The 53,612-nt window shown below is 45.0% G+C and carries 62 protein-coding genes and 1 tRNA gene (1 of these 63 cut by a window edge); 11 read left to right on the plus strand and 52 right to left on the minus strand.

Going from position 1 to position 53,612, the window contains the following annotated elements; all coding sequences use genetic code 11:
* From der to ndk, 9 genes are all read right to left on the minus strand, one after another.
* Positions 1–1,081, minus strand: the 5' portion of a protein-coding gene (gene der, locus LU351_RS05325) for a ribosome biogenesis GTPase Der (protein ID WP_232593025.1). Its footprint begins 365 nt before the window's first position; the window shows 1,081 of its 1,446 coding nt (coding positions 1–1,081); the start codon lies at positions 1,079–1,081; the stop codon falls past the left edge of the window.
* A gap of 265 nt (positions 1,082–1,346) precedes the next feature.
* A complete protein-coding gene (bamB, locus tag LU351_RS05330; RefSeq protein WP_232593026.1) occupies positions 1,347–2,522 on the minus strand; it encodes an outer membrane protein assembly factor BamB in 1,176 nt (391 codons plus the stop codon).
* A gap of 43 nt (positions 2,523–2,565) precedes the next feature.
* Positions 2,566–3,258, minus strand: a complete 693-nt coding sequence (locus LU351_RS05335; RefSeq protein ID WP_232593027.1) for a YfgM family protein — start codon at positions 3,256–3,258, stop codon at positions 2,566–2,568.
* A gap of 128 nt (positions 3,259–3,386) precedes the next feature.
* Positions 3,387–4,655, minus strand: coding sequence for a histidine--tRNA ligase (hisS, locus tag LU351_RS05340; RefSeq protein WP_232593028.1), 1,269 nt, complete (start codon positions 4,653–4,655; stop codon positions 3,387–3,389).
* 104 nt (positions 4,656–4,759) lie between these two features.
* The gene (ispG, locus tag LU351_RS05345; RefSeq protein WP_232593029.1) at positions 4,760–5,869 is read right to left on the minus strand and encodes a flavodoxin-dependent (E)-4-hydroxy-3-methylbut-2-enyl-diphosphate synthase; all 1,110 of its coding nucleotides are present in this window, start codon (positions 5,867–5,869) and stop codon (positions 4,760–4,762) included.
* Positions 5,870–5,929: 60 nt separating this feature from the next.
* On the minus strand, positions 5,930–7,120 hold the full coding sequence (locus LU351_RS05350; protein WP_232593030.1) for a RodZ domain-containing protein: 1,191 nt from the start codon (positions 7,118–7,120) through the stop codon (positions 5,930–5,932).
* Between the two features lie 14 nt (positions 7,121–7,134).
* Complete coding sequence (gene pilW / locus LU351_RS05355) at positions 7,135–7,908, minus strand: type IV pilus biogenesis/stability protein PilW (protein WP_232593031.1); 774 nt, start codon at positions 7,906–7,908, stop codon at positions 7,135–7,137.
* A gap of 183 nt (positions 7,909–8,091) precedes the next feature.
* Positions 8,092–9,270 carry a dual-specificity RNA methyltransferase RlmN gene (rlmN, locus tag LU351_RS05360; protein ID WP_232593082.1) on the minus strand — a complete coding sequence of 393 codons (1,179 nt, stop codon included), beginning with the start codon at positions 9,268–9,270 and terminating at the stop codon, positions 8,092–8,094.
* Positions 9,271–9,311: 41 nt separating this feature from the next.
* Entirely contained in the window at positions 9,312–9,737 is a 426-nt protein-coding gene (ndk, locus tag LU351_RS05365) for a nucleoside-diphosphate kinase (RefSeq protein ID WP_232593032.1), read from the minus strand.
* A 24-nt stretch (positions 9,738–9,761) separates the two neighbouring features.
* Here ndk and LU351_RS05370 point away from each other — a divergent pair, with 24 nt between their 5' ends.
* A complete protein-coding gene (locus LU351_RS05370) occupies positions 9,762–10,019 on the plus strand; it encodes a hypothetical protein (RefSeq protein ID WP_232593033.1) in 258 nt (85 codons plus the stop codon).
* A gap of 68 nt (positions 10,020–10,087) precedes the next feature.
* Here the strand turns inward: LU351_RS05370 and LU351_RS05375 are convergent, their stop codons facing one another.
* From LU351_RS05375 to trmJ, 3 genes are all read right to left on the minus strand, one after another.
* Positions 10,088–11,248, minus strand: coding sequence for an IscS subfamily cysteine desulfurase (locus LU351_RS05375; protein ID WP_269783300.1), 1,161 nt, complete (start codon positions 11,246–11,248; stop codon positions 10,088–10,090).
* Between the two features lie 162 nt (positions 11,249–11,410).
* Positions 11,411–12,349 carry an acyltransferase gene (locus tag LU351_RS05380; protein ID WP_232593034.1) on the minus strand — a complete coding sequence of 313 codons (939 nt, stop codon included), beginning with the start codon at positions 12,347–12,349 and terminating at the stop codon, positions 11,411–11,413.
* 87 nt (positions 12,350–12,436) lie between these two features.
* Entirely contained in the window at positions 12,437–13,285 is an 849-nt protein-coding gene (gene trmJ / locus LU351_RS05385) for a tRNA (cytosine(32)/uridine(32)-2'-O)-methyltransferase TrmJ (protein ID WP_232593035.1), read from the minus strand.
* Between the two features lie 406 nt (positions 13,286–13,691).
* Between trmJ and LU351_RS05390 the strand changes: the two genes are divergently transcribed.
* Positions 13,692–14,510, plus strand: a complete 819-nt coding sequence (locus LU351_RS05390) for an inositol monophosphatase family protein (RefSeq protein ID WP_232593036.1) — start codon at positions 13,692–13,694, stop codon at positions 14,508–14,510.
* Positions 14,511–14,625: 115 nt separating this feature from the next.
* On the opposite strand, the gene LU351_RS05395 is transcribed toward LU351_RS05390, so the two are convergent.
* The 6 genes from LU351_RS05395 to queA form a co-directional block, all read right to left on the minus strand.
* Positions 14,626–16,641: a PAS domain-containing hybrid sensor histidine kinase/response regulator gene (locus LU351_RS05395; protein ID WP_232593037.1), complete on the minus strand. Its 2,016-nt coding sequence runs from the start codon at positions 16,639–16,641 to the stop codon at positions 14,626–14,628.
* Positions 16,642–16,719: 78 nt separating this feature from the next.
* Complete coding sequence (locus tag LU351_RS05400; protein ID WP_232593038.1) at positions 16,720–18,801, minus strand: hybrid sensor histidine kinase/response regulator; 2,082 nt, start codon at positions 18,799–18,801, stop codon at positions 16,720–16,722.
* Positions 18,802–19,088: 287 nt separating this feature from the next.
* Positions 19,089–20,030 (minus strand): protein translocase subunit SecF, encoded by a 942-nt coding sequence (gene secF / locus LU351_RS05405; protein ID WP_232593039.1) that lies wholly within the window; start codon positions 20,028–20,030, stop codon positions 19,089–19,091.
* A gap of 35 nt (positions 20,031–20,065) precedes the next feature.
* A complete protein-coding gene (secD, locus tag LU351_RS05410; protein WP_232593083.1) occupies positions 20,066–21,943 on the minus strand; it encodes a protein translocase subunit SecD in 1,878 nt (625 codons plus the stop codon).
* 296 nt (positions 21,944–22,239) lie between these two features.
* Positions 22,240–23,367: a tRNA guanosine(34) transglycosylase Tgt gene (gene tgt, locus LU351_RS05415; protein WP_232593084.1), complete on the minus strand. Its 1,128-nt coding sequence runs from the start codon at positions 23,365–23,367 to the stop codon at positions 22,240–22,242.
* A gap of 98 nt (positions 23,368–23,465) precedes the next feature.
* Entirely contained in the window at positions 23,466–24,524 is a 1,059-nt protein-coding gene (gene queA / locus LU351_RS05420) for a tRNA preQ1(34) S-adenosylmethionine ribosyltransferase-isomerase QueA (RefSeq protein ID WP_232593040.1), read from the minus strand.
* Between the two features lie 450 nt (positions 24,525–24,974).
* Here queA and LU351_RS05425 point away from each other — a divergent pair.
* The 5 genes from LU351_RS05425 to LU351_RS05445 all read left to right on the plus strand — a co-directional run bounded on the left by LU351_RS05425 (position 24,975) and on the right by LU351_RS05445 (position 27,049).
* Positions 24,975–25,061: transfer RNA gene (locus tag LU351_RS05425), tRNA-Leu, on the plus strand.
* Positions 25,062–25,438: 377 nt separating this feature from the next.
* The gene (locus LU351_RS05430; RefSeq protein WP_232593041.1) at positions 25,439–25,588 is read left to right on the plus strand and encodes a hypothetical protein; all 150 of its coding nucleotides are present in this window, start codon (positions 25,439–25,441) and stop codon (positions 25,586–25,588) included.
* Between the two features lie 17 nt (positions 25,589–25,605).
* Positions 25,606–25,866 (plus strand): DUF7220 family protein, encoded by a 261-nt coding sequence (locus LU351_RS05435; RefSeq protein WP_232593042.1) that lies wholly within the window; start codon positions 25,606–25,608, stop codon positions 25,864–25,866.
* A gap of 473 nt (positions 25,867–26,339) precedes the next feature.
* Positions 26,340–26,840, plus strand: a complete 501-nt coding sequence (locus LU351_RS05440; RefSeq protein WP_232593043.1) for a T6SS effector amidase Tae4 family protein — start codon at positions 26,340–26,342, stop codon at positions 26,838–26,840.
* Positions 26,837–27,049, plus strand: coding sequence for a hypothetical protein (locus tag LU351_RS05445; protein ID WP_232593044.1), 213 nt, complete (start codon positions 26,837–26,839; stop codon positions 27,047–27,049). Before LU351_RS05440 ends, LU351_RS05445 begins: the two co-directional genes overlap by 4 nt.
* 8 nt (positions 27,050–27,057) lie before the next feature.
* On the opposite strand, the gene LU351_RS05450 is transcribed toward LU351_RS05445, so the two are convergent.
* The 20 genes from LU351_RS05450 to LU351_RS05540 all read right to left on the minus strand — a co-directional run bounded on the left by LU351_RS05450 (position 27,058) and on the right by LU351_RS05540 (position 42,106).
* The gene (locus LU351_RS05450; protein WP_232593045.1) at positions 27,058–27,801 is read right to left on the minus strand and encodes a hypothetical protein; all 744 of its coding nucleotides are present in this window, start codon (positions 27,799–27,801) and stop codon (positions 27,058–27,060) included.
* Positions 27,798–28,505, minus strand: a complete 708-nt coding sequence (locus tag LU351_RS05455) for a hypothetical protein (RefSeq protein WP_232593046.1) — start codon at positions 28,503–28,505, stop codon at positions 27,798–27,800. Before LU351_RS05455 ends, LU351_RS05450 begins: the two co-directional genes overlap by 4 nt.
* Positions 28,492–29,049: a baseplate complex protein gene (locus tag LU351_RS05460; RefSeq protein WP_232593047.1), complete on the minus strand. Its 558-nt coding sequence runs from the start codon at positions 29,047–29,049 to the stop codon at positions 28,492–28,494. Before LU351_RS05460 ends, LU351_RS05455 begins: the two co-directional genes overlap by 14 nt.
* A complete protein-coding gene (locus LU351_RS05465) occupies positions 29,021–29,440 on the minus strand; it encodes a hypothetical protein (RefSeq protein WP_232593048.1) in 420 nt (139 codons plus the stop codon). Before LU351_RS05465 ends, LU351_RS05460 begins: the two co-directional genes overlap by 29 nt.
* Positions 29,441–29,442: 2 nt before the next feature.
* A complete protein-coding gene (locus LU351_RS05470; protein WP_232593049.1) occupies positions 29,443–31,167 on the minus strand; it encodes a phage tail-collar fiber domain-containing protein in 1,725 nt (574 codons plus the stop codon).
* A gap of 9 nt (positions 31,168–31,176) precedes the next feature.
* Entirely contained in the window at positions 31,177–31,695 is a 519-nt protein-coding gene (locus LU351_RS05475) for a phage tail protein (RefSeq protein ID WP_232593050.1), read from the minus strand.
* Positions 31,692–32,864, minus strand: a complete 1,173-nt coding sequence (locus tag LU351_RS05480) for a baseplate J/gp47 family protein (protein WP_232593051.1) — start codon at positions 32,862–32,864, stop codon at positions 31,692–31,694. The genes LU351_RS05475 and LU351_RS05480 overlap by 4 nt, the downstream gene beginning before the upstream one ends.
* A complete protein-coding gene (locus tag LU351_RS05485; RefSeq protein ID WP_232593052.1) occupies positions 32,861–33,184 on the minus strand; it encodes a DUF2590 family protein in 324 nt (107 codons plus the stop codon). The genes LU351_RS05480 and LU351_RS05485 overlap by 4 nt, the downstream gene beginning before the upstream one ends.
* On the minus strand, positions 33,185–35,203 hold the full coding sequence (locus LU351_RS05490) for a phage tail tape measure protein (RefSeq protein ID WP_232593053.1): 2,019 nt from the start codon (positions 35,201–35,203) through the stop codon (positions 33,185–33,187).
* Positions 35,204–35,212: 9 nt separating this feature from the next.
* Positions 35,213–35,356: a DUF6890 family protein gene (locus LU351_RS21015; RefSeq protein WP_416053930.1), complete on the minus strand. Its 144-nt coding sequence runs from the start codon at positions 35,354–35,356 to the stop codon at positions 35,213–35,215.
* A gap of 44 nt (positions 35,357–35,400) precedes the next feature.
* Entirely contained in the window at positions 35,401–35,688 is a 288-nt protein-coding gene (locus LU351_RS05495) for a putative phage tail assembly chaperone (RefSeq protein WP_232593054.1), read from the minus strand.
* Entirely contained in the window at positions 35,685–35,894 is a 210-nt protein-coding gene (locus LU351_RS05500; RefSeq protein ID WP_232593055.1) for an HP1 family phage holin, read from the minus strand. Before LU351_RS05500 ends, LU351_RS05495 begins: the two co-directional genes overlap by 4 nt.
* A 24-nt stretch (positions 35,895–35,918) precedes the next feature.
* Positions 35,919–36,368: a phage protein gene (locus LU351_RS05505; protein ID WP_232593056.1), complete on the minus strand. Its 450-nt coding sequence runs from the start codon at positions 36,366–36,368 to the stop codon at positions 35,919–35,921.
* A gap of 49 nt (positions 36,369–36,417) precedes the next feature.
* Positions 36,418–37,521, minus strand: a complete 1,104-nt coding sequence (locus LU351_RS05510; RefSeq protein WP_232593057.1) for a DUF2586 domain-containing protein — start codon at positions 37,519–37,521, stop codon at positions 36,418–36,420.
* A 48-nt stretch (positions 37,522–37,569) separates the two neighbouring features.
* Positions 37,570–38,259 carry a phage virion morphogenesis family protein gene (locus LU351_RS05515; RefSeq protein WP_232593058.1) on the minus strand — a complete coding sequence of 230 codons (690 nt, stop codon included), beginning with the start codon at positions 38,257–38,259 and terminating at the stop codon, positions 37,570–37,572.
* Between the two features lie 13 nt (positions 38,260–38,272).
* Complete coding sequence (locus LU351_RS05520) at positions 38,273–38,761, minus strand: phage tail protein (RefSeq protein WP_232593059.1); 489 nt, start codon at positions 38,759–38,761, stop codon at positions 38,273–38,275.
* A gap of 35 nt (positions 38,762–38,796) precedes the next feature.
* Positions 38,797–39,264 carry a head completion/stabilization protein gene (locus tag LU351_RS05525; protein WP_232593060.1) on the minus strand — a complete coding sequence of 156 codons (468 nt, stop codon included), beginning with the start codon at positions 39,262–39,264 and terminating at the stop codon, positions 38,797–38,799.
* Positions 39,265–39,396: 132 nt separating this feature from the next.
* The gene (gpM, locus tag LU351_RS05530; RefSeq protein WP_232593061.1) at positions 39,397–40,083 is read right to left on the minus strand and encodes a phage terminase small subunit; all 687 of its coding nucleotides are present in this window, start codon (positions 40,081–40,083) and stop codon (positions 39,397–39,399) included.
* A gap of 48 nt (positions 40,084–40,131) precedes the next feature.
* On the minus strand, positions 40,132–41,178 hold the full coding sequence (locus LU351_RS05535) for a phage major capsid protein, P2 family (RefSeq protein WP_232593062.1): 1,047 nt from the start codon (positions 41,176–41,178) through the stop codon (positions 40,132–40,134).
* Positions 41,179–41,269: 91 nt separating this feature from the next.
* Complete coding sequence (locus LU351_RS05540) at positions 41,270–42,106, minus strand: GPO family capsid scaffolding protein (protein WP_232593063.1); 837 nt, start codon at positions 42,104–42,106, stop codon at positions 41,270–41,272.
* A gap of 15 nt (positions 42,107–42,121) precedes the next feature.
* Here LU351_RS05540 and LU351_RS05545 point away from each other — a divergent pair, with 15 nt between their 5' ends.
* The 3 genes from LU351_RS05545 to LU351_RS05555 are packed head-to-tail and all read left to right on the plus strand — an operon-like array spanning position 42,122 to position 45,151.
* A complete protein-coding gene (locus LU351_RS05545; RefSeq protein WP_232593064.1) occupies positions 42,122–42,271 on the plus strand; it encodes a hypothetical protein in 150 nt (49 codons plus the stop codon).
* Between the two features lie 28 nt (positions 42,272–42,299).
* Positions 42,300–44,117 carry a terminase large subunit domain-containing protein gene (locus LU351_RS05550; protein WP_232593065.1) on the plus strand — a complete coding sequence of 606 codons (1,818 nt, stop codon included), beginning with the start codon at positions 42,300–42,302 and terminating at the stop codon, positions 44,115–44,117.
* A 26-nt stretch (positions 44,118–44,143) separates the two neighbouring features.
* Complete coding sequence (locus LU351_RS05555; RefSeq protein ID WP_232593066.1) at positions 44,144–45,151, plus strand: phage portal protein; 1,008 nt, start codon at positions 44,144–44,146, stop codon at positions 45,149–45,151.
* A gap of 30 nt (positions 45,152–45,181) precedes the next feature.
* Here LU351_RS05555 and LU351_RS05560 read toward each other — a convergent pair whose 3' ends face one another.
* The 5 genes from LU351_RS05560 to LU351_RS05580 all read right to left on the minus strand — a co-directional run bounded on the left by LU351_RS05560 (position 45,182) and on the right by LU351_RS05580 (position 48,608).
* Entirely contained in the window at positions 45,182–45,553 is a 372-nt protein-coding gene (locus LU351_RS05560; protein WP_232593067.1) for a hypothetical protein, read from the minus strand.
* Positions 45,554–45,809: 256 nt separating this feature from the next.
* Positions 45,810–46,442 (minus strand): hypothetical protein, encoded by a 633-nt coding sequence (locus tag LU351_RS05565; protein WP_232593068.1) that lies wholly within the window; start codon positions 46,440–46,442, stop codon positions 45,810–45,812.
* A 93-nt stretch (positions 46,443–46,535) separates the two neighbouring features.
* A complete protein-coding gene (locus LU351_RS05570) occupies positions 46,536–47,006 on the minus strand; it encodes a hypothetical protein (protein ID WP_232593069.1) in 471 nt (156 codons plus the stop codon).
* Between the two features lie 137 nt (positions 47,007–47,143).
* Complete coding sequence (locus LU351_RS05575) at positions 47,144–48,073, minus strand: hypothetical protein (RefSeq protein WP_232593070.1); 930 nt, start codon at positions 48,071–48,073, stop codon at positions 47,144–47,146.
* Positions 48,074–48,164: 91 nt separating this feature from the next.
* A complete protein-coding gene (locus LU351_RS05580) occupies positions 48,165–48,608 on the minus strand; it encodes a hypothetical protein (RefSeq protein WP_232593071.1) in 444 nt (147 codons plus the stop codon).
* A 253-nt stretch (positions 48,609–48,861) separates the two neighbouring features.
* Here LU351_RS05580 and LU351_RS20650 point away from each other — a divergent pair, with 253 nt between their 5' ends.
* Positions 48,862–49,116 carry an ogr/Delta-like zinc finger family protein gene (locus LU351_RS20650; RefSeq protein WP_269783304.1) on the plus strand — a complete coding sequence of 85 codons (255 nt, stop codon included), beginning with the start codon at positions 48,862–48,864 and terminating at the stop codon, positions 49,114–49,116.
* A gap of 30 nt (positions 49,117–49,146) precedes the next feature.
* On the opposite strand, the gene LU351_RS05590 is transcribed toward LU351_RS20650, so the two are convergent.
* The 9 genes from LU351_RS05590 to LU351_RS05630 all read right to left on the minus strand — a co-directional run bounded on the left by LU351_RS05590 (position 49,147) and on the right by LU351_RS05630 (position 53,527).
* The gene (locus LU351_RS05590; protein WP_232593073.1) at positions 49,147–49,395 is read right to left on the minus strand and encodes a hypothetical protein; all 249 of its coding nucleotides are present in this window, start codon (positions 49,393–49,395) and stop codon (positions 49,147–49,149) included.
* A gap of 204 nt (positions 49,396–49,599) precedes the next feature.
* Positions 49,600–50,166, minus strand: a complete 567-nt coding sequence (locus tag LU351_RS05595; protein ID WP_232593074.1) for a PIN domain-containing protein — start codon at positions 50,164–50,166, stop codon at positions 49,600–49,602.
* Between the two features lies 1 nt (position 50,167).
* The gene (locus tag LU351_RS05600) at positions 50,168–50,617 is read right to left on the minus strand and encodes a helix-turn-helix domain-containing protein (RefSeq protein WP_232593075.1); all 450 of its coding nucleotides are present in this window, start codon (positions 50,615–50,617) and stop codon (positions 50,168–50,170) included.
* A 176-nt stretch (positions 50,618–50,793) separates the two neighbouring features.
* Positions 50,794–51,096, minus strand: a complete 303-nt coding sequence (locus tag LU351_RS05605) for a hypothetical protein (RefSeq protein ID WP_232593076.1) — start codon at positions 51,094–51,096, stop codon at positions 50,794–50,796.
* A gap of 347 nt (positions 51,097–51,443) precedes the next feature.
* A complete protein-coding gene (locus LU351_RS05610; protein ID WP_232593077.1) occupies positions 51,444–51,887 on the minus strand; it encodes a hypothetical protein in 444 nt (147 codons plus the stop codon).
* 164 nt (positions 51,888–52,051) lie between these two features.
* Complete coding sequence (locus LU351_RS05615) at positions 52,052–52,351, minus strand: hypothetical protein (RefSeq protein ID WP_232593078.1); 300 nt, start codon at positions 52,349–52,351, stop codon at positions 52,052–52,054.
* A complete protein-coding gene (locus LU351_RS05620; protein ID WP_232593079.1) occupies positions 52,348–52,662 on the minus strand; it encodes a helix-turn-helix domain-containing protein in 315 nt (104 codons plus the stop codon). The genes LU351_RS05615 and LU351_RS05620 overlap by 4 nt, the downstream gene beginning before the upstream one ends.
* 120 nt (positions 52,663–52,782) lie before the next feature.
* Positions 52,783–53,103, minus strand: a complete 321-nt coding sequence (locus LU351_RS05625; protein ID WP_232593080.1) for a hypothetical protein — start codon at positions 53,101–53,103, stop codon at positions 52,783–52,785.
* A gap of 25 nt (positions 53,104–53,128) precedes the next feature.
* Positions 53,129–53,527 carry a hypothetical protein gene (locus tag LU351_RS05630; protein ID WP_232593081.1) on the minus strand — a complete coding sequence of 133 codons (399 nt, stop codon included), beginning with the start codon at positions 53,525–53,527 and terminating at the stop codon, positions 53,129–53,131.
* Between the last annotated feature and the right edge of the window lie 85 nt (positions 53,528–53,612).

The following is a 53,612-nucleotide window of genomic DNA, read 5'->3' on the forward strand; positions in this document are numbered from 1 at the left end:
AAATCCGGGTCAAACGGTTCGTGGATAACGTACTGGTTGCCGAGTGATAAGCTCGTTCGATGGATTCATACAAGTGCCCAACGTTGGTACCGTGTAAGGCAGAAATAAAATGCACGTCAGCAAAGTCAATAAACTGTAAGCGGCGATCAAGCTCTCGTTTAATATGAGCCTTATGGTCTTCTTCCAGCCCATCCCACTTATTCAAGGCCACTACCAGCGCTCGCCCCGAATCAATCACCTGTCCCATTAAGTGTAAGTCTTGATCCACAATACTTTCACTGGCATCCATCAGCAACACCACAACATTGGCATCATCAATGGCTTGCAGGGTTTTCACAATAGAGAATTTCTCTACCGTCAAGGAAACATTTTTACGACGGCGCACACCGGCTGTATCGATCAATGTATAGGGCTTATCATGACGTGTGTAATTAATGTACACACTGTCGCGTGTGGTACCGGGCATGTCGAATACCACGACGCGATCTTCGCCCAACAAGCGATTCACTAACGTGGATTTTCCCACATTCGGTCGACCTACCACGGCGATTTTGATGCCTGTGGCTTCGTCTTCTTCCTCAACTTTTTCTTCAGGCAGAGTATCCAAGACCTCTGCCATCATACTCTTCACACCTCGACCGTGAGTCGCTGTAGTAGGGAATAACTCCCCCAGACCCAGCTCGTAAAAAGGTGCAACCGCAATATCATGGTTAGCGCCATCAATTTTATTCGCCACCACATAGACTGGCTTGCCCTGAGTACGCAGATAGTTACCGATACTTTGGTCTGTCGGAGTTAAGCCTGCGCGGCAATCCACCACAAACAACACAATGTCTGCCTCTTGAATTGCTAGAAGCGATTGCTCTGCCATAGCAGAGTCAATACCCTCTTCCTCACCACTTAAGCCGCCGGTATCCACAACCATAAAGCGGCGATTGTGCATAAACGCTTCACCGTATTTTCGGTCACGGGTAAGGCCCGCAAAGTCGGCTACTAGCGCATCTCGGCTACGAGTAAGCTGATTGAACAACGTTGATTTGCCAACATTCGGGCGGCCCACCAGGGCAATAACAGGTAACATAGTGTGAGACCAAACTCCGGAGGTTTGTGTTTTTTGGGTTATGGGATATCTGAGGGGGCGTATTCTAGGGAAAAAGCACTCTAATGTCTTCAATAGAGCCAGAAACAAAATACAACCGAAGTAAAATAAAAAAGATAGGAGTAAAGAAAGGAGCTACCTTATGTTTCATACCACTAATGCTGGTTCCGTACCCGACAAAAATACTTTCGACTAAGATATTTTCAACTAAAGATATTTTTATCCAGCACGGAACTGATATAGCGGACTAGCTTTCTGAAGCCGACTCAATCACCAATGAAGATAAGTCACCATCGTTATCAAGAACATAGATGTGTTCATCATTGACCAACAATGGCGAACGCACACCACTGCCGTCTACTTTATCACGCCCCAGATACTCACCCGTTGCGGCATCCAGTACATGAACATACCCATCAGCGTCTGCTACAACGACATAACCGTCTACGTATACGGGCCCTGTGAGTGAACGACGAATCATTTGATCATTACGCCATTCTTCTTGACCATTACCGGCACTGACAGCAACAACGATATCTTCATCCGTGGTATAGAAAACACGCCCGGCACCCGCCCCTAAGTTTTTATAGGTTGATGCTTCTTGAGCCCAAAGGCCTCGACCATTAGCCCGGCTCAATGCCACCAAGCGGCCTTGATAGCTTGCAGCAAATAAAATATCGCCCACCAGCATTGGCGAACCATCGATATCCACCACACGCTCTAGATCTGTTCTACCTTTTGGAATCGCCACACGCTGATCCCAGATTGGCAAACCGGTATCGGCTTCCAACGCAACCACTTTGCCATTGGCAAAACCCGCATACACAGCATTGTCGGTTAGTAATGGTGAAGCCGTACCTCGCAAAGTCAAAGCCGGTAGCGTGTTATCAAAGAGCCAACGTTGTTCGCCAGTATCAACATCCAGACCAAAAATACGGCCATCAGAAGTATGGACAATCACCACACGTCCATCCGTTTTTGGGGCCGAAAGCACTTCACTGCTCACCTGCTGTCGCCACAGTTCCGAACCATCTTCAGTACTGAGTGCAATGACTTCGCCATCGTAGGTACCGACGGTAACCAAGTTAAATGCTGCCCCCACCCCTCCAGAGGTTTCCGCATCTAATTTGGCTTTCCAAAGGCGCTTTCCAGATGCAACCTCAAAGGCTCGTACATTACCGGCAATATCAGTGGTATAGATACGATCTCCGACAATAGTCGGCGCCAAACGGGTATAGCGCACATCCTGGCCTTTACCGGTTCCGCTCTTCCAGTCACGATCAATAACAACCTTCTTTTCATCCAAATCCACCAGCTTAGCGGGGGACAATTCTTTATCGTTATCCGAACAGGCCATGAGCCCACTGAATACGAAAGCAGCGAAAAAAACACGTACGGAAAACGGCAACTGACTAACCTGCACCGAGTGACCTCCTATGGAAAACAATATATTCAACAGCTCGGTGCTATTGGGCTTCTGTGGTAGAGACTGCGTTGGTAGACGCTACGGCATGGTCATCCAATTTCATGGTGAGAAAATTACGACGCGATGATTGGTCGCTGGGCAAGGTATCTAAAGCCAGCTGGTAGGCTGTTCGGGCAGCATCACCCTCTCCCTTAGCTCGCAAAATATCGCCTCGAATTTCAGCATAAGTACTGGTTAACGCTTCCGCTTTAGGAGTCTGAACCAATGCCAAAGCTTCATCAAACTGCCCTTGAGCTGCCAGCACTCTCGCAAGACGAGGCTCAGCCACGGCCTGAATCACCTCACTCGGGTTACTTTCCAATACTCCTTTTAACTCAGTCACTGCCGTGTCTAAATCATTCGCATCCACGGCAAGTTTCGCCAACATTAATCCGGCACTTTCACCGTAGTAACTGTCTTTATGTGACTCTTTCAACTGACCGGCCAAATGCTTTGCAGTGGTAATTTTTTCGTCCGTCAATTCTGTGCCAGGTTCGGTGGCAACGGCTTCCATTAAATCTTGAAAAATTTCAGAACCCGCTTCCGCCTTCGCTTGCTGAGATGCGTTATACATGTCCCAGCCAAAATAAGCACCCACCGCCAATACCACACCGGCTATCGTGGTTTTTCCATTCTCATTCCACCACCGCTTAAACGCTTCAATTTGTTCTTCTTCGGTCAAATGCGTGCTCACCGCCTACTCCTAAAATTTTATATTGTATAAATTGACTGTCTTTGACTTACTGCCATTGTGATTGCTGATGCAGCGATTTAATGTTGTGTCACGCCTTATCACTCAACTGATCACATTCACTCGATTACTCACAATGCCTTCAGGGCATCAATTAAATCAACCCGAGATAGTGTTTCCTGTTCGCGGTCGTCACGCAGGTATTTCAAACCAACAACACCTTGCTCAACTTCGTTTTCACCCAAAATAACGGCCACGTGGGCACCGCTTTTATCAGCCTTTTTAAGTTGGCTCTTAAAATTTCCCGCACCGCAATGCATGAAGACTCGTAGACCAGGGCATTGCTCTCTTAGTTCCTCTGCAAGCATCATTGCTGGCACAGTTACATTACCAACAGCCACAACATAAGCATCGGCTTGCTGGCTTATGCCGTCAGGAACCACCCCCAAAGTGTCCAACAATAACACTAAACGCTCTACACCCATCGCAAAACCGACTGCAGGAACAGGCTTACCGCCTAATTGAGACGTGAGACCGTCATAACGACCACCGGCACATACGGTGCCCTGAGCACCCAAGTCGGTCGTTACCCACTCAAAAACCGTATTGTTGTAATAATCGAGCCCTCTCACCAACCGAGGATTCACCTTATAGGAGATATTGGCCGCCTCCAACAATGCTTTTAATTGCTCAAAATGTGCTTGGCTCTGATCGTCGAGAAAATCTAAAATACTAGGGGCACCCTCCAGTAAAGACTGAGTTGTGGGGTCTTTACTGTCCAGAATACGCAACGGGTTTGTGGATAATCTGCGCTGACTGTCTTCATCCAACTCGGATTCACGCTCCCCCAAGTACTCAACCAAAGCCGCTTTATACTGCGCTCGAGATTCTAGACTGCCAATACTGTTGATTTCCAATTGTACCGCCTTTGAAATACCCAAAGCTGCCCAAAAACGCGCGGTCATCAACAATAATTCTGCATCAATATCTGGCCCTGCAATCCCAAAAGTTTCGACACCAATTTGATGAAACTGACGAAGCCGTCCTTTTTGTGGCTTTTCATATCGAAACATCGGCCCGGTGTACCACAAGCGCTGAGTTTGATTATGCAATAAACCGTGTTGCTCACAGGCTCGAACACAGACCGCTGTTCCTTCAGGCCGCAAGGTTACACTTTCATCATTGCGATCATTAAAGGTGTACATTTCCTTTTCAACGATGTCGGTAACCTCACCGATAGATCGCTTAAAAAGCTCGGTTTTCTCTAAAATGGGAAAGCGAATTTCCTGATAACCGTAGCGTTCTATAACATCGGAAATGGTAGATTCAAGGTATTGCCACGTGGCAGATTCACCGGGCTTTAGGTCATTCATACCCCGGAGGGATTGTATTTTACTCAAGAGGGTTCCTAACTGTATCTTTGTATGATCATCGAAAATAAGAGGGTTGATTTTGCCATACCCTAATTTAAATCGCCCCAAGTCCACCCTTAGGGCGATGAAAGTTATACTTTCGCAATAATATCTTTTTCAGCCTTTGCTTTCGCATCAGCTTTATTACGAATCATTCGCTCCAAATTATCCACCAAAGAATCATTCTTGAGCTTTGAATTGGCTTCACCGTCTACATAAATTAAATTGGGCTGGCCACCCGCTAAGCCAATATCCGCTTCTTTTGCTTCACCCGGGCCATTGACGACACACCCGATAACAGCAACATCCATCGGTGTAGTGATATCTTCTAAGCGCTGCTCCAACTCATTCATGGTTTTAATCACATCAAAATTTTGACGAGAGCAACTCGGGCACGCAATGAAATTGATTCCTTTAGAGCGCAATTTCAAACTTTTCAACAAATCCCAGCCAACTTTTACTTCCTCAACAGGGTCTGCCGCCAAGGAAATACGCAACGTATCGCCAATACCATCCATCAGTAACGCACCTAAGCCAACAGCAGACTTAACCGTGCCTGAGCGCAATCCACCCGCTTCCGTAATACCTAAATGCAAGGGCTGATCGATCTTGGTCGCCAATTGACGATAAGCTTCCACTGCCATGAAAACATCCGACGCCTTCACGGACACTTTAAAGTCGGGAAAATCAAATCTATCCAGAAAGTCGACATGCCGCATTGCAGACTCAACAAGAGCCGCAGGCGTGGGCTCACCATACTTTTTCTGTATGTCTTTTTCTAAAGATCCGGCATTAACACCAATTCGAATGGGAATATTTTTCTCTTTTGCTTTTTCGATCACGGCCTGAATGCGTTTTTCACGGCCAATATTGCCCGGATTGATACGGAGGCAATCGACCCCCAAATCTGCAACACGCAGCGCAATGCGATAATCAAAATGGATATCGGCCACCAAAGGTACCGTCACTTGCTCTCGGATTTTCCCAAACGATTCTGCTGCTTCCAGACTTGGGACAGATACACGAACAATATCCGCCCCAGCGTTTTGAATACGCTGGATCTGATCAACTGTAGCGGCAACATCCGTTGTTTCTGTATTGGTCATACTTTGAACGGAAATGGGCGCATCGCCACCTACAGGTACATTACCCACCATAATTTGGCGAGATTTACGTCGTTTTATTGGAGATTCAAAATGCATAATTTAGTTTCATCGTGTTTAACACCCGTTCCTCAGTGACTCAGTACTATACACTGAACATCATCGTGAAAGGGGCAAAGTGACACGCAGTGTATTACGTGTCCCTCTTGGCGTTAACGAAATCGGCTCGTCATCAATTGCAAAGGATTGCACAGCGTGAACATTACCAAACATAAATTCAAATGGTGCAAAACCACTCAGGACTAAAGAGCCTCCTGCAGCACGCAAGCCGGCATACACAGAATCGCCATAAGCATCTTTAACTTCCAGCCAACAGTCGTCTGAAAACTCTAACCAAATAGAACGTTCTACGGCGTCAATCTGAGCACGACGCGCTTGCTCTATTGCAGCCTGGGATTCTGCATCAAGGGTGGCCGGCGCCATTTCTACATGCGAAGCAGCATTTGCTAAGGTTTCACCTGTTGCGTAACGACCAACCGGATCAGGATTGGGTGCCAAGCGTTTTTGCGCCTCTGATACCCCTTCATTAACTTCGGTCTTACCAGCAGCTACATCAATAACTGCACCATCAACAACTACACCATCAAAAACTTCATCACCTGCAATATTTTGCTTATCAGGTTGCAAACGAGTACCGCCACCATCGCTTGACGTGCTTAATTGATGAGTACCGGATTGAGTCACTTTTTCCGCCAAGAATGATTCAACTTGTTGATTAGGGACTAAATTTCGTCTCTCTATTTCCTTCACGCTCACAGAGTTTGATAAATTGGATAACTGAGAAGGAGAGGGGGTGGTGGACTGTGGAACTGTGTCAGAAACCACCAACTCAGGTGATATGGAAGCCGCCGCCAATGGGATTTCGTTCTTTTCTCCTGTACTCCAAAGGGCGTACCCCCCCCAACAGATCAATGCCATGGCGCCAATGACAATAGGCCAAGTCCATTCAGGGTGCGGCTTTTCAATAGGCTCCCGCATGGGTTGTGGAGCTGCCTCAGGGTGCGAGCTACCCGATGAGCTGGAAGGTGCATGCTCTTGATCATACCATCGCACCAACGGCTCAGGATCGATCCCAAGCCAACGCCCATAAGAGCGGAGATACCCTCGAATATAGGCCGGTGCAACTAAGCTTTCAAAATGATTCGACTCCAGCGCTTCAAGCTTCGCTGAACTCATATTCAACGCTGCAGACACTGTGGAAAGATCAATCCCTGAAGCTTCACGAGCATCTCGAAGTACATCACCAGCGGATAAAATCGTTACGGTTTCTGTCTCAATTTCTATGGTCATCGAAGTACCGCAGTTTACTGATTCGCCAAACGTTTATACTCAAGGTATTCATTGGAGTAAGGGTATCGGTTTTTTAGCGCCAACACCAAACTCGCTTCTTTATCTTTGTTTCCAAAGATTCTTTCCAATCGAATACCTAACCACAAAGAGCGGGGGCTGGGCTTATTTTTCTGCTCAAAGCGGTCTATATACTCTTTGGCCGCAGAATAGTTCCGAAGTTTAAATTCAATTTCTGCCAGCTCAATCAGAGCTGCTCCCAATTGGCGATTTAACATCACTGCGTGTTCTAAGCTGGCTTTGGCTTTATCTTCATCTCCAAGTTTCAATGCAGTCTGGCCAAGATTTAATAAAGCGGTATCACGACGTTCGTATTCGATGTCTTTTCCACTGATATCAAATTGATCAATCGCTTCTTCAAGTCGCCCTTTACTGGCTAGAAATACACCATAATTGTTTCTGGCAGCACTGTAGCCTGGATCTATACGAATGGCATTTCGGAACGCTTTTTCGGCAAGTTCAGACTCACCCTCTAGCTGGTAGAGCATGGCCTCAGCGTTGAATATTCTAGGATCAGAACGATTGATATCGCGAGCGCGATTAAGATTGGTACGAGCGGCATCTCGATTACCTTGACGGATATAGCCCAGGGTGAGCTGTAGTCGAGTGGCGAGGGATTTTTCTTTATCGATACTGGGCTTGGCACCCGTAGTCGTTGTTACACAACCTGACAAGATCGCTGCCATTAACCAAACAACAAAAGGAAACCCAAATTGTCTCCACCGGCTCATTCACACCCCCAGTGTACTGTTATCGTCAGCTCTCTTTCAGGCTGCTCTTATTAAACACCGTATTTTTATTAATGTATCTTTTATTAAACAACGCGATAGTGGGTACAAAATAGTGGGCACAAACTAGGCGTAAGACAAAACAGACCGCCTCCGAGACGCAAACCGGTTAGACTCAACACAACCTTACTGTATCAAACGAACTGGTTCATCTACTGCGCTTTGTAGCGTGTTACGGTAGCGCTCGCTTCGTCGCGTCCGGTCATTCACACTACCCGCCAATTGCCCACAAGCCGCATCAATATCATCGCCACGCGTCGTGCGAATGGTAGTGGTATAACCGGCAGAAATCAAAATATCTTGAAACCGACGCAGTGCGTTATTACTCACTCGCTTATAGTTCGAAAGTGAAAATGGATTAAACGGTATAAGGTTGATCTTAACCGGAACCTCTTTCAATAGTTCCGCAAGCTCATAAGCGTGCTCAGGGCGGTCATTCACCTTATCGATCAAGGTGTATTCGATGGTAATTTTGCGATGAGAATCAGGTAGGCCCTCAATGTAACGTTGAGCGCTATCGAGCAGCATTGCAATGGGGTATTTTTTATTGATGGGAACCAATTCGTTGCGAAGCTCATCATTAGGGGCGTGCAATGAAATAGCCAAACACGCATCCGTGTATTGCCCTAATTTGTCCAACGCAGGCACGACACCAGAGGTACTTAATGTTACTCGACGCTTCGATATACCGTAGCAATTGTCGTCCATCATCAACGCCATGGAATCCACAACGTTATCAAAATTTAATAAGGGCTCGCCCATGCCCATCATCACAACATTCGTGACTTTTCTAGGTCCATCCGGCATTAATTGACCAAAAGACTTTGCCGCAATCCATACTTGGCCGATAATTTCTGCAGCACTCAAGTCTCGGTTAAAACCTTGCTTACCAGTGGCGCAAAAACTGCAGTCTAAGGAACATCCGACTTGAGAAGAAACACACAAGGTTCCACGCTCTCCATCGGGAATAAACACTGTTTCAACGACATTGCCACCCGGAATAGAAATCAAAAACTTTCGGGTACCGTCCGATGAGTCCAATTGCTGCATCACCTCTGGCGCTTTTACACACGCAAGAGTATGGAGCTTTTTACGCAAGTCTTTGCTGATGTTGGTCATCAAGTCAAAGTCTGAGATGCCCAATTGATGAATCCATTTGAGAACTTGCTTAGCACGAAAGGGCTTTTCGCCAATACTAACGAACCAATCTTGCAATTTTTGGGGGCTTAATCCCAACAAATTCACTTTTTCCATCGTCGGTGATTTGACGCCTTCAGCGCCCGTTACCACAACTTTAGAATTCATCTCATCCGACATCTCAATACCTCAAACATTCAATGCCACAATTAACGTGGGCAAATCTCTTCGTCAGCGAAGAAGTAGCTGATTTCACGAGCCGCTGATTCAGTAGAATCTGAGCCATGAACCGCATTCGCGTCAATGCTGTTGGCAAAATCAGCACGAATAGTACCTGCCGCCGCTTCTTGTGGATTCGTAGCGCCCATCAAATCACGATTGGCCATCACCGCGTTCTCACCTTCAAGAACCTGAACCACAACAGGACCAGAAGTCATGAATTCAACCAAATCTTTAAAAAATGGACGTTCTTTGTGCTCTGCGTAGAAACCACCGGCTTTTTCGTCGTCCAGTTTTACCATTTTCATTGCAACAATGTTCAAACCCGCCTTTTCAAAACGAGCATTAATTTCGCCAATAACATTTTTTGCAACAGCGTCTGGCTTAATAATGGATAATGTGCGTTCTACTGCCATGAAAGTCTCCGAATTGCAGTTTACGTGAATAAAAATCAGGTTTACGAACGTATTTTTAACCGCTCGTTCAGTGCCGACACCCTAGGAAAAGCCTCGTTATTTCGACACCACCCCAAAATCGAGGGCGGATTATACGCCCATTACCATGAATTTCCTATGACTGAGAAGCAAGCCTGTGTTCCTGCGAAAATCCGAAAGCGGCCACGGTTTATCACAACGATGATCAACACCACTAAACACCGCACCGCATCGCACCAACCCAGCTCGAAAAAAACGCTCTAAAGATGTCGGGACATAAAGGTGGCACTACATAGTGGTAAAAAATTATATAGTGGTAACACATAAAAGCATCAGGATGACAAACGTGAAAGCTGTTCAAGAACATTACCCACGATATCCAAAGTTTGAGAGATATCATCCTGCGTGGTAAATCGACCGATACTGAATCGAAGCGAACTGTGTGCCAGTGACGGTGGCACGCCAATGGCCGTTAATACATAGGATGGCTCTACACTGGCTGATGTGCACGCAGAACCGGATGAAACTGCAATATCTTTGAGAGCAAAGAGCAAATGCTCGCCATCCACACACTGAAAGCCTACATTCAGAATCCCAGGCCATTTAGAAGTTTGATCGCCATGAAACACCACCCCTCCCAAAGTCTGAAGACCATCGGCCAGTAACATAGACAAGCGTGAAATACGCTCAGCATCACCCTTTCTCTGCTGACCTGCAAGTTCAAAGGCTGCCCCCATACCAACACATTGGTGCGTTGCTAATGTACCTGAGCGGTAGCCTCTTTCGTGTCCCCCGCCATGGATTTGAGCCGCTATCGATAGAGGTGGACGACGACGGACATAGAGCGCCCCAACCCCCTTTGGGCCGTATATTTTATGCGCGCAAACAGACAATAAATCAATATTCATCGCCATGACGTCGATAGGAAATTTACCTGCACTTTGTGCAGCGTCCACATGAAAAAGCACCCCTCGCTCACGACAAAGTGCCCCTACCTCCGCCACATCGGTGACTGTACCCAACTCATTGTTCACATGCATCAATGACACGAGTATCGTGTCCTCACGCAAAGCGTCTCTCACTTGATCAGGATGAATCATGCCCTCTGCAGAAGGCTGTAGATAAGTCACAACAAAGCCCTCTTGCTCCAACCACGCAAAGCAATCCAATACGGCTTTATGCTCGATCATAGAAGTAATCAGGTGCTGTCCACGCTCTTTATTGGCCAATGCTGCTCCTTTGATGGCCAAGTTATCGGATTCTGTCGCACCACTGGTCCACACCACTTCTCGGGGGTCGGCACCAATCAGATCGGCCACTTGCCGACGCGCATTCTCTACCGCCTCTTCAGCCTGCCAACCATATCGATGAGACCGTGAGGCCGGATTCGCAAAATTTCCATCCAACATTAAACATTGAGACATCGCTTCAACCACCGAAGGGTCAACGGGTGTGGTTGCGGCATAATCAAGGTATATGGGTTGCTTTTTCATCGATACATCCAAGCTCTAGAGTAGGTAGGTACTGAGAAGTAGGTACTGAGACTAAGTACTGAAAGTATGTAGTCACTAAAGAACAAACATTAAGCCAATCACCGAGCAGTCATCATCTCTCTACGAAAATATCTTTCTACAAGAACATCATGCGCTGGGAGACTAAAGCGATTCAGCCGACTTAGTAGCACTATGGCGGCCCGGTGCGTATTGAGCCAATAAATCTCCGATGAGCTGATCCTTATCAACCCAAAGCTGTTGTACCCATTGTTGGAATTGGTGTCGAAACTCTTCATCATTTTGATAATCGCCCGAACACAACACATCGGGGATTTCCAATTCTCTCACCTGTACAATCACTTCACGCATACGACCACTTAAAAAGTCCCAAAAGCTCGGCACACCTTGAGGGTAAACAATGGTCACATCTAACAGTGAATGAAATTTATCCCCTAAAGAATTCACCGCAAACGCTATTCCACCTGCTTTGGGCAGTAGAAGGTGACGAAAAGGCGATTTCTGCTGCTGATGCTTCTTTATAGAAAAACGCGTTCCTTCGAGAAAGTTCATAACGCTTGTAGGAACCAATGAAAAGCGTTCACAGGCTTTACGAGTCGCCTCCAAGTCTTTTCCGCGCATGTTGGGATTTTTTTCCAAATATTCTTTAGAAAATCGGCGCATAAACGGAAAATCCAATGCCCACCATGCCTGTCCCATAAGAGGTACTTTGGCAAGCTCTTGTTTTAAGAAAAATTTTAAAAACGGAATTTTTCGGTTTAATACACTTTGCAGAACAAAAATATCTGCCCAACTCTGATGGTTGGCATTCACCAAATACCAACCCCGGCGACGTAATCGCTCCACACCCTCAACCTGCCATCGACAACGCTGAGTCATGGCCATCCAAACTTTATTACCGCTGATCCAGTTTTCAGCAATAGCAATAAGAATAGGATCTAAGCGCTTGCGCATTTTGTCGCCACGAAAAATGAGCTTGATGAACGTAAAGAGAAATAATAACGCGCACCAAAAAAGGATATTGATGGACATTAGCAAACAGGCAAGAACCCCTACGATAGGAGCAGGTAAAAAATTCAGCATTACTCTTTGTATCTCTAAAATTTTTGTATCTCTAATTTGAGCACCTCTACGACTTTGTGCTCTTCAGCTTTGACGAAAAATAGCGGATTAATGCTTCAAATGGCCGGAAGTATCCTGTTCTGATTCCACTTTCTCAGACAAACGAGCTTCCAACTCTGCTATTTTTTTATCGGTGTGATACACGTAATTTTGGGTCGCAGTCAAAATACCTCGTAAAATATTAATCTCCATTTCATCCAGTCGAGCCCTGTTGTACAAACGCCGCAGCCTCGTCATGGTCTGGCGAGGATTACTCGGCTCTAAAAAGCCAATATGCTCCAGCGTTCCATGCAAATGCTCAAAATAACTCTCTACGGCTTCATTTTTCGCCGGCGGCACATCCCAATCATCAAAATGAACAGGCTTACCCGACATCGCCGCCAATGCCGACATACGGAATTCATAGGCCACCACCTGTACCGCTGTTCCTAAGTTTAAAGCACTGTATTCTGGATTGGCCGGAATATGCACATGATAGTTACACTTATGCAGTTCTTCATTGGTCAACCCTCGGTCTTCTCGACCAAAAACGATCGCTACATCATGCTCTGAAGTCTCTGCCCAAGCACGATCACCACATTCTTTTGGTGTCAGCAAAGGCCATGGAATACGGCGTTCACGAGCACTGGTGCCCACCACCAAACCACAGTCTTTAATCGCCTCATCCAGCGTTTCCACGACAACCGCCGAATCTAAAATCTCGCCAGCACCAGCGGCACGCCACACTGCCTCTTCTGCGGGAAACTGTTTGGGTGCCACCAAATACAATTGCGATAAACCCATATTCTTCATCGCTCTGGCGGCTGCGCCAATATTGCCTGGATGAGTGGTATTCACCAACACTATGCGTACACGATGAAATTGCTCGGGATCGTTATTGGGCTTAACCGTACTCATGTAAAAATTCTCTTTAGGAGGATGATCAAACACCAAACCTCGTTGGCGTTAAATAAAAATGTGCTGCCTAACCTTTAGAGGGCTATATTATCGCCCAACGCACTGTAAAGCGGCCTAAAAACGGCGCCGGAGTTTAGCAAATCTGCTAGTGTTGTTACAGGTCTGCTGTTACAATCGCCGGCTTGTTTTTAGGATAACAATTGAATTGGCGTACCATTTTTGCCTCTTTTTTTATAAATTAAGGCAATAGCAGCTAATTATGCACTTTGTTCGACGCTCGAATATCTATCGGCCCACCTGTCCACTTGAAGCAAGAGGTGGCCAAAAGAAAAGCGCGCACATGACCCAATTGTTCGTCCCCGCTCTTTAACGTCTTTCGTTTTACCAATCAAATGAGTACCTTTTCATGGAACCCATGCTAACAATGGCTTTACGTGCCGCACGTAAAGCCGGTGAATTGATGGAGCGCGCCCTTGAGCGTGTTGATCTTCTGGCCATTGAAGAGAAAGGCCGCAACGACTTTGTCACTGAAATCGACAAAGCCAGCGAGAAAGAAATCGTCTATCACCTAAAAAAAGCTTACCCAGAACATAACATCCTCGGCGAAGAAGGCGGATACCGAGCTGGACGTTCTAGTGATGGCTCAACCAGCGATTATGAGTGGGTTATCGACCCTCTAGACGGCACCACTAATTTCATCCACGGTATTCCACATTTCGCCATCTCTATTGCCTGTAAATACAAAGGTAAAGTACAACATGCTGTTGTATTAGACCCCATCAAGCGCGAAGAATTTACCGCCTCTCGCGGAAAAGGCGCCGCACTCAACGGACGTCGTATTCGTGTGACGGATCGCAAAAGCTTAAACGGTGCCCTCATCGGCACAGGCATTCCATTCAGTGGCCCTGCTTTAGACAACATCAATCCCTACCTGGATGCCATGAAAGAAATTGCCAGCCAAACCTCTGGCTTGCGTCGACCCGGAGCAGCAGCCCTAGACCTAGCCTACGTGGCAGCTGGCCGTTTTGATGGCTTCTTTGAGATGTATTTGAAAGAGTGGGATATCGCCGCTGGTGCACTTTTGGTTCAAGAAGCAGGGGGGCTGATTAGCGACTTTAAAGGCGGCATAGACTATTTACAAAGCGGTCACGTAGTGTGCGGATCACCTAAAGTCTTCAAACCTTTACTGCAAACCGTTGGCAAACACCTAAAAGACATAAAGTAAAATCTTACCTTCATAACAGTAGGTACACCACTGCTAATAAAGGAGTATGGATATTATTCATACTCCTACTATACCGCTTCTGCCTATCTGCTCAGCAGACTCCCAATCCAAGCGCTCAATACTGAGCCTTTGCCCAAGCCCGTTCAATCGCATTGACTAATACCACCACATCCACAGGCTTTGATAAATAATCGTCAAACCCAGCTTTAATACCCCGCTCAATATCCATAGGCATGGCATTGGCACTGACCGCCAAAACGGGTATCCGCTCCGTAATAGGGTCTTGCTTTAGAATAGAAAGCACCTCAAAACCATCCATCCCTGGAAGGTTGACATCCAGTAAAATAATATCCGGCTTTTCAGTTCTCGCCTTGTACAAACCAACAAAACCTTCCGCAGCAATGTCCAAGGTTAACCCTTCAAACTTACTGAAAAATTGCTCTAACAAACGAACATTAGCCTGATTATCTTCTACATACAGTAATTTTTTACCCCGAAAAGCTTTTGTATCCACCCGCTTATCGGAGAGGGATTTATTGGTTCTGCCTGGCATTTCTTCTTCAGACGTAAACTTCGCTTCTGACATTTGAATCTGAAAGCTACTGCCTACTCCTTCTTCCGATTCAAAATCCAAATGCCCTCCCATCATTTCCACTAATTTACGAGTGATCAATAAGCCGATACCACTCCCTTCAATATTACTGCCTTCCGCACCCAACCGATTAAATGCTTGGAAAAGTTGATTTTTGTGTAGTTCCGAGATTCCCCTTCCTGTGTCTCTTACCGTAATCAATAATGCGTTATTCGTTGTAGTGTTTAAACTTACTACAGCTCGACCACCCGGCTTGTTGTACTTAATCGCATTGGATACAAGGTTCAACAACGCTTGCCGAAAACGTACTTGATCTGCCTGAATATAAAAATCACCGCAATGATTTGGCTCAAAGCTGAGTGATACCTGTTGTTTATCAGCTTGCTGACGACAAAACGAAATAACATCATTCACTACCCTTGAAACCAATACCGGCTCCATCGACAACTGCACTTTACCCGCTTCTATTTTCGACAAATCCAATACATCATTAATTAAATTAAGAAGGTGATTACCCGCTCGACGAATTTCAGAGATGTTGTCAAGTTGATCATTAGTGAGGTTGTCATCATAGTCAAACAATTGCGTAAAACCCAAAATGGCATTCATCGGGGTACGCAATTCATGGCTCATACTAGACAGAAATTCAGACTTCGCTTGGTTTGCATGCTCAGCCAATTCCTTAGCCGCTAAAACTCTTTCTTCGGCACGTTTAAGTTCGGTGATATCCACATTCGCACCGGACATAAACTCCACTTCACCATTCTCGTCATAAATAACCTGACCACGCCCTCGTATCCAATGCCACTCACCGGACTTACCTTTAATACGGTACTCCACATCAAATGGAGTACCATGGGTCATATGATATTCAAGCGCTTGATCGAATTTTTGCCGATCCCCATCATGCATAAAAGAGCGCCAGGTTTTATAGCGATCATTGCCTTTATTAACCTCATCATCATCTTGATGGTATCCCAACAACTCCCAGCAGCGTGCCGAAAAATGGAACTGCCCTCCCTTACGGCTCCACTCCCAAATCCCATCGTTGGAGGATTCAATAATACGCTGAAAGCGTTTCTCACTTTCCCGCAAATCCCGCTCGGCACTTTTCTCATCACTGATGTCAAAATTCACTCCAGCAAAATAAATAACCGCACCGGTATCCGCTCGCACTGAGCCGCCACGCGCCTGAACCCACCGCCAACTACCATCGGCACACAACAGGCGAAACGTCACATCATAAGGTTTATTTTCAGCAAAGTGGTTTCGCATCGCGACAGGTATCGCATCTCTATCGTCTTCATGAACGAACTCTTGAATTTCCTCTAGCGTCTCAATGTTGTCGGTCACGCTTCGGCTATAGCCTAAATCACGCCACAACTGGCCATCTGCTAAGTCGAATTTATTTTGCACAAGATCCCACTCCCAAAATCCATATCCAGGAATAGAATTAAAACGCTCAAAACGATTTTTTAAATGCTCAATAGAGCGATGCTGGTCTGGGGTCAATTGTCGATGCAGTGGAGTGATGCTCATTGAGCGGCCTAGTCAAATTCAGTTCCATATTGATTGTTGTACTAATCTTTGTTTAGTAAAACCACATTAACACAACGATTATTCAGAGTTTAATTGCTGTTGGAAAATTTCATTTAAAATACCAGCCAACCTCACGATATCTAAGGGTTTGGTCATGTAAGCATAAAACCCCGCTTCTTCCCCTCGTGCAACATCTTTAGACATCGCATTCGCCGTTAATGCGACAACGGGAATATCGCGAGTAATGCTATCGTTGCGCAACACTTCCAATACCTCATAGCCATCAATTACCGGCAAGTTAATATCGAGTATAATCAAATCCGGTCTTTCTGTACGAGCCTTGTACAGCCCCAAAAATGACTCTTCCGCAACAACCAATTCAACATTCTCAATATGCTGAAAAAATTGATGCATTAAACGCACATTGGCCTGATTATCTTCGATATAAAGAACTTTACGCTCAGATTGAATGGCTAACTGTATTTGTTTCTGTTGCAGGTGACGCTGCGCCAATAATTCATCCGGTAAATCACTCCAATCTTTACGGCTCTTCAGATAAATTTCAAAGCAACTTCCGACATCTTCTTGGCTGTATACCGTCATATGGCCACCCATCATTTCCACAAGACGTTTCGTAATGACCAAACCTACCCCAGTACCTTCAATACTGGTATTTTCCGCTCCAAGTCGATTAAAGGGTTGAAATAATTGCTTTTGCTTTAACTCCGAAATACCAACGCCGTTATCTTCAATACTGATGCACAACGTATCTTCGTCGTGGGGAAATATTTGGACCCGCACCCATCCGCCATCCAAATTGTATTTAATGGCATTACTTAACAAGTTCAATACAACTTGCTTTAAGCGCACGCTATCGCAATCCGCAAAAAGATCATCCACACTGTCCAAATCCGCTTGCAATGAAACCGAATGCTTCGCCGCCAAAGGGTGACTTAACCCAACACAATCTCGAATGACAGAGCTAACTTGTACTGGCTCTAAAGACAAGGTGACATTACCAGATTCAATTTTAGAAAGATCCAGCACATCATTAATCAATTGCAATAAATGCTCGCCTGCTTTTAGGATTTCACGAATATTTTCTCGCTGATCATCGGTAAGGTTAGCGTCATAATCAAATAATTGCGCAAACCCCATAATGGCATTCATGGGCGTTCGTAACTCATGGCTCATGCTTGCCAAAAAATCTGACTTCGCCTGATTAGCTCTCTCGGCTGCATCACGAGCATGACTCAGCCTTTCCTCAGCACCTTTTAATTCTGTGATATCCATATTGGTGCCGGTTAATCGACAAACTATACCGGAGTCATCGAACTCAAAACGCGCTCGTGTACGTACCCAACGATACAACCCGTCTTTACCAGCAATCCGATATTCTAAATCCAATTGTTGTTGGCTTTGCAAACAGAGAGAAAAATCTTCCTGTAAACGAGGAAAATCCTCCTCATGAATCCGATTTACCCAAGCTTGTAAAAAGCGATTAATTGGCCCATTGGGCGCTTCACGAGCATCCGCCTCTTCCATAAATTCGTCGAGCGATTGAAATCCCAAGTGCTCCCAGCATCGATCACTAAACTCCAAGCGATCACCCTCTGATTTCCACTCCCAAATTCCATCGTTAGACGAACTCATAATACGGGAATGGCGTAACTTACTTTCGTGCAATCGCTCTTGGGTTTGTTTCATGCTAGAGGATTCAAACGTCACACCCGAAACGTTGATGATCAACCCATGTCGATCCCGGCGAGACTGGCCTAAGCTGGTCACCCAAATATAGCCCCCGTCTTTTTTCAGAATACGGTAAGTCATATGGATAGGGGTATCCGACACCATATGCTCTCGCACGGCATCTAAGACGATAGAAACATCATCAGGGTGAAAAAAAGCACGGACTTCTACCGCATCGGTAACGGACTCAACCTCTTCAACCGTATAGCCAGCCTGCTGCCACAACTGGCCATTGTTGATGAACGTCTGACGGTTAAAGTCCCACTCCCAAAAGGCATAGCCGGGCACTTCACTCAAACACTTGTAACGTAAAAGTACTTTGCGTTGTTCGGGTGTTAAATCTCCGCATTGCAACCAGTGCATGTGATCGCGCCGGCTAATAACACCTTCGGGCATAACGGGGTTTGTCATGACCTATCTCAATTGAGTTAACAATGTATTCATCTTCCCACTCTGCAATATCCCTTCGTAAGGGCCACTCATGAGGTATGGAAAATATCGACTCTCCTTGCAAAACCTTCTCTCAATCCGTAGAACATCTTATATCAATGCACAACTTAACACTTAAGTGTACATCTTTCTAATTCTCTGCACTGATTCAGGCCACTGCCATTAAGACATGACTTGTAGCGCAGCTTTAAACGAAAAACGGGCCCAACCAGGCCCGTTTTAAGAATCATGAGATAAGAACAAAGAGATTAAGGCAGTTCATCGAATTCTTCGCCTTCTTTTATCGGCTCCATTAAATCTTGTCGATTAATGTTCATCATCATCAATACATTGGCAGCCACGTAAACCGAGGAGTAGGTTCCCACAACCACACCCACAATTAGAGCAATGGAAAACCCATGAATAATTTCTCCACCGACTAAAAATAAAGCAATTAATACCAGCAGCGTTGTTAATGATGTCACGAAGGTACGACCCAGGGTTTCACTGAGTGAAATATTAATCACCTCTGCAGAAGACGATTCACGGACCCGACGAAAATTTTCTCGAATACGATCTGACACCACAATAGTATCGTTCAAGGAGTAACCAATCACAGCAAGGACCGCTGCAAGAACGGTTAAATCAAAATCCAATTGCAGCAGTGAGAAAAATCCCAACACAATAATCACATCATGAGCCAACGCAACCACCGCACCGACTGAAAACTTGAACTGAAACCGGAACGCCACATAAGCCATCACCACAGCCAAGGCAAATAGCATCCCTAAGCCACCATCGTCTCGCAACTCTTCACCCACCTGCGGACCAACAAACTCTAGCTGTTTAAGGGTAATCTTCGCCCCATCCGCACGCAGAGCCTCCATGACCTTATCACCCAAATCTGCAGTTGCTTCTTGCTGGAGACGTACCATCACATCGGTCTCTTCTCCAAAATACACCACAACTGCATCTTCGAACCCAGCTGATGCTAACTGCTCACGTAACTGATTTAAATTAGCCGGAGACTCAAATGCCAACTCCAACTGTGTGCCACCGGTAAAATCCAAACCAAACTTCAAGCCATTTATTGACAAAGAAGCAATAGAGACGATCAACAGCAATGCCGACAACATGGTCGCCACTTTTCGATATGCCATAAAGTCAATGACTTTGACATGAGTAATTTGTTTTTCTGATGTTTCCGACATAATTCTCTGCCTTACAAAAACGGATTTAAAACACGTTAAATCATAAGTTTTTCAACGCGGCGACCGCCGTAAATTAAATTCACCACTGAGCGTGTACCCATAATGGCGGTGAACATACTGGTCAAAATACCGATGGACAATGTCACAGCAAAGCCTTTCACTGGGCCTGATCCAATGGCATACAAAATAATCGCGACAATTAATGTGGTGATATTGGCATCTAAAATCGTAGTAAATGCACGATCAAACCCAGAGTTAATGGCCGACTGAGGCGGCATACCGTTTTTCAACTCTTCACGAATACGAGAGAAAATCAGCACATTGGCATCCACGGCCATACCCACGGTTAAGACAATCCCGGCAATCCCAGGCAACGTTAACGTAGCCCCCAAAATTGACATCACAGCAACCAACAACACCATATTCGCCGCCAAGGCTAAATTGGCCGCAAAACCAAAAACGCGGTAATACACCAACATAAAGACTAAGACGAAACCCAGCCCCCACATCACCGAGGTCTTACCTAGCTCAATGTTTTCTTCACCAAGCGACGGCCCAATGGTGCTTTCTTGAACGAAATACATCGGCGCCGCCAGAGCACCTGCACGCAACAGCAACGCCAATTCAGATGCCTCAGCAGGGCTTTCCAAACCGGTAATACGGAACTGTACACCTAACGCCGTAGTAATTGTGGCCAAGCTGATAATTCGACGCTCTTCCGTTTGCACGGGCGTCGCCACCTCTTCGCCATCCTCATTCAGGGAGTATTCCATTCTCGTTTTCTGCTCGATGAATAGCACACCCATTTTGCGGCTGACCGCATTACGGGTTACCCGGTGCATTTTGGTACCACCCACGCTATCCAAGTTGATATTAACTTGAGGCTGGCTGGTTTCTGGGTCGAAGCTGGACTTAGCACCGGATACGTTCACACCTCCGATGATGAGCTTTTTCTCGAGATAAGCACCACCAAATCGCTGACGATCTTCTTCAGAGCGATATTCAAAATACTCTTTGGAGGACACCAACGCATTAGATTCCGCTTCCAAACGAAACTCTAAGTTCGCCGTTTTACCAATAACCCGTTTTGCCTCGGCAGTATCCTGGACACCAGGTAGTTCCACGACGATGCGATTACGCCCTTGACGCTGAACAATAGGCTCGCTCACGCCCAGCTCATTCACCCGATTACGCAATGTCGTTAAGTTTTGAGAAACGGCATAGTCTTCAATTTCTCGAATCGCCAACTCATTTAATGAAAGAAGCAAATAGAACTTACCGTCACGCTCTTCTTTTAAGCGAGTCAAATTAGGAAATTCTTTACCCGCAATAGAAGATGCCTTATCGCGCTCTTCTTCATCGTCAAATCGAGCAGAAATCACCTGCTCTTTATTGAGAGAAACACCGCGATAACGCACACGCCCTTCTCGCCACTTTGCTTTGAGCTCATCCGCATTGGTGTCTTGTCGTTTCGCCACCGCCGAGGCCGTATCCACCTCCAATAAAAAGTGCACACCACCGGAGAGGTCCAAACCCAGCTTCATCGGTGATGCCCCCATGCTTCTCAGCCACTCAGGCGTCGTCGCCGCCTGATTAAGGGCAATCACATAAGATTCCTGCATGGATTTATCGCGCTGCAACAATGCTTTAGCGGCTAACTGGTCTTCCAATGAATGAAAGCGAATCAGCGCATTGGCCCCGGTAGCTTGCTCACCAAAGTGCTTAATGCCGCCTTTATCCAATAATGACGAGACACGCTTAATAACGCGATCATCAATCACCATTGCGCTGGATTGGCCGGAAATCTGAATTGCCGGGTCTGGGGCGTAGAGGTTTGGTGCTGCGTATATGGCCCCCAAGACCACAATAAACGCAACCAACAAATACTTCCAAAGAGGGTAACGGTTTAGCATTCTTAATATCCAAACAAACGCGCAAACGGCGTTCGACAACTCATATGAATCAGACGGATCCCGATACTGGCAACGATAAACGCCCTCGGGCATAAAAACCGCCGCAGTATAACGATATTTCGCTGGGCTATCAGAAGGGTGAGGCCAAAATCCTACACTTCAACCCCAATAACGTCTTAGGGTACACATTATTGAGTATTCAAAGCCTAGCGTTGAGATATGACGTGTGAAAGAAGGTCGCCATCAACGAGTATATTGTCGGCGGCCAATATCCCGTTGATCACGTCAAAGGTTATTTATGCTGATTCTTCCGGCAAAGGCGGAACCTCTTTGCCTTGCGAAGCATAAAACTCTTCGACAAATTCCTCTAAGCGTTCTGCAGCTATTGCTTCCCTCAAACCTTGCATGAGCGTTTGGTAGTAACGCAAATTATGAATCGTATTCAACTGAGCGCCTAAAATTTCTCCGCATTTATCCAAATGATGCAAGTACGCTCGGCTAAAATTTTTACAGGTGTAACAATCGCAATTAGGATCTAACGGCCCCGTATCATGGCGATGCTTGGCATTGCGGATTTTGACCACGCCTTCAGAAGTAAATAAATGGCCATTGCGCGCGTTTCGGGTGGGCATGACGCAATCAAACATATCAACACCACGGCGAACCGATTCAACAATATCCTCTGGCTTACCCACGCCCATCAAATATCGAGGCTTGTCGGAAGGCATTTTCTCTGGCATATAATCCAAAACGGCCAACATTTCATCTTTTGGCTCACCAACCGACAACCCACCGATGGCATAACCATCAAAACCAATCTCTTCAAGGCCGGCCATGGACTCCTCGCGAAGGTTTTCGTACATGCCTCCCTGCACAATACCAAACAACGCCGACGGACTTTTCCCATGAGCCGCTTTGGAACGCTTCGCCCAACGCAACGACAACTCCATAGATTCACGCGCTTCTTTTTCCGTAGCAGGGTAAGGCGTGCACTCGTCAAAGATCATCACAATATCGGAACCCAAGTCACGCTGAACACCAATAGAGGTTTCTGGGTCGACAAACACCGGACTACCATCAATAGGGCTCTTAAACGACACGCCTGCTTCAGTGATCGTCCTCATTTTTCCCAAACTGAACACCTGAAAGCCGCCGGAATCGGTCAAAATCGGCTTTTGCCATTGTGCGAAATCGTGGAGATCACCGTGAGCTTTGATCACCTCAGTGCCTGGCCGCAACATCAAATGAAAGGTGTTGCCCAAAATAATATGTGCACCGATTTCTTCGATATCCCTTGGCAACATACCTTTTACCGTACCGTAGGTGCCCACCGGCATAAATGCTGGCGTTTCGACCACACCACGAGGAAAACGCAAACGTCCACGACGCGCTCTTCCGTCATTGTTGTCGACTTCAAACGTCATGAAACACTGACGTTCTTGAGTTTCATCGGTGTCACTGGCTGCCACCGTCTTTGTTGATTGCTCTTCCACAAATAAATCCTAATAAACGTTTTCAATACTCAGCCAATTTTTTCACTGGCGGCATTGGGGTTTTTCTCAATAAACATGGCGTCACCATAGCTAAAAAAGCGATAACGCTGGGCAACGGCTTCTCGATAAGCTTCAAGCGTATAACGATAGCCCGCAAAAGCAGACACCAACATGATCAGTGTTGATTCTGGCAAATGAAAATTCGTCACCAATCCATCGACGACTTTGTATTCATAACTGGGGTAAATAAAGATTTCCGTTTCACCTTGATAAGGACATATGTCGCCACTTTGTGCAGCCGTCTCCAAACAGCGAACACTGGTTGTGCCCACGGCAATCACTCGATGGCCTTCTGCCTTTGTTTGTTTAACCTTCTCACACACCTCCGCCGAGACTTCCATAACCTCCGAATGCATTTGGTGCTGATAGATATCATCTACCTTGACCGGCTGAAAGGTTCCTGCGCCCACATGCAAGGTAACGAAAGCGAAATTTACCCCTTTATTTTTCAGCGCCTCCAACAACGGCTCATCGAAATGAAGGCCAGCCGTCGGCGCAGCGACAGCCCCCTTCTTGTCCTCACGACTGTACACGGTTTGGTAGCGCTCACGATCAGCTTTGGCATCGGGCCGATCAATATAAGGGGGCAATGGCATATGCCCAATCGCCTCCAACACTTCAAGCACAGGCTTATCATCTGGGAAGCGCAACCGAAATAGTGCCTCTTTACGCCCTTCAACCATTACGGTTGTCCCATCTTCCAAAATAATCTCCGAGCCCGGCTTCGGCGACCGGCTTGAGCGTAAATGCACCAATGCCGTCACCTCATCAACAACTCGCTCAACCAGCAGCTCCAATCGACCGCCAGTAGGCTTTTGACCGAATACCCGCGCAGGAATAACACGGGTATCGTTAAATACCATTAAGTCTCCAGAATTCACCGCATTCAAAATATCTGAAAATTGCCCATGCTTTAGGTTTCCGCTTTGGCCGTCCAGTTGCAACAACCGACTCGCCGAACGCGTTGCAGAAGGCTCCCTGGCGATCAATTCATCTGGTAAATCGTAATGAAAATCTTGTCGACGCATGATGGATAACTCAATGAAAATAAAAAGGGCGCAAAGAGTAGCGAAATTTACAGGAAGTGGCTATGACGTCTGCAGCCCCCACACTCCCCATTTAACAATGGAACACCCGCAAGCTACTCAGGGCTCCCTAGTAATAAACAATCAAAATGATCCAGATCCAACCCAAATGATCATTGTTTGACCTAATTTTAAATTCAAAAAGATATATTTGGGGTCTCAGGCAATTTGCCTGATGAAATTTTTCTCTTATGAATCTTTCTTTTGATTAATAAAGGTTCATATGGATCAAGCTTTAACCTTAAGAATTGATCAATTATTACTAGGGAGCCCTGGCAAGCTACTGAAGCTTATTGATTTTTTTGTTGACGCACCAGAAAGCATAGATATAATAGCGCCCACTTTCGAGGAGCAAGTCAGAAACCTGATCTAGTACTGCTTCTCACCTTCAGTGCCAGAGTGATGAAATTGGTAGACATGAGGGATTCAAAATCCCTTGCTTTCACGAGCGTGCCGGTTCGAGTCCGGCCTCTGGTACCATATACTTTCCCTTAAAAATCAATAACTTACAACACGCAATAGAATCCTTTAGTTTTATTAAAACTCGCTGTTGTGCGCTAAAGTGTCCATATTGTGTCCACCTAAAAAAAGCCATCTCTATTTTTGAGCTATCGGCACTGCAATTAATTGCACATTCAACACCTCGAAAATCTCAAAAACAAACCCCTGATCATTCGTTAATCGATTTAACATTTGGTTTAATTTCGCTTTCGAAATTTCTCTGCCTCTTTTTTCTGAGAGCACTCTTGCCGCTTCCTTTCAGGTAATCCCCTGAACGTTTAATTTCCGATGTCATCACTGCAAAACTTCATCGATGACATTCAACGTGCTGGATTTTTACTTGTGAGGAAACAGCAATGAAAGAAGAAAGCAAAAAAGAAACATGCTCATTTTGTTGGTTGGCCTGGGTCTTCTTAATTTTTCTGTTATTTACTATTTTGGGTGCAAAAGAAAATATGGGGTCGGAAGCATTTTCAAATTGGGTTAAGTGGTTAACTGGTTTTTGATATCAAGGAGAGAAAAAATGAAACAAACAAAATGGGAATCCATTCTAGAGATTAGCATGAACTACCTTTCAGGCTTCTTGATTTCATACTTTGTTTACCGATTAATAGTCATGCCCAATGAGTGGCTAAATAGCTCAGCTTTATTAGTGACCATTTTATTTACTATCATGAGCGTATTCCGCTCTTACATTTGGCGTAGATTTTTTAACGCTGGAGTACACAAACTAATTTATCAATTTTCAAAAACCATTAAAGAAAAATCTGAAAAGACGACATGAAAAACTTAAATCAACCCCACTTCAAGGCTTTGCAAAACTCTTCATAATTTGTAATTCAACACCTCGCCGCACCCCAGCAATGGCGCGGCGTTCACACCCCTCTACTTTTCAGTGATTTTTGCTGCCTGTTTTCGGCAGGTTGGTGAGGAGGAGTGAATTTGATGGCATCTATGTCACCCTCTCAAGCGTCCCTGGTCTTATCGATTCAGCGTGAATCAATTCTTGAAGTCCAGGTATATCAAGGGCTACAGTCGGTTTAGCCGACTTACTATAACTATGTGAACCCCTCCTACACCTTTCCTCCAATGTCCAACTGTACAATGAAATTGCAAAGCTTGTGAAATCGTGCGTTACATCACAAACCTACCTAAAACCACCTTTAACCAACACAAACGAGCCTTAATCAGTAGTTGGGCACTGCTGATAATGATAAAAATTGTTCACATTCTTAATGGTTATATGGAGATTCGTTTGTGCAAAAAGTTACGTTTTCAACCTTATGGGACAACTACCCAAGCGATCCTTGTGATACGACAAAATTCAAAAATCAATGCGCAATCAAAGTCGGTACCGCTCTCGCCAAATCCGGCGTAGATACCACCAAACTGGTCAGTAAAAAGCGGCATTGCTGGTTTCACGATACTTCTCATGGTCATGTACTCTCTGCTGAAGAACTCGCCGCTGGTTTAATGAAGAATAAGATTCCTGGTATCAGTAAGGGTGTTGAAATTGACGCAATGAATTTCAAAGCAAAGGTTGCCGGACAAAAAGGTATTATTTTCTTTAAAGACTATTGGCTACGATCAAATGACCGTGAAAATCGGCCAACAGGTGATCATATCGATTTATGGAATGGCTCCAGACTGACGGATCTAACAAGTTGGATTAGAATACAAATGGGAATTGTGTATGACGGTGTCTGGTCTGATTTTGAAAAGTCTAAGAAGATTATTTTCTGGAGGGTAGCCGATTGAAAAAAATATCTTATGTTTTATTGGGTGCCTTCATTGCTGGCTTAGTCTGCAATTTACTTTTTTGGGGTATTGGTCAAGCGGCTCTGTATTTCGAGATTCGATTATTTGAAGGCGAAGCGGAATCGGCTAGAAATTTTTTAATTTTTTTATTCACCTTGCTTGTTTTTATTTTAGGCGGTGGTCTTATTGGTTGGAAAAAAGCAACGTAAATAAAATGCTAACCTGAATTTGGCTTAGCCACCATACCCATAATTTCATCATGCAAACCACCTGCACTGCTACCTTGCCCACTAAAGTCGCCAGCTTGGTCTGGAGCTTTAGTTGTCGCAGGCTTACCATCGTCGGTATAACCATGTGTGTGGCTGGCCAGTGTTGTGGCAATACGCTGTGTGAGTTGTATTAAATCGTCCAGCACTCTCACAATATTAATCGATTCATTGCCAACCCAAACCGTCCCCTCTTCTTTAACTTCAAGTCGCTGTTGAACATCGGCGATGCGCGTGGCGATTTTTTTGCAGTGTTCGGTTAAATTATCCTCCTGGTCGAAACGATAAAAATTATTGTCATCTCGCTGAATTAATACGTCTGTTGTATTTAGTGCTGGAATGAGTTTTTCTTCGATAAATATCGAACGAATAAAGGGGCGATTGGGCAAGCCGTAAACGAATCCAAGTTCAACAATTGTACCGGCTTGCGGGAAAGCAAATACACCACGTTGATCACCAGACCCGGTTGCCGGTAAGGGCACGTCTTTGAGTATCAATGGCTCTTGGTAAGATTCTCCGGTTTCATCCAGCACTTCAACATCAATGGCGTATCGTGGTGTTTCCGGTGTGGAAGGTTGTGGTTCGCTGTTTGATTTTGGTGGTGTATGCACCCTGCCCCACAACGATAAATGCAGTTGCCCGGTCAGCTCTGGATATTGATTATTAATATTGCGCTTAAGCAGTTGATCAATCATGCGAGGCTCCAGGGGTTCTCTGACCAGGATAAGTGCATATGCACATCAGCAAAGGTCAATTGCGTCACGATACGCCCATCAATTTGCACACCTGGGCGTAGCGCGGGAATGGCTGGCACACGAGCACCATCGGCGACACCGACTACTTGCTGCCAACGATTGGGAATGGAAACCGGTGTACTCGCCCACCGTGAATCACTCCAAGCACCCACGTAAACACTGCCATCGGCTTCTTGTTGCCATAGGGGTTGCTGATACCCAAACACCTTTGAAAGCGTTCTGAGGGCATAATAACCATTAGCGAGTGCATAGAATTTTGCAGTGCGGTTTTGTAGGTAACTAGGGGCGTTGTCGGGTGTGATAAAACGTAAACCGGTTTTACTCGACAGTTGGTCGAGTACATCCAGTAGTGCAACATTATTGGCGATGATGGATAGCGGGTAATACAATGATGCTGATAGCTCACGACAAAACAACCGTTGTTGTTGCTGATCTACTGTTGTCGCGGTTTCAACGTAGCCCAAGAAATACGGTTTAATATTCGCTAAGTCATACCCACACCGGTAACGAATTAACCCCTTTAGCGGCTTGCGACTCACCACAGTAAACGAAGCGCGACCAGGCAAAAACAAATCCAGCTGTATCGATTCGTTAACGAGCTTGTGAGGCTCACCATTAATTTCAAGGGCTTTATGCAGTTTCATTGTCGGGTGTGGGTGTAATGGCGTTTTCTACGCGCTGTAAGACTTTTTCAAAGCTGGTCAGCTCAACCTCTTCACTGTCGTCAACGGACGCAATGGGTACCGTCGTGGGGCTCTCTGCATTCTCGATAGGGTTCACCGCTTGCCGTTCTTCGACTTTTTCCGGCACGCTGAACTTTTCACGCAAACCAAAGGAAACTTGCCAAGCACGCTCGCTGCTAATTTCATTGACGCTCACCTCACCATCAAAAATCACTTGCCGTACATTCATGGCATTGGCGGTCGCGTCTTGTATTTCATACACCACTGGCTCACCGTTCTCCGATACCTGTTCAACAATGCGAATAAATTCTGTGAGCTCGTCCGGTTCTTTTTGATCAACGATAAAACTTGCTGTGAAGACTTTGGGCTTAATACCTTTATGCGCCGTATCACTGGCACTGCTGTCACCGCTCAGTTCTTGACTTTCAATATTGAGTCGAGCGCGAATGCGAAGCGAAGTGTTAGGTACCTGGTAGTTATTGAGTCGCATCGAATGAGGCTTCAATTTTTTCTAATTCTTCAATGCCTCGCGAGTGATCATTCGACCAGGCACGATACTCGTCAATGTATTTCCCCATTTTTTCGATTTCTTTCTCATCACCGCTGCGCATAATATTCATTTGTTTGAACACTGGGTACTTAGAGACAATTCTCTCTCTTGCCAAACGTCGACGTTCGTTTAATTCAAGCTTTTCGGGCAAAAAATCAGGGGCATGATAGACTTCTTGCAACTCTTCATCCCACCGGGCATATTCAGGCGGTATATCCTTTACGACTTCAAACAACTCTTTTTCAGGAAATTCAATTAATCGCAAGCCTTCGTGAAACAAATGCCAATTCACAGGGTGATTGTTCGCATAATTGACTGAATTATCAGGGTTAATAAATATATACATAATTAATTCATTCCTAAAGTGCGATAGCGGAATCTAAAACGACGGTCTTCAGTACGCCCATCATGTGCACTGTAGTGGCCAACCATGACAGATCCATTCGGAACGGTATAATTAGCAATCTCATCGTAATTATTTACAAATCCACTAATTTGTACTTGCCCCCAAGATAAAGAGCGGGCATTAGCTCGATTTAAAGCTGTTTGTGCATGACCATAGGCAAGCGTCGCGATATGACTGGAGGCGTACAATGTTGTGCTGTTTTCATGGATATTATTTGTTAAAAATCTGCCTCGTGTTACAACATCCCGACCTTGATGTTGAAAAGTACCCCCATGCACCAGAAGCGTAGAGCCATTATCGCCTACTTCAAAACGTCCATCTGTTCTAAGACGTGTTGTACCACAATAAATACCAGTTGTATGATGATCGCCTTCATTAATCCTTAACCACTCATCATAAGAGGCCATCATCGTACCCCGATACCCATGTATACGAAGTGCATTAGGCCCCATCGTGATATCGCCATTTAATACCACGCCAGTAAAAGTTGGCCTATCAATGGTTCTTACACCTTGATTTAGAAAATGATCAAATTGACGCCCATCCCAAAAATCTGCATCCATGCCACTACCAGCACCATCGTTTCCGGCTGTCCAAATTTGATGCCCCCAATAAGAAAAAATATTTGCATCTACATGCAGAACAGAGCCACCACCACCGACTTGAAATGTTCCATCTGTACGTAATACTTTTGTTCCGCAGTAAATCCCGTATTCATGCCCATCTCCATGATTCAAACGTAACCATGGATCAACACTGGCAATCATATTTCCGTATTTACCAAAAATACTTCCATTATTCTGAAGTACTATATATTCATTTATATGTAGCTGCTGAAAAGAAGGAGTTGCCGTATTTTTTAAATCTTGATTCAAAAAATCAGAAAACTTTTCCCCATCCCATAAAGTACTATTCGCAGCCTTATCACCCTCAACCATCACGTCTTTCTCATTCACTTGTGGTCGAGTGGCAAAATTGACTAAACCCGTAATTTGTCCTTTTACTCCATCAAACCAAAGAGCAATATTGCTTTCATCACCCCAAGCGGTTTTTACGTTCGTTTTCCAGTTGGTGGAAGCTTCAACAACCGAGTCTTTAACACGACTGATAAAACCCAATGCAGCGCGTCCTGGCGAAAGGGCTTTTGTTAAACTACTTTGCTCTTTAACTTCATTTTCATTGGCGAATTGCACCAACCCTTTCGCCTCTTCGCTGGCGATATCAAAACGCCATTGCCAAGCTTCCGCCGGTACGGTGATATTGGTAATGTTGGCCGCATCCACATAAGAGACCACAAAGTTACGGCTCATGCTGTTGCCGACTTGCCCCGCAAACGTTTTGAATTTTTCAATCGCCGGGAAATAATTGACCGCTACCACCTCACCCGCTTCGGTAACCAACCCTTCCCAATTAAAATCAAAGTCACCTTCATCGGTGCCTAGATACAAGGAATAAACTACTTGATCGGGATTGACGTATCCTGAAAACGAAATGTCGATAGAGCGTTGAATAAACGCCTCAGCGGGCAACACTTCGTCTTTGTTTTCTGGTTGCGACGTGTCTAAATCCGGGATGTATGCCAGTACAAAGCGTGTAATCTTCAGTTCGGTACCATCGCCCTGGTGTTGAGCAAATAGATCACGACCGACATTGGTTAATGTACCCATAAAAAATCATTAACTCGCAAATGTGTAATAAAACGTGTGAGGAATAGATTCTGCACTCACACCCAAAGATACGGGTTGAATTAAATTAAACTCATAGCGGCGACAGGTACGACCATAAGTGCGTAACAACAACCGTAATAGGTTTTGATTCTGGCTAAGCTGGCCGTCACTCAATTGCAAAATAATCACATCCCAATCTTTGCCAGGTGCACGTTCTGTCACTTCCACATAACCGATGCCCAAGCGCTCAAAGATGCGTTGAATCCCGGCCACACTGCCCGCGTCTTTCGCATTCACAAAAGCAAATTTAACGCGCCGTCGATAGAGACTTTCTGGTTCATCCAACATGCGTGTAATGCCGCGCTGCCACGCCAATAAATTCAACGCAATCAATCCACACGTATCCGGGTTGATTTGTGCCAGCGGTAACGCCAACCACCCTTCTACCTTGCTCCACCATTGTTCAAATACTAATTTGAGCTTTTTGATTTCACCGCGATTGGCCCAAACCGGTAAGGTAATTTTCATACGGATACCTCACGCACGATGAGTGAACCCAGGCGAGGAATATCTAATTCACTGGTGATTCTCGATACATTAAAATCCACATTCTCAATCACTGAAAACTGATCATGCAATTCTTTGCCAAGACGGGAAAAACTAAAAAGGCTCCATGGGCTGACCAGGGTGGGTTCATAATCGGTATTTTCACGAAACGCCGCCCGAATCATATTTTCGACACCCGTTAATAATTGCGCCTTACTTTGGTCTGTCATTTCACGAGGTAGCCACAGCTCGCACACCACCTCATGAAAACTTTCAGGGATTGAATAAATACGTAAATCATCCCCCAGGCCATGATTGCCATCGTCCGTAATATGGCTTTGAATACGGGCGATAAACGCATTGCTGGGGTTACCGATATCTAACATCACATAAGCATTGGCGGTGCCTGGGCCGCGAGGGGCATCGTGTTCTAAAAACACATTGTCGGTGCTGATGCCCGCAAAGCGAGAAATTAACGCGATGTACACCGCATCCGTATGATATTGATTCACCGCCGTGTATTGATTGCGAATGCGCAAGCGTAAATCATGATCATTTTCTTCGTCAGCCCCTGGCACAAAAAGCCAATCTGTTTCATTGGTCACACTGACCCTATCAATAGGGTTTGGCATTAAACGGTAATACCCGGCGGCCAAATTAAAGGCTTCCCCTTCACCAGTCGCAGTAACGTTGACCGATCGCTCAAACTCACCCACTGCAAAGCGCGTTAATGTATCCGTTGCCACACGATAGACGGCACCATTAATCGGGTCGGTAGCAACAATAAAACCTGCCGGGATTTCAAGTTCTGAATCGGCAGTGGTTCGAGTGAAAACCAATTGCCCTTTTGCCGCCACAGCGGCTTTGCGGGTTAACCCCACACCCCAGGCCAATAAATCCAAAAAGCGGCCGGTGGCGGTGCGAACAAAAGACTGACGCAGTACATGATTGACCAGAAATTCCAATAACCACAACACCGGTTGCACGGCGAGGCTACGCACAAAACGCCAAAAGGGGGAAATGTCGGCGTTATTATTGACGTTTAATGCGGCGGCATCGGCCAGTGTTTTAAATTCGCGATTTAATGCCGCTTCGGTATTGGGCACACCCGCCTCATCAATCAGCCCTTTGAAATTAAATTCCTCACTCATAACGCCACCTCCAACGTGCCATAATCCCGCGTGGTCGCCGTCAGCCAATACACACCGGGGGTTCGTTCATCGTTGAGCAAACGGGCGGTACCGGGCCAAATACGTGTATCGTTATTCACCAACATAATGATTTTATTTTTGATTTGAGCCACCGTATTCGCATCACGCTCATCAATAAACTGCAACGCCAACCCACTCTCAATAATTCGGTGTTTAATGTCTTGGCCAATGCTGACTCGATCACGACACAACACTGGCTCGCCAATCGCATCCAGTACCAGGTCGCCGTTTTCGATGAGGAAATCGTCATAGCGTTGCATCTATCCACCCGCCATTAACAATTGATCTAACAGCGTATTACCATCCACCTTTTGATTAGTATTCACTTCCAATTTATCGACGTGCACGCCCCGCTGAGTGGTGTTATTCATCACCGTTGATATGTTTTGCAGAGTATTGGTATTGGGTTGGTCGTATTTCCCGCTGGGGGATAACCCTAACGCCTGATTCGCATCGATCCTTTCGTTCTCGGCTTTATGCAATACCGTTTGCACGTCGGCATTGCCCGTCGCATTTATGCCCAAATCAATAAACGGTAAGCGATCCAGCAATTGCAAAAAACCATCAAACTGGCTGCGAAGGGACGACAATAAATCCAACCCTTGAAACCAGTTTATGAATTGCATAATAAATTCGGGTATTTTTTGTAAGAGTTTTATAAAGGTCACCGGAAACAGCAGCCAATCCAAAAACAGATCGGAGCAAGGTATCGACGCTATAAAATTAGAAAACCAGTCCTGCACTTTGGCAAGACCAATTTTAAACCCGACCGTTAGCGTATCCCAGTGACGAATCAATAACGCCACCACCGCCACGGCGGCAAGAACCCCCGCCACAATCCACGTAATCGGGTTTGCCCACAACGCAGCATTAAACAACCAGGTAGCGGCGCTACCGGCTATCATGGAGGTTCGCCATAAATTCATTTGCAACATCGCACCTAAAGCCGCACCACGCATCCAAATAAAAGCGGACTTAATCAGACCCAACCCCCAGGCATAGGCGATATGAATGCCTTTGCCAATCAGCATAACGGTATGCACACCGGCAATCGTGTAACGCACCAACCCCATTAAAATGGAGAACACCGACGCCGCTGCCACCAAACCCAAAATGGATAATGTGCCGCTACCGATTGCGTGGGTGAGGTTAGGAAAAAGCTGTGTCCATCTTAGAGTGGTATTGGCAATATCGCCCAAGGAATTCGCCAAAGGATTTAAGCTGGGCTCTAATGCACGAGAAAACGCAATGGAAACGGCGGTCACACCCGCCTCAAACCGAGACCAAGGGTCGATTTGTTTTTTTGCCATTACCAAAGCGTTGTCCATACCGTTAATTGAGTCAAGTCTTTCAATACTCCCTTGAAGTTCATCAATATTGTCGATCAATAAACTAATTGTTGAACTGGCTAAATCCGATCCAAAAGCAGTACTGAGGCTATTCATATTTGAGACTTGCTCTAAATCACTGTATTGACTTTGCTGGATGGCTCTTAAAACATCCGTAATATGCAGCATCCTATCGTTATCATTGGTAAGCCTTAAGCCCAACTCTTTTTGTGCACGGCCAATACCAGCAAGTAGCGCTTCGAAATGCGTACTTGACTCTGACCCGCTCATCGTTGATTGCAATGTTCCGAGAATTGCCATCTGCTCGGATAAAGAAACACCCATCGCCTTAGCGTTGGCACCAAGACCACCAAAAGCGGCAGACATTTCTGAGCCTGTGGTTTTGAACATTTCAACCGCCGCTGCCGTTCTCCCTGCCAACATTTCGGCCCATTGAATTTTACCCATTTCATTGGCTTGGTTTTTAAAGATACCGTACATGGTGCCCATGTAATCGGTGATGGTGGCAGAGTCGGCTTTCGTGGCTTTAGCAAGGGTGGCACCGGTTATCGTCAATCCGGTGAGCTCCGCATCTTGCAAACCGGAAATCGCACTTTGAATATCGTACGCACTGCGCACAACATCCACCGCGCTTTCCCCAAATTGAATTGAAAAAGCCAACGCGTCTTTTTCTAACATCGCCAAGGCATTGTCATTCACACTCAACGCACTGACCTCACGAACCGCATTGGCCATATCCCTACCCGGTGTCATCATGCCATCTAGCGCGTACCAGGCACTGAATAAACCGGTCACACCCGCCGCGATATTTTGCATACCGGCTTTGGTGTGTTTTTCGATACGATCAATATCGCGCAATATCTCATTCACACCTCCGGTGGATTTATTGATTAAATCAACGGTAAAAAATAATTCTTCGAGGTGTTTCATAAGCTGCCCTTACTTTTTAAATGCGTGCGCAATACCTTGAGTCACATTATTGGCCCCGCGCTCATGCAAGTACTTATCTAAAAATAACGCCTCGGCCATGGTATTTTCATCAAGAGGCTGATGCGGTAGGTAATACTTGGCGAGTATTTCCAATTGGCGATACGCGTTTTTTTCGATGCTGTCCGCGAGGCGTTTAACTACTTTACCGTGACGCTAATGTCCGGCGTATATTGCTTCATTAACTGGCCACACAAATAGTTGATGTTGGGGGCATGTTTTAATAATGGCCGGAGTATGTCTTTGGTTTTTTCATCAGCGCAGCGCATTAATAAGGTATGCATGGCCACAACTCGGCCTTCTGGTACACCGGCCTCATCAATGAATTTAGAATACGCGTCTCGCGTAACAGAAAAATTCAACTCTTGACCATCACCCAATTCGAAAGCCACTGTCTGACCATCAGAATGATTCACTGCTTTACTCATTTTTGATTCTCCAATTGTGTTTTCAATTTACGTTGTTCATCACGCAGTTTTAAGGTGTACTCTTTGTGACGATAAAACCAATTCACCCCAAGGGTAAATAAACCAATAACCAACGACAGCACCGCAAACCATTGATTGACGGATAGCCCATTAAAAAAGCCAACCGTAATAACAGACCAATGGGTAATGGTGTTCACCTTTTCCATTGAATGACCTTAATGCTTAAATACTTAGGTTAAATCTCGAATTTCATCGGGGCGCAAATACGGCACGCCATCGATGTGCACAAAATCCGGGCCAGTGACATCGTAATCGAGAGTATGGGTATGGGCCTCGCCACCACTACTATCAATATCAATTAAAGAGGCAATGCGAAGTTGGCAGTCATGGGCCAATACCGATAATTCTTCCGAACCACTGTTGCCCGTAAAATTCATATCGAAGGGTTCGATGGCTCGCCACGCCCCAGCACTCTTGGCCACCTCAACAATCTTTTTAAAGTTCTGAGTGTTCACGGTAATGCTGCCACTGGCACCCACTTCACCGTCGAGCTGGCCGTCCGGAATACCTTTGGTTTTCGCCACCGTGGATTGGTCGTCAATATCTAAGGAGGCTTCTTGGACGTGAATTAAAAAATCGCCCATCATCACGTCAAAATTTTTACCCGTCATTCGTTTCATCGCAAACCCCTTTTCTTTGTTTACCGATGTGTTAATTTAATTGGTTGCATTACACCGGGTTAGACAAGTCCAATAAAATACCCACTCGAAGTGTTTTGGGGGAATCTAATGGCTTTAAACTTAAATACACATCCAACGCGGTTTTGCTTTTCCAATTGAGCGTGATGCTTTCCGCCGTGGGCGGTTCGATTTCCCCCGGAAACGGAATACCGTTAATGACTGCGGAACGAGACATCACTTTTAGCGGGCGCAGTAAAATGGATTTGGTGTATTCACGGCTCACGGTACTGGAATTAATCGAGCGATTATCAATTAAGCCAATGGCTTGCACGCGCACCTGACGTGCGGCTTTATCAGCAATGCGCAACCACTCCCCATTTTGATAATCACTGCCCTCTGGTGCCAATGAATTTAAGTTGCCCCAATACACACCGTCATACCCTGGGTAACGCTTTAGGCAATTCATTCGATTGGCGCGCAATTGAGTTAGTTCTGCATCGGTAATTTCGTTGAGTGCACTGTCTAAAACGGGCGCCCCCAAACCGTACAGCGGCCCGGTACGCACCCGTTGAGGGCTATCGGCAATCGAGACTTCATGGCGACATAACCGCCCCGCCAACACACCGGTATTATTGCCGTGGGTGGGCGGCACTAAAAATACCCGCTCACCGGCAAAGCCTTCTTGTAAATCGATCACTTCCGCGTTGTACTGCGCCCAGGTTTGAGTATCGCTGTCAATCGCGGGTAAGGTCACCAATCCTAAACAGCGTTTGGCAAAGCGCGTTCGAAGGCTTTCTAATTGCGTGGCCATTAATTGAATATCACCGATACCACTGATAGGGTCGCAAAGCACAATAAATTCTGGGTCGACGTTTTCAATCACTCGACTCAAAGTGTCCGACCAGGCATCCGCACTGGTGAGCGACACCGCATACGCCTGCCAATTACTGCCACCATTGGCCTGTGCTGCGTTTAATTGTGTGGCTAATACACCGCTGCCGAATACAGCACTGATGTCCGTCTGTGCGTTAACCGCAATCACGTTATCACTGATATTCGGTGAGGTCCCCAAAAACAAGGCGGTGCGCTCAATGGCATTAAAGCCACCTTGCTGTTGGTTTTCATTCACGACTGTAACCGTTGCGTCCGTCATTGTTTTGTCCTGTTAAGTTTATTCAAACAAGTTAATTTATGAGTGAATTCAAAGCTGTTGAAGTGTTTCATCAAATACCGTTCTGATGTGCTCATTAATTTCGGGTTCATCTACCCCTAAAAAACTTCGAGCTGGGGTGACAATGACCTTCTGTTTTCCACTCGCTTTTCTTTCTTTTGCCGCTTTGGAAGTGCCCCGCATTTCACTGAGAATAAGCCCCGCACGACCAATGGTGTAATTTTCCATAATCCAACGAATCGACGCATTGGCGTAACCTTTGCCGTTTTTACGAGGGCGTTTAAACCCTTCTTTTTTTAAGGCGACTGCTTGTTTTTTAGTGGCCGGGTCATCGTAATAGGCTTTGTCGAATTCCCGCTGTTTGCCACTGTCATAACGGTGTTCATGCCCCTGCTGATGACGGTGTGCAATCTTTGCGGTTTTGCGGCTCTGGTACCCAACGGTGCCTTTTTCTGCTGTAGCCCAATTTTTTAATTGTTTACTCAACCCTCGAAGCATTTTGCGCTTTCGGCGTTTCGACCCTTTGCGATCTTTCCGCTTGCGAGGGGCGAACTTTCTACCGTCTAAATCTTTTTGTGTGCGTATTCTGGCTTTACTGTTTTTCTGAACCGAACGTGTGATTTTTTTAATGACACGACGGCGATTTTTTCGGGACAACTCCAACAATTGTATTTGCCGCTTTAAATCCAGCGCACCGCTAACACTCACCACCTCACTCATGGTTTACACCTGATTAATTAGGCCGCGTATAGGGGGCGTCGGTGGCTTGTGTGTCGTCGGTGCCTATCGCAGCACTGTCTGCCACATCCATCACCGGGGTATCAATGCGGTAACGGGTTCCACTTAATTCAAATTCACCGTTGTCGTCTTCCACCAAGGTCACCGGTTCGTAAAATTCCACTTCGAATGAAATCGATACGGCTTGATTCTCTGTAGGTTCAACCTCAATTTCAGGGTCATCCAATTGATTCACATCACGATCCGGATCGTTTTCATACAACCAGGTCACGATGTGCGCAAACCAATAAACAGGGTTGGTGGTCACTCGATCAACTTCGAATTGCGCGGTGTAATGCACCTCACACAGCACCAAACCGTTACCCTGTTGCCGTGCGCGTAATTCCAATTTTACGGACTCGGCCCAGCTGTCTAAATTTTCTTGTGCGCACAATTGTTGGCTTAATAAATACCGGGTTAACTGGGTGAGCTTTTCAAAGACCATAAGCACCTCATCACAAATACCTCACAATAAAAACCTCACAACAAATGCATCGAATAACTGCCCGGTTTATCCAATATCTTTCGTACCCATCGTTGGCTTTCGTTAAACCAATGGGCTTCATTGTGCTCACTCTCAATGGCGGCGTGCTCTGCATTGGGTGTGCGGGTCATGGTGGCAAACTGTGGCAACAGCAGAGCTTTAGCTCGACAAAAAACGGCGCGTTTGTAATACATGACCAGTACATTTTCACTGTCCATCACCACACCCACCACCTCACTGAGTTGCTTTGCACCGCGCAGTGTCCATTCCATTTTGGCCTGCAATAATTCCTGGTTCACTTCCACCATGGCCAACTCAATATGCACGGTAACGGTGTCTTGATAAAACTCCGAAGGAATACGGTAATCTCTCTGAAAGTCGCCCAGAATCAAATCAGGGTAAAAACCATCATTGTGGATGTCGACATTCAAGTACTCGTCGCTTTTGCCCGTCCAGCCCGCCATAACATTCTCCCAACAGCACAACGCCAAAGTGATTGATTCGTTCAATAAAAACAGCGGGCAACGGTTGCGCAATTCAACCTAAAAATGAGTTTTGTCGATTGCTCACCGTGCCGCTGCGGTGGTAGGGAGTCGTTACGTGGGCTTGATACCCAATTTCGTTCTGGCTTTATCTAGCCGCGTTTTTTGGCCATGGCCGTCTGGGTTGATGTTCATAGTCAATGTGCACCAACGAATACAATCGTCCCACCGTTCTTCTCGTTCGGCGTACATGGCCAATTTGGAATACACCCGCGAGGCCAAAATTAATTCATTCACCGGCCATTGCTGTGAGGCAATCAATTCGCCCACTTGGCTTAAATAAGGTTCGGCACTGTCGTTGGCTTTGAATTTTTTCTCCGCCCAAGTGACTAAACCTCGTACATACATATCCACCAGTGGTGACGAAAAATTCGAAGGCGGTAATTGATCCTGCTCTATCGCCAAGGTGGCATACGTCATGGCTTGATCAACATCGCCGATATCAAATAGCCAAAGCGTTATCCAGACCAACACCGGATTCTTATAGTTACGGCCACTGGCTTGATAGTTTTCTAAGTAGGGTAAAAATTCCGGTATCTTTTCTTTTTTAATGGCAATTTTTTCTTGCTCATTTTTGCCAGACAACAAAGAGCGAATGCTATCTAATGCCTGTTTCATTAACGGAAAACTCGAGGATATTTCCGTCATGGGTAGAATGGTTTTGCTTGAAGCAGATACATTCACTTTCATTAAATTTTTCGCTTTCTGTGTTTTTGCTCGTAAACGCTGTGCGGGTGTCATGGTATTAGTCTCTGCCTTATCGAATTAATCAAAAACAATTAGGCGCCTTTACGCCCAGCCACCGCTACCATCGGGCAATTGCACATTTTTAAATTCGATCATGGCGCAGGCTTGTTCATCTTCCACCACGTAATCCACGTTCATAGAGTGATAATGCTCGACGCGATCACGCTTGGCGTTGTCTTCGATTTTTTGGCGGATACTGCCCGACTGAATGTACATACTTAAGTTACTCAATGGGCCAACCCAAATCCCCCGAGACGGGAAGAACGTTTCCGACTGCGCCGGTAAGCCACCATACGTTCGAGTAACCCGCTGATTTTCGATGCGTTCTTTTTCCGAAGGGGTTTCACCTTGGGCCACGTACAATTGCGATTTATCTAAGGCCAATAAATCCCGCCCGATAATCGCCACCAGGTCATCACGCTCGCGGTGTACATCGTGCAATAATTGCAAACAATCGTGCACCGCTGCATCCAAGTTTTCGTAATCGCCGTCTTTACCAATGCGGACAACCCCCGAGCCTTCTGCCCCCTCGGTAATCACTTGGGTGACCACCCCGTCCATTTCATATTCCCGCAGTTTTTGTAACCACCCTTTATTCACGTCTTCGCCATTGGTATTGGTTTCGGGGTCGGTTTCGATGGCGATGGATTCGCCATACCACCCCACCATAATTTGTGAGAGCGCCGTTTGGTGACGCGTCCAATTTAAAAAGCGATTGGCAAAGTCTTTAAACTTGGCCCAGGCATCAATGGTTTCGTATTTAATAAAATAATCGAATTCCGTTTTATGGCACTCGTAGCCTTTACTGCCCAACGACAACGGGTTAAGCGGCTGACGATCTCGGTCATTGGTGTTCGTGCGCTTGGCCAACATGCCACTGGCCGAGCCTAAAATTTTCTCACCGCTTTTTTCATCGGGTGTGAGCACATTAATTTTTTGTAAAAAATCCGCACTCTCAACAATTTTATCCACCAGCGTTTGTTCAATGGTCGGCTCAGCGGTGAAGTAGGTGCGGGTATCGGAGGTGTTGTAGGCTTTCGCAATACCCGCCGTCAGTTTATGAAACTTTAATTTTGTTTTTTCTTTCATGGTTGTCGTACCTTATTCATTCTTTAACGGGCAAGCGGAAACCGCCGAGGTGATAACGTCGTGTGTTTATGTAGTAAAAAACGGGTTATCGTTAGATGTATTGGTCTGGTTCTTCGCCTTCACCACCCTCTGGCACGAGTGTTTGAGGCTCTCTGGTTTTTTCCAAGGCAGTAATTTTTTCTTGCAATGCATTGAAATTGGTTTTCAATTCCTCATGATCCGCTTTTAGCTGGGTGTACTGATCGTCCGTGTTATCGTCAGCACTTTCGTCAGTGTTTGGTTTTAATTCGGCAAGGGTGTCATTAATCTTGCTAAATTGTTCATCCAAGAGCGGTGACAAAGTGGCCGATAAGCCAGCGGTTAAGGCGCTAAGTTCTTCAGGTTTCATATCATCCTCGGACTCTTTTGGTTTTGTCTTTAAAAAATTAAAGTTAGATAAGAAATGCTTTTTAATGGAATCCACCGTGTTGAACACCTCACCTTGGTACACCTCCACACCGGCCAAGGCAGGATTTGAACTGAACTTTAATTCCGTCGTACCGGCACTGGCTTGGTCGTCCGTCGCGCCCAATCCGCCCAAGTAATAGTCGAACTTGCCGTCCATAAAATTCTTGTTGACTTCAATGGAACAATTGACGTATTGCCCTTGGCGGTTCAATTCAATTAAAAAGTCGTTCGGGGCCAAAATCGCGAGTAAATGCATTTCACCCTTAAGATGGTCATTGGTGGCCGCTTCGGTTTTAAGGGCTAACACTTTTCCGCCATTGTCGAGAAAACGATAGTGGTCTAACCAAATCTTGGCGGTATGCACTTCCCGGTCGTAATTATTGGCCATGGCTTCCAACCATTCTTTTTCAATCACACGGCCATCCACCGTGGCGCCACTGGTGGCAATTTTGACCCAACCGGTTTTTAACTCTCTTGCCATAAAGGGGATCTCAAAATGTTTACATCTGCGTTATCGATGGGATTACTTTACGACTTTTTTTACCGTTCAAAAGCGGTTCTGGTGTGCTGTGGTGTGATAACGGGCCTCATCACACTCCAGCACACCGAAAGTAGTCATGCCTCTCAATATCACTTTGTAAGATAACCTCAACATTCATCACGAAGAGTTGGTTATGCCCTCTGCTTATTCCCCCGAGATTCGTCGCCAGGCACGACAACTGTATATACAGCGCTACAGCCCGGAAGACATTGCCAAGCAATTGGGCATTAACAGCGCGCGTACGATTTATTACTGGGCGAAGAAAGAAGAATGGGAGAATCACGTACCCCATAAAACACTAGAGGAGCTGTACGTACGACGTATTACCCTACTGGTAAACAAACCCAATAAAACGGATGCCGACTACCGTGAGCACACGTTTTTGAGTGAGCAGTTATTGCAAGCACAGCAAATGAAACTCAAAGACACGCAAATCGAAAAAGAAAAAGCCATCATCGAGCAGATACGCAACGGTGAAAAACCTTTACCGAATGCCATACAAAACGATTTAAAAGGGGAAGGCAAACCCGCACGAAAAGAGAAACGCAAGCGTAAAGTCAAAAACGACATCAGCCACATTACCGAAGAACAACTGACCGAGATTCGCAACGAATTATTTCAGACCTACCAACTGCGCTGGTACGACAACAAGCACCACCGTAATCGATTTATATTAAAAAGCCGTCAAATTGGGGCGACCTATTATTTTTCCTGGGAAGCCTTGGAAGATGCCATTCTCAGTGGGGAGAACCAGGTGTTTATTTCCGCTTCCAAAAAGCAGGCGGAAATTTTTAAAGGCTACATCGCCGCCTTCGCACACAAGTACTTTGATATCACCTTAACCGGCGAAACACCTACCCTCAGTAATGGCGCACAGTTTCAATTTGGCAGCACCAACGCACGCACGGTACAAGGGTATAACGGTCATTTGTATGTGGATGAAGTTTTTTGGATACCGTCCTTCAAAGACTTAAACAAGGTCATCAAACCCATTGCCTCTCAAAAGCATTTGCGTAAAACCTATTTCTCAACGCCCAGCGTGGAAAGCCATGGCGCCTTCCCGCTTTGGTCTGGCGATGAATGGAAAAACCGACCACGGGGCAAGGCCGAAAAAACCAAGCGTGAAAAAGTGGAATTTGATTTATCTCATGCCACCTTAAAAGAAGGGCACCTTGGCCCCGATAAAATTTGGCGCAATATCGTGACCATTGAAGATGCCATCGAGCAGGGTTGCGATCGCTTCTCGCTGGACGACATCAAAGAAGAAAATACCGCGTTTGAATACGACCAACTTTATCTTTGTAAATTTATGCGCGAAGGCGAGAGTGTTTTCAAGCTGGACTCATTGCTGGCCTGTGCTGCCAATGCCGATACCTGGACAGACTTCAACCCCAAGGCCGAACGCCCCTTTACCAACTTCGCGGTGTGGCTCGGTTACGACCCGGCACGCCGGGGTGATAAATCCATGCTGGTGATCGTGGCGCCCCCTGGTAAACCGGGAAAGCCTTATCGTGTGCTAGATAAAATGAGCCTTTCTGGCTCTTGGGAAAACCAAGCCGCACGCATCCAAGAAGTCACGCAACGCTACCAGGTGGATTTTATCGGCGTCGACAGCACCGGCCCCGGCATGGGCGTGAGTGAAAAACTCACCAACCAACACCGTAATGTGTTGCCGCTGCATTACAGCCAAGATTTAAAAACCGAATTGGTGCTACGGGCCCAAGGGTTAATTGATGCCGGGTTATTAAAATGGCCCGAAGACTACACCGACATCGCCCAGGGCTTTTTACAAATCCGACAAGAAGCCACCAAGCACGACAACATTACCTACGTGGCAGACCGCAATAAAACGGCCGGCCATGCCGACGCCGCCTGGGCGATCATGAACGCCTTGGCCAACCAACCCCTTACCGGCCCAGGCAAACCATCCACCTGGCACTTGGCCAGTTAATTCAACAATACTAACGTGAGGACGGTATGACACACGCACGCCCCCGCCAACGGGTTTACGCAGAATACAGTGAACCCAAAACCATGGCCTTCAGTTTTGGTGACCCACAAACGGTGCTGGGCAGCCCGCTCACGGATTACGTGGGGTTAATGACCTTAGACAATGGCCGCTATTTTGAGCCGCCCGTAAGCCTTGTTGGTCTCACCCAATGCATTACCGCCAATGCCTTTCATGAAACTGCCCTGCACTTTAAAAAGAACTTATTGTGCAAATGGTATATGCCCACCCCCGCCTTCCCCCTCAAAGAATTTAAACGCTGCGCCTTTGATAAAGCCGTGTATGGGCAGTTTTATTTACAGCGGTTGTTTGATGGCTTCGGGCGGTATGTGGGCGTGCAACACATTAGCGGCGTGAATTTACGAAAACTCACCAACGAGAAAAACCAGTACCTTAAACTAATGCCCACGGGCGAAGAGATACTCTTCAAGCCAGACGAAATTATTCACTGGAAAGATTACGACCCCCAGCAAAACATTTACGGCAAGCCGGATTATTTAGGCTCGCTGCAAAGCTCGTTATTAAATGAAGGGGCGACGTTATTTCGACGCCGCTATTACGTGAACGGGAATCATGCTGGTTACATCCTCTACACCGCCGACCCGGATATGAGCCCAGACACCGAAGAGAACATTAAGCAGGCCGTTTCCGGCACGAAGGGGCCGGGAAATTTTCGATCCTTATTTGTGAATATTCCGAAGGGGCGAGAGAAAAGTATTCAAGTGATCCCCATTGGCGACATCAGCCACAAAGACGATTTCGAGCGAATCAAAAACATTACCCGCAATGACATACTCAGCAGCCACCGCATCCCCCCGGCCCTGGCATCCGTGATGCCAGAGAATGGGCACGCGGGGGATATTGAGAAGATTTCCGGTGTGCACTATGAGAATGAAGTGGTGCCCATGCAGCAGGCAGTGCAGGAGGTGAATGATTTTTTACCCTTAGAAGGGCAAATTAACTTCATCAATGTTTAAATTTTTCTTGCTATGTAATACAAAAAATAATTAACAATGCTCAAAAATAAACACCAACCAAAAAAAAGAAAGCACCAAGGGACTTAAAATATACGGCCCCAAAAAATTATAAATGTAATAGAGTTTTTCACTCTGAAACTTTTCTGTTATTGGTGAATCGCCTTCATCTTTAGGCCACGAAATATGAAGCTTCCATTTTACATTTGCACTTAATAGTGAAACTGCCAATACTGACAGGCTAACTAAAATACCAACCGCTGGAACCCATTTTATAATGTATGCATAAGCCTCTGGTTTCAGTCTTGTGATTGCTGTTATTAAAAATCCGTTAAATGTTAACAAGGTGGCCAATCGCCAACTCGCGAGACTGTCCTCTCTTTTTAGCTTTTCTTCGTGCTTCAAAACGATATCGCTCCCTTATCACATAACGAGACTATAGAAAAACCCTAACACTATCTCTCGGCTAAATTTTTAGATAATTCTACGCGAATAAAATACTTTTTAGTGGAGCAAACTACGTAAAGAATCACAACTTTTAATTTAAAAAACGTTCTAAGTCATGAAGTGAAACTTTTTCTACAGCCTCAACACCTCAATAACCGGCACAACTTTGCTGCGTTCAGCGCCGTAGGCATGTAGTTGATTGACTCATTAGCATTTAATATGTTCGATTTCTATAAAGTGTAAGATTGTTATCCTTTGCTACAGATAGCAATTCTTCATAGACCTTATTATAATCGTCGACTCCTCGCATTTGAGACCAGCTTGAAATCATCATATCTTTCTTCTCTTGAGAAATATAAGGAGTAATAATTCTCATATGCTGCTTAAAATCCAGGATAACGTTTAGAACGGTCACCTCTCCCGCTATATATAAAAGCCCATTGAGCAGATAAAAAAGAACCATTACTCGTACCAGTAAAAAAACCTTAGAAGCCCATGAGGGAGTGTCGCTATTTATGTTCAGCGGCTTCTCCTCAGGAGGATTACTTTGCTTATTTTCTTTTAATTTTTTCTTAATCCTTCCTGATATCTCGAGCCAGCCAATGACTATCACTACAAAAAAAATAATCATTAAAAAATATGAATAATTCGTTGACTCTAATGTCGCGGCTTTTGCGTACCTAGAGTCAACAAAACCCTTCAGCCATCCAAATGAGTAACTCCCCGCCCACGTTAATATAGACCAAGAATAACTCCAAAGTACTGTAGCCATAAGCGAGCTAATAACGCCATAGAAGATAGCTGAAAGCCTGACATCTGAATGTATATTTTTTAGGAGTCTCTTCATAATCACTCTTTATTTAAATTTGCTACGGAATGCTAACGCCCGTAACACCGGGAAAAGTTTTGCAAAGGACCGCGACATAAGCACCTGCCCCTACTATGCCTTTATTAAATTAAGAAAATCCTGACCTTCAATTATAATTTCTGAATTGCCAAACTTTAAAAACTCACCTGTTTTAGGATTGACCAAAGTTGCACTAATCATTAACACAGCTCTCTTACTAGAAGTGTCAATTGATACTATTTCAACCGAAACCCCAGTATCATGCCTTGATGACTGAACATAATACTTACCAGCCCACGTTGCATTGACCGATACCGTTTTATCGCTCCTTAATTTAGATGACATAACGTAGCCAGAATTAATATTTGATCGATAAAGGGTAACATAAATATAGTTCGTATCGTTTGGGCCAACAGCTATAGACACTGCTGGAACCTCATTTAAGGTAAAGTCAGAATCTGTTACTAGCTGAATTTTTTTTACAATGATAGATTCAATCCCGTTATCGCAACCACTGAGAATAGCACCAAAAAATAGAATCAATAAAAATCTCGACATTTTCATATTATCTCTCTGCTTTGAAACGTAAAACCCAATTCAGTTATCCTTTAAGAAGGAAACTTTGGGTAAAAATATTAGAATCACCCCCCAAAAGTGGAGCACAAAGTACCAACTGGACACACTTCTGAAGTCATCCGAATTCACACACTATCCCTACAAAGTTGAATTTCTTGCTCTGCTTTAGATAAGCTTCTCTCTAAATTTTTCTTTTTTACATCTACTTTACCAGAAACATAACCCACACCAAGAAGAACCAATGCAGTCATTGAAGTTCGAGTATGAAAGGCCCCACTAGGACAAAATGGAGCGGATATTCCACTACCCAAAATATCACCATACTTATTACTACTATCATCCCTCCATCTTTGAACCTCTCCATTCCATTTGGCAGTAAAAATTGAACCACTCTGCCCTCTGCCTGTAGGCTGCCTCCGCCTAACTTCTTCTATTTGATACCTCTTGGCTTTAATAGTATTGATGATTTCATCAAAAGCATCCAAGGTAGAAAGCTTTTGACTTTTTGTCATAGCTGGTGGACTTACACCGTTAGATTGAATGTCAAATTCGTATCTAAATGGCTGGAATAACCTTTCACCTTTATATAAATTACCCTTTCCTTTTTCTGATATTGAAAGGTAATACTTACCCACCAAATGAGATTTCCCATTATGTGAAAATTTTTCCGTAACCCATCGCCCATTAGTTATGAAACCAGAGCTTCCACCAAGGTTGTCTCCGTCAGAATTTTCAAGAAACAAGAAGAGTTCATTCTCTTGAGAAAGGTTTGATGCAATTTCAAAGTAAAGGTAGCCTTTGTCATCTATTTTATGGTCAACACTGATGTAGATTTTCTCTTTTTCTTCCAAATTAATAGTCTTATCATCTGAGCTATCTTTTGGAGCAGCAACGACAAGTGCAACGATTGAAAGAAAAAAAATAACCGATGACTTACCAAATGCTTCAGCACGAGTTTTTTGCCTAATCAAACTCGGCTTAAAAAGCCCAGCAAATATGGACAAAAAAACTAAAAAAGAAAACAAAAATAATATCACAAAAACAAAATCCCTCATCAGCACCCCCTTATTTATCATTTAAAGTTAACTGTTACCTCAACGCCTTAATGAACCGAGACACTAGATTTCAGCTTGATTGATTAATTTATTATGTATTTTTACCACTTTTCCCTAAGCAATCATCATAACTAAATTGTAGAGTACCAAGAATGGTCTCTATCGGATCTTTACCCTCGCGAATTATTTTAAACACATCATGCTTTGTATCATTCGGCAGCAAGTATATAAATTCAACAGCTCGTAGATAGAGTAATTTTTGGAGCTCTTTGTTATTTGATTTTTCTTCACTCGTTGCTTTTAGATCTGAGGCTTCTTTAATAGCTAATTCAACTTTTGAACAATACTTTGTAAATCTTTCGATTTCAGCTTTTACCTGTAGCAACTCTAATTGATTTGCTTGTCTATAACGCTCAAGTTCATAGTTCCGTTCTTGCTGTATTGCATTAGCTTCATATTGAGAATACGTTGCATAGATCGAAACTAGAGCAGTTGCCAATATACTCACTATTGCGATCCAGTCACTATTCTTCATGCGTTAATCCTCTTAATTGCATAACGCTTAGCAAACAGCACATACCACATCATCTTAAATGACACCACATATGCCATTCTCTATTTTCGCGGATAATACTGCATACCTCGTTTGCTCTTCAAATAAAATATTTTAAGCCTCTCACCAACCCATTGAACCCATTAGATATGCTTGAGAACAATTGTATATTCAATGGATAACTATTATCCTTAAGAAAAATTCACGCGCCAATTTTTCCTCTCATTCGTCGTATATGAAAATTAAGTGCACTGAGTGCCAGCACGTCTCAAGAATTACGCACACCAAACCGCAATCAGAAAGTACAACTGACCTATATTGCGATTGTGGTCATTGCGGGCATCGGTTTGTGTTTACGTTGTCGTTTTCTCATACGGTGCAGCCGCCGACGTTTGATGAGTCACGCTGGTTGTTGAATACGGTGAGGAAGTTAAGCGACGACGATAAGAAGGAGTTGTTGGGCGAGCTGTTGGGGGAGTTGACCAAATAAAAAAAAGCGCCCTGGGATGGGCGCAAAGCGCTACGGGGTGCAGCTTGGGTCTTGTTCTTCCGTGTGTTTTTGAAAGGTGTCGACAACTTCTTCTAACACCTGTGCCGCGCCCAATCGCGACGCTTCGGTGAGTTCCAGTTGGCCGATACTTTCCCGTACAAAATTTAATTTGGATAACGCATTTTCTACTTCTGTTTTTTCAGACGCCGCCAGTTGTGATGCTGACAATACCGAGTTTAAGCTGAGAAAATCGTTTTGTTTCTTTGGCGATAGTTCCATCGTGATCATTCTCTTTTTTAATTCATTACGGTAGAGACAAGAACACTTTAAAACGGGAATGAAAACGAGTACATAAAACAGAAGTGAATTTGTCCGGAATTCCGGACAAATTAAATTTGAGCATGATTTTTAATCATTAAAAATAATCAAATGACACGAAATACCACATCAAATAAATACAGAGAAAACTATACGAAAAAAACATTATAAAATATGGCCAAACTCTCTCGCTTCTGCCACGAATTTAATCAACCCTTGAGCCTCAAGAGTTTGTAAATATTCCTCTATCGTTTTTGGTGGATTCTTCAACCGTTTACGACAGCTACGCAATGAGACAATAACAGCGCTCTTATGAAGATCTATTTGATGCATCAAAAAGTCATCAGGAGATAAAGCTTCAATATTGTATTTTTGTAAGGAGGATGGAGGGAAGTCTTTTAGATTATGGGTCACAATAACTTGTGAATGACTCTTTATCGCAGCGGCCAATACATGGCGGTCGTTTTTGTCTGGCAAAGTCAGACTAGGGATTAAATCTTGATAGTCAGTCACCAAGCAGTCAGGGACCGCTTGGTGCATCATGGAAATGGTATTGCGCAACTTTGCTTCGGATAAGTCGGGCCTATTTTTGAGTAAATTACGAAGCCACTCCTCATCAATTTCTTTTGTCCACCAAGCTTTAAATAAGCCTGTGTAGGCCAACTCAATTAACAGGTCTCTTAACGGTGCTGGGTAAAACACATTCGCATCAAACAGAACACTGAAAATCAAGTTAATACCCCAAGTCTAACTCTTGGGATAATTTAGCCAACTCATCAAGGCTCTCTTCCCTCGCTTTCATGATTTTATTTTTATATTCCAGAACATCCCCAATTTTAATACGGCGATGAGTCCCGGCCTTGTAAAAGGGTATTTCCCCTTCTTCTAACAGCTTCACCAAATAAGGGCGAGAAACATTTAATAGGTTAGCCGCTTCCTGTGTGGTTAATTCCGCATGTTGCGGCATTACCGTTACCCCATTACCCAGCGCCATTTGTTGCAGAATATCTTTCAATAAACGCAGTGCCTGGGCAGGCAAAACAAGATCTTGGTTGCCCAATTTCACGTGAGCCCTATCCTGTTCAGGGTGTTCCTTTAATAACTTCGCCAAGGCCGTCGCGCTGGTGCTTGAGAGGCCTCTCATCTCTTCTGAAGCAATGTAAGTCGCATCATTCGCCTGCATGATTACCCCCTTGTCGCTGCCAACATGCAATTTAGTTGCACATTAGTGTAATCGAAATAAACGAAACGAACAACAACTCGCCTCCTACCGGTTCCCAACAACGGGAACCAATGGGATGGCAAAAGGTGATACCGCCAAAGGCCCGTACCATGGGCGTTATCACCCCAACTACACCATTAACAACGGTGCATATTCTGGTACAACCGAGCCAATAATATTCCAACGGCTTCGCTTAAGTTGCAGTTCTCATCAAAGGGGCCGAGATTATTGATAGAGAGGCATTCCAGTATGTCGACGATGGCTTTGGCTTCCGAGAGGTTTTCGTCGCGCTCGTCTCTGTTGAAGGTGGTTTGTGCATTTTCCGAGTGAATAAAGGCGATACTTTCGCCAGACTCGTCGAGCAGCATTAAACCTTCGCCTTCGGTGAAGTGGCGGATTTGGGCAGGGGTAAGGATAAGGGTCGTTGATGTGGTGTGCATAATAAATACCTTTGTTTTGGATTTTATAAACCACCCTCTACGCTGCTAAACGAAATAGGTGGCGAGCTGAATGGCGTTAGCAGAACCGGTACAAAGGGAACCGGCCCACCCGAAGGCGGCACCAGACAGCCCACCATAAACATACAGGCAGGACTTACCAGGCACAAAAAAACACGCGAGCGCGTGTCTGTGCTCCTTTGTAGTTTTCCGGCTGCTAAACCAGGCACTGGATTTTGCCAATGCACTATCAGTATACGCTGGTTTGAGTATTTGTGAAGTGGTTTTTGCTGGTTAAGAGTGGCTTGTGTATTTTGGCGGGGGAATCGTCGGAAGAAAAAAGAGCGCTACTAGCGCTCTTTTTTAATTTCTTCATTATCTTCAATATAGTATCCCAATAGCGCATGCACCGCAGCCGAAAGGAAAACAATACAAGATAGAAAGGAAATCGCATTGTAAATTGTTGGATAAGCATAATAAAAAATCATGACATCCAAACCTGTTAGTTTTCTTACAACCCTCTCGAGCAAAGTTGCAAAAACAAAAATTGCGGAAGACCCATAAAGCAATACTAAAGTTATCTCATGCCTCGTAATGTGATATTTTTCATAACTAGGCCTCACAAAATTAGCAGCCCAACGAGGTAAAATGTAAGAGAGTTTCTCAGCAATAACTCGCCTTTTCATCAACCCAATAGCAGAAGTCAAATCCACTAAAGTAACAATCACATAAAACCAACCTCCCAAAGCAGGCAAGTCAATTTTTTGCCTTAAAATCAGGAAAGTTAAATCCACAAAAATAAGATACCCTAATACGAAGCGTACATTAGGGCACCTTAAACTCATCAAAAAACATAAGCATAAAAAAATCTGATAAATGTATTCTGTATAGAAACTATTTGCGTTAAAAAAACTTACATATTCGTTTAGAAAGTTCACCAGCCTTCCTCAAAAATTTTTCACTCTGGTTTTGGCTGTTCACCGCTACTATTACCAAGCGTCGAAATCAATTGATCACCTTCGATATAATCATTTGCCATCACTCTTAATGACTCATCAACATGACCATAATCTGATCTAATAAGAATTTCATTTGTTGTCAAATCAATATAACCCCACTCCTCCAAACTGGTTAGACAAACACCAACATCATCTTGAGTGAGACAAATATTTTCAACTTCCCCAGGCAAAAGAACACTTCCGTTATCTTCTGCTCCAAAAATTTGGGCCAAAAGTAAATAAATTAAAATTTTACTCATTTTGTTTTCTTCCCATTCAATCGTTTTAATACTGGCTTTAAGCTAAACGATGCCTTATCCCAGCCATATTCAGCCATTAATCGTAGAAGAACTAAACCATCAGGACGAACATCATTATCCTTTTCATATTCATAAGCAGTCGTTTTACTCACATTTATAAATTCGGCGAACTTACGCATATTTGAGTAGCCTAAGCCCAAACGCATTGCTTTTACAAAATTTGCCATTTCCTTATTTGACATAAATTCAAAAGGATCGAGCCGCTCTTCACCTCCTGACTTTTGCTCCCCCTTAATATTCTCATCAGACACTAGAGTTAATCCTCAATGTATACCATTGTCGCGATAAACAATAACGTAGCAATTGCAAGGTTACCTCAATAAAAATAGAAAATTTTGCAGTTTTTTACTATGTGATTGTTATTCGATCATTTAATGACATTTCGGTTTTTCCTTCTTTGTGAGCATGAGGTATTCGGCGACAGGGTTAATATTCTCAAAAACATATTTCAGCCCCTTTGCATCCACGGCTTTATGGGCAATACGGTTGGCGAGGTTTAATGTGGTGGCGTACACCGCAATGCTCTCTTTGGTGTAGGCGCCGTATTTTAAAATTGAGATATGAATTTCCTCCCCCAACCCATGAAGCGCGGTAACGGCAATGGCGGCATCAAAGGGGGCGCTGGCTGTTTTTGAAAAGGGGTCGATTTCCAGAACGGTGCAGGTGTCGGATTCGTCTAGTCGAAATTTCATCGTGCTTCCTTTATTGGGGTAGTAGTTATTGAGTTAGTAGTTCAAATTGATTGCCGTTGCGGCAAATTTTCTCGTCTGAAAGTAATTGGTCGATAACGGGTTTGATTTTGTGGTGCCCGCCAGGGATCACCTTTGCCAAAATTAAATCGCGCTTGAGAGTAAAAGTAGAACCAAATTCACCGTCCAAAATTCGCTCATAAAGCCCTCGTTGCTGTCGGTTTAAACGGCTGGGTTTCGATTTCGTTTTGGGTTTAAGTTTAGGCGTAGGTTGCGGTTTAAACTCTGAAAGGTTTAAGGGTTTAGCGTTCGTTTCGGGTTTAAGTTTAGGCGTAGGTTGCGGTTTAAACTCTGAAGGGTTTAAGGGTTTAGCGTTCGTTTCGGGGTAAACGCCAAACCAACAACCTCCTACAACCCCACCTTCCAAACCAATAACCTACAGTCTCCACCCAAAGGAGACTACCATGCCAAAATACCGCCGTTACAACTGGCCTCACCTCTTGTCAGAATTC

This window comes from Marinibactrum halimedae, assembly GCF_021234875.1.
GTDB classification, from domain to species: Bacteria; Pseudomonadota; Gammaproteobacteria; order Pseudomonadales; family Cellvibrionaceae; genus Marinibactrum; species Marinibactrum halimedae.

Bases quoted from the DNA above. Each gene is read 5' to 3' on its own strand.
- LU351_RS05505 (WP_232593056.1), bottom strand. From the start codon at position 36,368: ATGAAACGAATGACGGGTAAAAATTTTGACGTGATGATGGGCGATTTT.
- LU351_RS05515 (WP_232593058.1), bottom strand. From the start codon at position 38,259: ATGAGTGAGGTGGTGAGTGTTAGCGGTGCGCTGGATTTAAAGCGGCAA.
- rlmN (WP_232593082.1), bottom strand. From the start codon at position 9,270: ATGAATTCTAAAGTTGTGGTAACGGGCGCTGAAGGCGTCAAATCACCG.
- LU351_RS05350 (WP_232593030.1), bottom strand. From the start codon at position 7,120: ATGACCATAGAAATTGAGACAGAAACCGTAACGATTTTATCCGCTGGT.
- LU351_RS05510 (WP_232593057.1), bottom strand. From the start codon at position 37,521: ATGACGGACGCAACGGTTACAGTCGTGAATGAAAACCAACAGCAAGGT.
- LU351_RS05450 (WP_232593045.1), bottom strand. From the start codon at position 27,801: ATGATTGATCAACTGCTTAAGCGCAATATTAATAATCAATATCCAGAG.
- trmJ (WP_232593035.1), bottom strand. From the start codon at position 13,285: ATGAGTACGGTTAAGCCCAATAACGATCCCGAGCAATTTCATCGTGTA.
- LU351_RS05540 (WP_232593063.1), bottom strand. From the start codon at position 42,106: ATGGCAAGAGAGTTAAAAACCGGTTGGGTCAAAATTGCCACCAGTGGC.
- LU351_RS05395 (WP_232593037.1), bottom strand. From the start codon at position 16,641: ATGAGCATCACTCCACTGCATCGACAATTGACCCCAGACCAGCATCGC.
- ispG (WP_232593029.1), bottom strand. From the start codon at position 5,869: ATGCATTTTGAATCTCCAATAAAACGACGTAAATCTCGCCAAATTATG.
- LU351_RS05485 (WP_232593052.1), bottom strand. From the start codon at position 33,184: ATGCAACGCTATGACGATTTCCTCATCGAAAACGGCGACCTGGTACTG.
- LU351_RS05470 (WP_232593049.1), bottom strand. From the start codon at position 31,167: ATGGGTACATTAACCAATGTCGGTCGTGATCTATTTGCTCAACACCAG.
- LU351_RS05600 (WP_232593075.1), bottom strand. From the start codon at position 50,617: ATGCAGGCGAATGATGCGACTTACATTGCTTCAGAAGAGATGAGAGGC.
- LU351_RS05575 (WP_232593070.1), bottom strand. From the start codon at position 48,073: ATGAGGGATTTTGTTTTTGTGATATTATTTTTGTTTTCTTTTTTAGTT.
- ndk (WP_232593032.1), bottom strand. From the start codon at position 9,737: ATGGCAGTAGAACGCACATTATCCATTATTAAGCCAGACGCTGTTGCA.
- LU351_RS05480 (WP_232593051.1), bottom strand. From the start codon at position 32,864: ATGAGTGAGGAATTTAATTTCAAAGGGCTGATTGATGAGGCGGGTGTG.
- LU351_RS05400 (WP_232593038.1), bottom strand. From the start codon at position 18,801: ATGACAAACCCCGTTATGCCCGAAGGTGTTATTAGCCGGCGCGATCAC.
- LU351_RS05390 (WP_232593036.1), top strand. From the start codon at position 13,692: ATGGAACCCATGCTAACAATGGCTTTACGTGCCGCACGTAAAGCCGGT.
- LU351_RS20650 (WP_269783304.1), top strand. From the start codon at position 48,862: ATGAAAATTAAGTGCACTGAGTGCCAGCACGTCTCAAGAATTACGCAC.
- LU351_RS05550 (WP_232593065.1), top strand. From the start codon at position 42,300: ATGCCCTCTGCTTATTCCCCCGAGATTCGTCGCCAGGCACGACAACTG.
- LU351_RS05430 (WP_232593041.1), top strand. From the start codon at position 25,439: ATGAAAGAAGAAAGCAAAAAAGAAACATGCTCATTTTGTTGGTTGGCC.
- LU351_RS05590 (WP_232593073.1), bottom strand. From the start codon at position 49,395: ATGGAACTATCGCCAAAGAAACAAAACGATTTTCTCAGCTTAAACTCG.
- gpM (WP_232593061.1), bottom strand. From the start codon at position 40,083: ATGACACCCGCACAGCGTTTACGAGCAAAAACACAGAAAGCGAAAAAT.
- LU351_RS05380 (WP_232593034.1), bottom strand. From the start codon at position 12,349: ATGCTGAATTTTTTACCTGCTCCTATCGTAGGGGTTCTTGCCTGTTTG.
- LU351_RS05570 (WP_232593069.1), bottom strand. From the start codon at position 47,006: ATGAAAATGTCGAGATTTTTATTGATTCTATTTTTTGGTGCTATTCTC.
- LU351_RS05625 (WP_232593080.1), bottom strand. From the start codon at position 53,103: ATGAAATTTCGACTAGACGAATCCGACACCTGCACCGTTCTGGAAATC.
- LU351_RS05375 (WP_269783300.1), bottom strand. From the start codon at position 11,248: ATGAAAAAGCAACCCATATACCTTGATTATGCCGCAACCACACCCGTT.
- LU351_RS05455 (WP_232593046.1), bottom strand. From the start codon at position 28,505: ATGAAACTGCATAAAGCCCTTGAAATTAATGGTGAGCCTCACAAGCTC.
- secD (WP_232593083.1), bottom strand. From the start codon at position 21,943: ATGCTAAACCGTTACCCTCTTTGGAAGTATTTGTTGGTTGCGTTTATT.
- LU351_RS05555 (WP_232593066.1), top strand. From the start codon at position 44,144: ATGACACACGCACGCCCCCGCCAACGGGTTTACGCAGAATACAGTGAA.
- LU351_RS05565 (WP_232593068.1), bottom strand. From the start codon at position 46,442: ATGAAGAGACTCCTAAAAAATATACATTCAGATGTCAGGCTTTCAGCT.
- LU351_RS05520 (WP_232593059.1), bottom strand. From the start codon at position 38,761: ATGGTCTTTGAAAAGCTCACCCAGTTAACCCGGTATTTATTAAGCCAA.
- LU351_RS05435 (WP_232593042.1), top strand. From the start codon at position 25,606: ATGAAACAAACAAAATGGGAATCCATTCTAGAGATTAGCATGAACTAC.
- LU351_RS05495 (WP_232593054.1), bottom strand. From the start codon at position 35,688: ATGAGTAAAGCAGTGAATCATTCTGATGGTCAGACAGTGGCTTTCGAA.
- LU351_RS05580 (WP_232593071.1), bottom strand. From the start codon at position 48,608: ATGAAGAATAGTGACTGGATCGCAATAGTGAGTATATTGGCAACTGCT.
- queA (WP_232593040.1), bottom strand. From the start codon at position 24,524: ATGCGTCGACAAGATTTTCATTACGATTTACCAGATGAATTGATCGCC.
- LU351_RS05490 (WP_232593053.1), bottom strand. From the start codon at position 35,203: ATGAAACACCTCGAAGAATTATTTTTTACCGTTGATTTAATCAATAAA.
- LU351_RS05500 (WP_232593055.1), bottom strand. From the start codon at position 35,894: ATGGAAAAGGTGAACACCATTACCCATTGGTCTGTTATTACGGTTGGC.
- pilW (WP_232593031.1), bottom strand. From the start codon at position 7,908: ATGAGCCGGTGGAGACAATTTGGGTTTCCTTTTGTTGTTTGGTTAATG.
- LU351_RS05615 (WP_232593078.1), bottom strand. From the start codon at position 52,351: ATGAGTAAAATTTTAATTTATTTACTTTTGGCCCAAATTTTTGGAGCA.
- LU351_RS05525 (WP_232593060.1), bottom strand. From the start codon at position 39,264: ATGGCGGGCTGGACGGGCAAAAGCGACGAGTACTTGAATGTCGACATC.
- LU351_RS05475 (WP_232593050.1), bottom strand. From the start codon at position 31,695: ATGAAAATTACCTTACCGGTTTGGGCCAATCGCGGTGAAATCAAAAAG.
- tgt (WP_232593084.1), bottom strand. From the start codon at position 23,367: ATGACGTTTGAAGTCGACAACAATGACGGAAGAGCGCGTCGTGGACGT.
- LU351_RS05535 (WP_232593062.1), bottom strand. From the start codon at position 41,178: ATGAAAGAAAAAACAAAATTAAAGTTTCATAAACTGACGGCGGGTATT.
- LU351_RS05605 (WP_232593076.1), bottom strand. From the start codon at position 51,096: ATGCACACCACATCAACGACCCTTATCCTTACCCCTGCCCAAATCCGC.
- LU351_RS05465 (WP_232593048.1), bottom strand. From the start codon at position 29,440: ATGTATATATTTATTAACCCTGATAATTCAGTCAATTATGCGAACAAT.
- secF (WP_232593039.1), bottom strand. From the start codon at position 20,030: ATGTCGGAAACATCAGAAAAACAAATTACTCATGTCAAAGTCATTGAC.
- LU351_RS05545 (WP_232593064.1), top strand. From the start codon at position 42,122: ATGTTTACATCTGCGTTATCGATGGGATTACTTTACGACTTTTTTTAC.